Consider the following 49,472-nt stretch of genomic DNA (forward strand, 5'->3'; position numbering starts at 1 on the left):
GGATGGACGTACCGCTGGTGTACCAGTTGTCTCGCCAGAGGCATCGCTGGGTAGCTATGTATGGAGGGGATAAGCGCTGAAAGCATCTAAGCGTGAAGCCCCCCTCAAGATGAGATTTCCCAGTATGTAAGACCCCTTGTAGACGACGAGGTTGATAGGTTCGAGGTGGAAGTGCAGCAATGCATGCAGCTGACGAATACTAATCGGTCGAGGGCTTAACCTATTCCCAACCAAGTGAAGTAATGCTCTGTAGCATATGCCGAATACTTGATTGGGGCCCGGAAAGACTAAGTTCTAACACACTTTACGCAAGTTTCGTATCTAGTTTTCAAGGAATAAACCTTGATACGTTTGGTGATGATGGCGGAGGGGATCCACGCGTACCCATCTCGAACACGACCGTTAAGCCCTCCAGCGTCGATGGTACTTGAACCGAAGGGTTCTGGGAGAGTAGAACGTTGCCAAGCACAAAGAAAAAAGAGTTTTTTTGGAAGAAATTCCAGAAAGACTCTTTTTTTGCATCTTTATAAAGCCGCACAATAAACCATACTAGCCCTATGAGGAGGGATTGGTGTGACTAAAGTGAAGCTTAGTAGGTGCTGTGGAATTTTTCTTATTTGTAATTTCGTCGTACTGGGGAATTACGGATGTTCAGCAAAATCGAACATGATTCATAACCATACAGTCGGTACACAATCAAACTTAGGTGTCAGATCCCTTGCTCCTCTGGGTGAGGAGTCGAATATACCTATTGCAGGAACGGTAGCTTCTGAACGGATATCACCTAAAGTAAAGGTAAAAGGAATCTATGTCTCAGCATGGTCAGCTGTTGGGACAAAATTTGAACAGTTGATCCAATTGGTTGATCAAACCGATTTGAATGCGATGGTCATTGATGTCAAAAATGATTCAGGACAAGTTACATATGCCTCGGCCGTTCCCTTAGTCAATGAAATTGGAGCGAATAGCAATGTGATTATAAAGGATATGCAAACAAAGCTCCAGCAATTAAAGACTAAAGGGATTTATTCCATAGCTCGAGTTGTTGTTTTTAAGGATCCATATTTGAGTAGAATGAAAGATACTTATGCGATTAAGAGCCGCTCTGGTGATGTTTGGAGAGATAGTAAAGGAATCGCTTGGGTAGATCCTTACAAAGAGGGCGTATGGGACTATAACATTCAAATTGCCAAAGAAGCGGCTGACCTAGGATTTGATGAGATTCAATTCGATTACGTGAGATTCCCGGAGAACGGCAAGAAAGTGGATCAAGAGGCCGATTTCGATAATTCGCAGGGATGGACGAAGCCGCAGGTGATCGAAGGATTTTTGAAAAGAGCTAAGGAACAGATAGGAAGGAAGGCTTATTTGTCGGCCGACGTCTTTGGTCTAACGACTTCTTCAGATAATGATATGGGAATCGGGCAGGACTGGTCTATGATCAGCAAGCAGGTTCATTACATTTCTCCGATGCTGTATCCTTCTCACTATTCAAGTGGTGTCTATGGAGTAAAAAGTCCCGATTTACAGCCATATTCCATCATCAGTAAAGCCATTAGTGATGCATTAACAAAGAATGAGCAACTGAAGAGAACCAGCAGTGAAATTGCTGAGATTCGACCTTGGTACCAGGATTTTACGGCGACGTGGGTTAAACCTCATAAGACATACGGGAAAGAAGATGTCAATGAACAGATTAAAGCAGCAAAGGAACGTGGCGTAGATCAATTTCTTTTATGGAACTCGAGCAGCATTTACTCGTATCGTTAACGGAATCTTCTTATTCAGCCTCTTGTCTCGCTGTCGACAGTTCCTTTTCCTTGACACGAAAAATAGGCTTTTGTTAATATAAGCACTAAAATATACCCCAAAAAGGAGAGACTTTGAGCTATGCTCAAAGATCCCTACATTAGGAGGAATTTGTGTTGTGAGGGAAGATAAGTTTGGCAAGGAAGGTTTAACGTTTGATGATGTGTTGTTGGTGCCGAGAAAATCTGAGGTATTCGGTAAGGAGATTGACGTTTCCACAACGCTTGCGCCTCATGTGAAGTTAAACATTCCGTTCATTAGCTCTGCCATGGATACTGTAACAGAATCTGCTCTTGCTATTGCTATGGCACGTGAAGGCGGCATCGGGATCATTCATAAGAACATGACCATTGAACAACAAGCAGAAGAAGTAGATCGTGTTAAAAGGTCGGAAAGCGGAGTTATCACTAATCCTTTTTCCCTTACACCCGAACATCATGTTTATGATGCGGAAGAGCTTATGGCTAAATACCGTATCTCAGGTGTTCCCATTGTGAACGAGAACAACAAGCTGGTTGGGATTTTGACGAACAGAGACTTACGTTTTGTTCATGATTATTCGATCAAAATCAAGGAAGTCATGACTAGAGAGGATCTGGTTACTGCTCCTGTCGGCACGACGCTTCAACAAGCTGAAGGTATTTTACAAAAGCATAAAATTGAAAAGCTGCCGCTGGTCGATGAGCATTTCGAACTTAAAGGCTTGATTACAATTAAAGATATTGAAAAAGCGATTCAATTCCCTAACGCAGCTAAGGACTCGCTAGGCAGATTGTTAGTTGGGGGAGCGGTTGGCGTAGCAAAAGATGTTATGGAACGCGCTGCAGCACTTGTACAGGCAGGTATTGACGTAATCGTTGTAGATTCTGCACACGGTCACCATATCAATATTTCGGAAACGGTGAAGAAGATCAGAGCCCAATATCCGAACCTTCCCATCATTGCCGGGAATGTAGCGACAGCTGACGGTACGCGTGATCTCATCAAAGCCGGCGCATCCATGGTTAAGGTTGGTATTGGACCGGGATCCATCTGTACAACGCGGGTTATCGCAGGTATCGGCGTTCCGCAAATCACGGCCATTCATGATTGCGCACTAGCTGCGGCAGAGTTCAATGTGCCGATTATTGCTGACGGCGGTATCAAATACTCTGGGGACGTAGTCAAAGCGATCGCTGCGGGCGCTAGCGCCGTTATGATCGGAAGCCTTTTTGCTGGAACAGAAGAGAGTCCTGGGGAATCCGAGATCTATCAAGGCCGTAGATTCAAAGTTTATCGCGGGATGGGTTCGCTAGGTGCTATGAAGGAAGGCAGCAAGGATCGTTATTTCCAAGAGAACGAGAGCAAGCTGGTTCCTGAAGGAATTGAGGGACGTGTTGCTTATAAAGGACCGCTTGCCGATACAGTTTATCAACTTGTTGGTGGTTTGCGTTCTGGTATGGGTTACTGCGGGGCGCATAATATTCAGGAACTGATTCACGATACGCAGTTCATCCGCATTACAAGCGCTGGTTTGAGAGAGAGCCACCCGCATGATATTCAAATTACGAAAGAAGCGCCAAACTACTCGTTGTAAATCTTCACAAATTGGTAAATATTGAAGGCGGGGGAATTGAACCTTCGTCTTCTTTTTTTTGTCTAATGGGGTGTGTTACAATATAGTGTGTCATAAAATCGCTAGGGAGAGTGAAGTTGTGAGAGTAATGGGTTTTACTAGAAAAAGAGTGGCTTTGGTGTTAGGCATAAGTTTATTGGCGCAATCCTTTCTTTTACATATACAACCAACTTATGTTCAGGCAGCAGGAACAAAAACTAAAACAACAATAACATCAACAACAACGGCAACGGCGGCCCCGACACCTGCAGCGAATAACGAGCTGATGATAAATGCCAAATCTGCTATCATCATGGAAGCTAGCACGGGAGCTGTACTCTATGAAATGAATGCCGATGAGGCGCTTCCTCCAGCCAGTATGGCCAAAATGATGACTGAATATTTGGCGATGGAGAGTATTAAAGAAGGTAAATTTACGTGGGATTCGAAAGTTACAGCTTCTAAAAATGCAGCTGATGTGATCGGTTCCGGGCAACTAATTGCCGAGAATGAAACACTTAGCTTTAAAGATATGTTCAATGCGATGTCCATCTATTCCGCGAATGATGCATCTGTGGCTTTTGCCGAGTTGATAGGGGGCACCGAAGAAAATTTTGCGAAAATGATGAATGAGAAAGCCAAACAGTTAGGCATGTCGGATAAAGCGCATTTCATTAGCGCAACTGGGCTTTCGCGTGCCGATCTTAAGAATCCGCCGCAATCCATCGAAGGCGAAACTAAAATGACTGCTCGAGATGCCGCTATTCTTGCTTATAATATCCTTAAAGATCATAAAGAGGTTCTGGAATTCACGAAAATCCCTTCTTTAAAATTAAGAGCGACCGATAAAACGCCAATGATCAATTGGAATTGGATGCTTGAAGGAAATCAAAATAACGCTAATTTTAAGAAGTTTGCCTATCCTGGGCTGGACGGTTTAAAAACAGGTTCCACGGACGACGCTGGTTACTGCTTTACGGGGACAGCAGAAAGAAATGGAATGCGTATTATCACTGTTGTGATGGGAACCAAAACTGAACCCGAGCGTTTCAATGAAACAAGGAAGCTGCTTGATTACGGATTTAATAATTTCGAGATGAAACCTTATTTGAACGCTAAAGCTGAAATAGATTCTTTGAAATCCGTAAACATTAAGAAAGGTGTTCAAACCTCGGTACCATTGGTAACGAAAACTGGTATGACTTTTGTTGTAAAAAAAGGCGCCAAAGATACGGATTTCAAACTGACTGCAGAACCGCTGGATGAAAGCAAGCTTGTTGCTCCAATCAAGAAAGGCGATCCGCTAGGCAAAGTAACAGTAACTTATAACGGCCAAGAAAAAACAGTTGATCTGATTGCCAATGACGATGTGGAGAAAGGCAGCTGGATCCGTCTCTTGTTCCGCTCCATCAAAAATTTCTTCGGCGATATGTTCAAAGGGTTCAAGGGCAAATCCTAAACCAGATAATGGGTTGTATATTGTCCCACCATCCTGTAAAATGATTGTTTAGAAGTTTACAAACGAATCGTGTAGGGAACTGCATGAAAATTGTTGTAGTAGTGAGACTTTGACTCCGTCAATTGTCCCTATAAATGGTATAGGAGGAACGAAAAAAATGGAAACTGGAACATCCCGCGTCAAAACAGGTATGGCCGAAATGCAAAAAGGCGGCGTCATCATGGACGTCATGAATGCTGAACAAGCGAAAATCGCTGAAGCGGCTGGTGCATCCGCAGTTATGGCTCTTGAGCGAGTACCTGCTGATATTCGTGCGGCTGGCGGCGTATCCCGTATGGCTGACCCAACGATTGTGGAACAGGTTATGAAAGTTGTTTCGATTCCTGTTATGGCGAAAGCAAGAATTGGACATTTTGTAGAAGCGAAAGTCCTGGAATCTCTGGGCGTTGATTATATTGATGAGAGTGAAGTTTTAACACCTGCGGATGAAGTTTACCATATCAACAAACGCGATTTCACGGTTCCTTTTGTTTGCGGTTCTCGTGATCTAGGTGAAGCTCTGCGTCGTATTGGCGAAGGCGCTTCGATGCTTCGTACCAAAGGCGAGCCTGGAACAGGCAATATCGTTGAAGCTGTTCGCCACATGCGCATGATTCAAGGTCAAATTCGCAAAGTCCAAGGCATGTCCAAGGACGAGCTGATGTTTGAAGCCAAGACGCTGGGCGCTCCGTATGAGCTTCTCTTGCAAGTTGCTGAAACTGGCAAACTTCCAGTCGTTAACTTTGCTGCCGGCGGCGTAGCGACACCTGCTGACGCGGCGCTTATGATGCACCTTGGTGCTGATGGCGTATTTGTTGGTTCCGGTATTTTCAAATCCGACAGCCCTGAGAAATTCGCAAAAGCGATTGTAGAAGCTGTTACTCACTATACCGATTACAAATTGATTGCTGAAATTTCCAAAGGCCTTGGTACCCCTATGAAGGGAATTGAAATTTCCAAGCTGGATGCGACTCAACGTATGCAGGAGCGCGGCTGGTAATGACAAAGATCGGGGTACTCGCGCTGCAAGGCGCGGTAGCGGAGCATATTCGCGGCATTGAAAAGGCTGGCGCCGAAGGCGTCGTCATTAAAAAAACGGAACAGCTTGCAGATATCGATGGGATTATCATCCCTGGCGGCGAAAGTACGACGATTGGCAAGCTGATGCGCACATACGGCTTTATCGATGAGCTCAGAGACTTTTCTGCGGCAGGGAAGCCTGTATTCGGCACCTGCGCGGGTCTGATTGTCATCGCGAAAGAGATCACCGGACAGCCGGAAGCTCACTTGGGGCTGATGGATATTACGGTGGCTCGCAACGCGTTCGGTCGCCAGCGCGAAAGTTTTGAGACGGATCTGCCTGTTAAAGGCATTGACGATAACGTTCGCGCGGTTTTCATCCGTGCCCCATTGATTGAAGAAGTGGGAACGGGTGTCGACGTTCTGGCCACCTATGATGGTCAGATCGTTGCAGCGCAGCAAGGTCATCTCCTTGCAGCGTCTTTTCATCCGGAGCTGACGGATGATTTCCGGATGCATAGCTATTTCCTTGACATGGTAAAACAAAGTCAAGCATAACAGATGGTACAAGCACCCCTAGTAACCGGGTTCCGGCGAGGGTGCTTGCTTCCATATTCAAACCATTTTGCGCTAACGGAGGAATCTCCTTGTTTGATGTAAAATTACTTCGAAGTGATTTGGCAGCGGTACAGGCTGCTATGCAAAACCGCGGTAAGCAAATCGAAGAGCTGAAAGGCTTTACCGATCTGGACGTGAAGCGCAGAGAGCTTCTACAAGAAACGGAGCAGCTGAAAAATCGCCGCAATACCGTTTCGCAAGAGGTTGCTCTACGCAAAAGATCCGGCGAAAACGCGGATGAATTAATCCAAGAAATGAAGGTCGTCGGAGACCGCATTAAAGAGCTAGATGATGAGATTCGCGTCCTAGACGAGTCATTGCAGCATGTTCTGCTATCCATCCCGAATATGCCCCATGCAAGCGTTCCTATTGGCCTTTCAGAAGAAGAGAATGTAGAGATGCGCCGCGTAGGCGAAATTCCACAATTCGATTTCGACGTGAAGCCGCACTGGGAAGTTGCGCAGGAGCTGGGCATTCTTGATTTTGAAGCGGCGGCGAAGGTAACGGGCTCGCGCTTCGTGTTCTACAAAGGGCTTGGCGCTAGGTTGGAACGTGCTTTGATTAACTTCATGATGGACTTGCACAGCGATGAGCATGGCTATCAAGAGATGCTGCCTCCTTATATCGTCAATCGCGAAAGCTTGATGGGTACCGGTCAGCTGCCGAAGTTTGAGGAAGACGTTTTCAAGATCGAGAATTCGGAATATTTCCTGATTCCTACGGCTGAAGTGCCGGTCACGAACTATCATCGTGAGGATATTCTGACCAATGAGCAGCTGCCGGTGAACTTTGTTGCCTTTAGTGCTTGTTTCCGTTCGGAAGCAGGTTCAGCAGGTCGGGATACGCGCGGCTTGATTAGGCAGCATCAGTTCAACAAGGTTGAGCTTGTGAAGATGGTGAAGCCGGAGGATTCTTACGATGAGCTGGAAAAGCTCACAAGCCATGCTGAGCGCGTTTTACAGCTGCTTAAGCTACCTTACCGCGTCCTGACGCTTTGCACTGGTGACATAGGCTTCTCGTCGGCTAAAACATATGATCTCGAGGTATGGCTGCCAAACAGCGGCGCATATCGTGAGATTTCGTCTTGCAGCAACTTTGAAGATTTCCAAGCGCGCAGAGCGAACATTCGCTTCCGCAGAGATGCCAAATCGAAACCGGAATTCGTACATACGCTGAACGGCTCAGGATTGGCACTAGGCAGAACGGTTGCCGCGATCCTTGAAAATTATCAGCAAGCAGACGGTTCTGTAGTCGTTCCAGATGTACTGGTTCCCTACATGAATAACGTAAAAGTAATTAACAAGAAATAGAACTTGATTCACTCATAGTTTTTGTGATACAATGCTTTTTGTCACTGCATTAGGTTGTTTCCTAACAAGGAGACACCTAGTTGTGGAGAGGTGGTCGAGTGGTTTAAGGCAGCGGTCTTGAAAACCGCCGAGGTGCAAGCCTCCGTGGGTTCGAATCCCACCCTCTCCGTATACTATTGCTAAAAAGTCATGCGATTCTTAATGAATCGTGTGGCTTTTTTTGTTATGTAGCGATTGGGATAAAAGGGGTGGCGGCTTCGCATTTTAATTATGTGGAGGTGTTACTATGAGCAAAACAGACAGACTGACCATCGATCAGAAGCAATTGGTGGAAGAGTGGAAGAACATGCTCCCTGAACAGCTGGAGGACGCTGATAAGGCTCGTGTATGGGCCGATGAGGCTGATACACAGGCGCTCCGAGTACACATAACAACGGCGGGGCATACCGGGTATACGTTTGATTTTAAAGTAACGTATGTGGATTCTAGAGAGGTAAAGGTGGACCTTATCGATGTCGAGCAAGGAACCACACATATTGATGAGCGAACCGACATCGTCCAAACGCTAGTAGACGATTATGTGCGGCATATTCATGAATGTGCGCAAGCACTGCAGCAAGTCACACACGTCTGAACTGTGGAGGGCAGCAACAAATGACCAGACAAAAAAGCAGAGATAAAAACTTGCAGAACGTTGTTAAAGATTTTGACAAAACGGTGGTTAATAGTCATCAGGCTCAGCAAGTACAGCAACAAACAAATGATAACCATAAGCGGGATGTAATGAATCACGATGAAAACTAGGGGAGTGTGACTAGGATGTCCAAACCAAGAGCTTATTCCGCTGGAGACAGCATGCAAAGCAACGGTCAAGTTGATAGCGATAATAATAATGCTCCGGAAGCTCTTTCCGGCTCTAAAAAGGTTAAGAATCGTAATCATTCGCGACAAAAACAAGCTAAAGGATCTTGATTATACAGGTTCCGAGGGTTGAAAAAATATCTTTACAAAATGTTTAAAAATCAGCGCCCCGGACATACTATATTTGTCGGTGAAGCAGAGAGGTGTGGTTCCGTTGGAGCATTCCGCGAAACAACCGTTGCATAGAGGACTTTTATACCTGTTATAATCAGGCTGGAGGCGATGTGCTAAAGACACGTTACAGTGTTTTATAAGCAGATTTACCAAAAGTTTACGAGTAACACGGTCATAGAAGAAAACCATTAATCACCGACAAAAAAAGAACCCTTAGGGGTTCTTTTTTTCGTCCGTTTCGAAGCTATCTGTTAGATAGACAGAGTAAGTTGGTTTTTTACGATAAATCAGCAATCGAATTCCGGCTCCAATTAGGATCACAGCAACGATAAGGGTCTGACCAAAGCTGTTAATCCAATAAGAATAATTATGTTCGGGGAAAAACCGATACAGCAATTCAACAATGATCTCTTTGAAAACATAATACCCACCGAACACAATGAGTATAGCTCCGATGCTTCGATTATAGGAGATCCAATTCTCGACCAGCGGCTTATCGACTAATGTTCCATTCTCGTATTTTGAAATATTCTGTAAGGCGTCAAAGAAGCTGAAGAACCACAGAATTGGTATCAAGAAGAAGAAGAGGGAAAGTCTTAACACGTCCAGTACATATATGGAAAACAGGAAGACCGCCATTAATTGAATGCCGCGTTTGGTCATGTTCAAGTACAAATGAGCAGCACCCGGAATAATGGCGAGGATAGTAGCTAAGGTCCGATTTTTGCTGTCATAGTCGTCTGAGAAGTGGAAGTCTTCGAACATGCTTCGATCAAATAGCTCAAAGCCTGCTTGCTTACGCTCCAGTTGTTTCAGCGCATCAAACATAGTGTAGAACCAAAGTACCGGCATCGCCAAAAGAAAGGCAATGAAGCCCTCATTATGAGTGAGGATGGTGATAAAGAAAACAAGAATCGCTAACCCGAAAAAAGTGATCATTGCGGTTAAACCGCGCTGCATCAAACCCAATTGATAGTGACCAAGCCCTGGAATAAATGAAAGCAGCATAATTCGAGTTCTCTCGCGTTGGTTAGCCCAAGAAGATGCCGATTGCCAATACGCTTGATCAGGTTCAGGCGGCATATCTGGGGAGGGCATATATGGATACTCAGGGCCGTAAGGCATCGTTCCAGGCACCGGATAAGGCTGAAATCGCAGCAGGAAGATAATCATGTCGATCATATTCGCAATCCACATGAGTGCGGCGAATAGAAGCAAAAGCATCATGGGTGCATCATGGGCATGAATGTCGGTTACACCAACGAATAGCAGGAAAAGTGATCCGAAGAATCCTCCTCCATAAATGAAAGCACGGAACATCCGGTTCATGTAGAAGTGACCTAGCCCCGGGATAAAAGAGAGCAGAAAAGCAACAAGGTTGCTTTTGTTATATAAGGTGTTCGGATGGTTCAAGGCCGGGTACCTCCTTTTTCTTGTTCATTTTGCAATGTGTCTAGCCAAGTTAATGTTTTATTTAACAACTGATCGGATATTGGAACCTCTTTATGCACGGAAGAGGGGGACGGAGGGTTGAAACCCTTAGAGTTTAATGAACCCATTGAACCTAATTCCTGGGATAGTCCATGAAAAAAGCCTGTGACAACAAGTATAAGCGTAGCCGCTGCCGCAACCCCGTAATGAAAGATCGTGGAATGAAACCAAGCAGGTTTAGTTCGGAGCGTTCGATTAACGATAGCATCAATGTAGCTTTTCTCATCGGCTTCCATATGAGGAAGAGATGCCGTTAATTTTTCCAAGCACGTCATATATATGGCTAAGCAGAGGTCACATTGATATAGATGGAGCTCCATTTGAGCCATTTCATCTGGCGATACGCTTGCTTCCACGTACTGCATCCAGGCTAGTTGATCATAATGCTTCATATGAAGTCCTCCTCCTTCCAGTTCTTCCGGAGCCACTGCTTGGCTCGATATAGTTTGGATTCCACGGTTTTGACCGTAACACCTTGAGCATCGGCGATATCTTGGTAAGTTTGATGATGTAAGTAGTAAGCCATTAATACGTCTTGATAATTAGTTGGAATCTGGTCCAATTTTGTTCGCACGAGTTTTGCTGTTTCGTTCATGACCACTTCTTGTTCTAAGTCATTGTGATGATGAGTGGCAGTGGTCGGAACCGGATCTTCGATCTCTGCCGTCATTTCTTCCCTTTTCCGGCTGGCCGCCCGCTTAAAATCGATTGCTCGGTTCACGGCGATGCGTGTCATCCAGGTTTTAAGGCCCTTCATTTGGTACTGGGGGAGGGAGAAATAAATCCGGGTCCATACATCCTGCGTTAAATCTTCAGCATCCTTAGGATGACGTACGATCGCATAGATGGTCTGGAATAAATAATGGCGATAGGTCGCAACAAGTTCTCGAAACGCAGATTCATCGCCAATTAATATACGTTGTACAAGTGTATCTTCCTGAATACTCTCCTCCTCCTCTCCGACATATATAGACGAAGGGTACCTCTTGTACCCCTGCACACCTGTCAAAATAAAAGAACGAATCGCCGGCGATCCGTTCTTTTATTTTTAAAGCGATGTGGTTCGATGAGGGAGTTCTGCTTTTGCCCCGCTAATCCGCGGTTCACTGCGGACAATCCATTGAGACAGAAGGCTGCTAAGGACTCCGAGTACACCGAGAACGATAAATCCCTGGGTTAAAGCAAACCAATCTCCGATGATCCCCATGAGAACGGGACCGATGAACATCCCTAGGCCATAGATCGCTTGGAAAAAGCCCATTGCAGTTGCGCGTTTATCCGACGGCATGTATTTGATGCTTAGCGCCATCAGAACGGTAAAAGAAAGTCCGCGACCAAAACCGGCTAACGCCTGGGTAACCATGAGCAGCCACAAGTTATGAGTAAATGGAATCGAAAAAGTGAACAAGCCCATGAGGGCAAAGCCCCACACGACGACGCGTTTCTCACCAAATTTAGCGGCCCAGCGGCGTCCGCCAAACAAGGAGGCTATTGCAACCGGAACATTGGAAAAGAACGTCAGCAGTGACAAACTAAACTTATCAGCCCCTAGCCCAGTAGCATAAACGGGGGTAAAACCGAAAACCGTAGCAAAGGTAAGCACCTGCGACAAAATAGCCAGCAATGAAACGAACAAAAGCGTACGGTCTGTCGCTACATGGCCGATTCCCCGCAGCGTGATTTTGGGGGCATCGATTTCAATTTTTTCCACAAGAAAGAAGGATCCGATAAGACCTATCGCACCGAGAATAGCGCCCATGATGAAAGCTGCTTCCCAGCCTATCGCGTCTGCAGCCCAGCCTGCCATGAGGATACCGAGCATCTGACCCAAAGAGTTGAAGAAGCTGATCGTTCCGATCGCTTTTGTAGATTCTTCATGTTTATAATAGCTCGTAAATAACACCGTAAAATCAACCCATGTGGCCGCGGCAGCGCCGGCAAGCGCACGAAGAAGGAGAATCCATGTGAAATCTTTTGTCATCCAAAGCCCGAGCCCGCTGAGGCCTGTAAAGAGTAAACCAAATGTAATAAACAGTTTGCGCTTATGAAAACGATCGGATAGGACACCGACCGGGATACGCAGCAGCATCTGCGAAATGCCGTACATTCCCACGATCCAACCAGCCAGTTGATGGCTGCCTCCCAAAAATTCCACATAAGGAGCCATGATAGGAACACTCGTGTACATAGACATCCAGAACAGCAACGTAACGATGCAGAATAAAGGGATGCGAAAAGAAGAGGGCGATTTCATACTCGTCATAGAATGAGTTCTCCTTTCGGATTGCAAAAAGAAACAAAGGGATGGCCAACCCGTAGTTGTCATCCCTTTGTATAGTTATGTTATTTTGAACGCGCCACGGGGGGATTCGAACCCCCGACGCATAGTTTAGGAAACTATCGCTCTATCCTGCTGAGCTACGGGCGCATGGCATCGTTTATTTTATCACGGATGCTTTTACTCGCGCAACGTTATTCCTTACCACGCAGCTTGCGAAAAAATTGCGTCAGCAGCGTCGCGCACTCTTCCTGCAAAACACCGCTCACCACGTCGACACGGTGGTTGAATCGTTCCTCCTGCAGCAAATTCATGAGGGTTCCGGCGCAGCCGGCTTTGGGATCTGTCGTCCCATAGATCACCTGCGGGACCCGGGCTTGGACAATCGCACCCGCGCACATGGGGCAGGGCTCGAGCGTCACGTACAGTTTGCAGTCGAGCAGGCGCCAAGCTTGCAGATGTTCACTGGCCTGTTTGATGGCGATCATTTCAGCATGAGCGGTCGGGTCGAGGGACGTTTCACGCAGATTATAGCCGCGGCCGATAATCGTGCCGTTATGTACGACAACCGCTCCGATGGGGACCTCCCGGATAGCTTCCGCTTTAAGCGCTTCTTGAATGGCTTCTTTCATCCATGGAATATGTTCATCCACAGGGGGACACCTCGCTAAAATTCAGTTATCCACATGTGAATAAGAATCGAACAAGCATTCGTTGTTAACAATCTGTGGACAACCATGTGGATAAGTCGAAAAGTTGTGGATATATGTTTATATTGTATGCACACTTTACTTGTAAATCAAGGAAAGAGGCATTTACGGGAATTTTGTTGAAAATTGATACTAAAATACGTATACTTAGAATAATAATAGGTCTTTTATCCTAGTCAGGAATAATTACATAAGGTTTCGATAAATGGCAAACTTGTTGAAAGACAAGGACGCAAAGCTGAGGGTCTAAGGTTCCACATGGAACTACGGCAGTCTGGCTACCGAAAATCACGGCTATTTTAGATTTTAGGTAGTAGGCTGTTCCGATCAGACGGGGATGGTCTACTTTTTTAATACAAAAAAATGAATAGAGAGGAAGTGAAGAAAGCAATGAAGCATTATGGCAGCAAGGAAGGCAATGACATTGAGGTATTGATTGACAGCAAAGCAGTGCTGGATAAGAATGATTTTGTTTCTACAGGTGTCCTTACCTATGCGCTGGGCGATATTATTGAGGTGGAACTGCCGCAATACGAGGTTTTTGGACTTGGAGACAAAGTCAAGATGACGGTTTATTCGAAATCGGGATTGTTCGTTTTTGAAACGACCGTAGTTGCCAAAGATCATGGTTCGGTTATTTTGATTAACCCGCCTGAGAATCGCAAGAAATTTACGGAAAAACGGGAATTTCCGCGAATTGACATCCAACAGGACGGATTACTTCATGGACTTCATGATGTGAAAAAGAAAAATAAACATCAGTTTGATAACCCGGTCGTTATTTCCATCAAGAACATTTCGATGAACGGCGTTGGTTTTACAATTGAAAACAACTCTATAGTAGATAAAATTGTCGATAAGCATGTCCAGCTCGACGTTGAAATGGATCTGGGCTTCTCGATGCCGGTCAAGACCGAAATTGTGCGGAAAGAGAAATCGGGAACCGGCATCTATTATGGGGCTCGATATCTCGAAGTTCCAGACATGAAAACGAATGCATTAAGGGCCTTTATTTTGAAAAATCAGGTTGAATCGTACTTTGTGCAGAAGCGGGAAGCTCAGTACAGAAGCCTATTGGAAAAAAAGTCTGCGGTGAATCAGTAGCCGACAGGCTTTTTTTTGACCTTCAAGTGCTATATAATAGATGAGTATCATTTTCAACATTAAGGAGTTGTAGCTGCAATGGCTTTGAAAGCAGGAATCGTCGGTCTACCGAACGTAGGAAAATCGACTTTGTTTAATGCAATTACACAGGCGGGCGCAGAATCTGCGAACTATCCGTTCTGTACGATCGATCCGAATGTCGGGGTAGTGGAAGTACCGGACGAAAGACTGCAGAGGCTGGTGGAGATCGTAGTACCCAAGAGCATTGTTCCAACGGCCTTCGAATTCGTCGATATTGCGGGTTTGGTGAAGGGCGCGAGCAAGGGCGAAGGGCTTGGCAATAAATTTCTCGCACACATTCGTGAAGTAGATGCCATCGTGCATGTAGTTCGTTGTTTTGTGGATGAAAATATTACGCACGTATCCGGTAAAGTGGATCCGATCGGTGATATCGAAACGATTAATCTCGAGCTGATCCTGGCTGACATTGATTCGATTGAGAAGAAGCTTGAGCGTTCCCGCAAAAACTTAAAAGGCGGCGACAAGAAAGTTGCAGCCGAGGTTGAATGCCTGGAGCGCATCAAAGATACACTATATGAAGATAAACCGGCGCGTAGTCTGGATTTGAGCGATGAGGAAAAGCTGATTGTTCGCGACCTCCATTTACTGACCATGAAGCCTGTATTGTACGCGGCTAATGTAAGCGAGGAAGAAGTAGCAACAGCGGACGATAATCCTTATGTGAAAATCGTCAAAGAATTCGCCGCGCAGGAGAACGCGGAAGTCGTTCCGATCAGCGCGAAGGTTGAATCCGAAATCGCTGAGCTGGAAGACGAAGAGAAAGCGATGTTCCTCGAAGAGTTGGGACTTCAAGAGTCCGGCTTGAATAGATTGATTAAGGCAGCTTACAAGTTGCTCGGCCTGTACACATATTTTACAGCTGGCGTACAAGAAGTAAGAGCTTGGACGATTCGCAAGGGAATGAAGGCGCCGCAAGCAGCGGGCGTGATTCACTCGGATTTTGAACGCGGCTTTATTCGCGCCGAAGTTGTATCCTATGACGATCTGACTGCTGCCGGTTCGATGAATGCAGCAAAGGAAAAAGGGCAGCTGCGTTTGGAAGGTAAAGAATATGTGGTGCAGGACGGCGACGTGATGCATTTCCGTTTTAATGTTTAACATTTAAATATCCTCTAAATTAATGGTAAGGAGTGATCCGATATGTTGGATAGACTTCAGGCAATCGCGGATCGCTATGAGAAATTAAGCGAACTGCTGTGTGACCCTGACGTAACCAGCGATACGAAGAAGCTCAGAGAATACTCCAAAGAGCAATCTGATCTTCAAGAATCGTATGATACGTATGTAGAATACAAGAGTGTCAGCGAACAGCTTCAGGATGCAAAAGCCATGCAGAACGAAAAGCTGGACGATGAAATGCGTGAAATGGTTAAAATGGAGATCGAAGAGCTCAGCGCACAAGCGGTTCAGCTGGAAGAGAAGCTGAAAGTGCTCATGATGCCGAAAGATCCGAACGATGATAAAAACGTGATCGTAGAAATTCGCGGCGCGGCAGGCGGGGATGAAGCAGCGTTGTTCGCTGGCGACTTGTATCGCATGTATACCCGTTATGCCGACGCTCAGGGCTGGAAAACCGAAGTGCTGGACGCTTCGTTGAATGATTTGGGCGGGTTTAAGGAGATTATTTTTATGATCACCGGAAAAGGCGCTTACAGCAAGCTGAAATTCGAGAGCGGCGCACATCGTGTTCAGCGGATCCCTGTAACGGAATCGGGCGGCCGTATTCATACGTCAACGTCGACGGTTGTAGTAATGCCGGAAGCGGAAGAAGTGGAAATTGAAATTCATGATGCGGATATTCGCGTCGATACGTTTTGTTCCAGTGGAGCGGGCGGTCAGTCCGTTAATACGACGAAATCCGCTGTGCGGGTAACACACGTACCGACGGGTATCGTGGCAACATGTCAAGACGGGAAATCGCAGAACTCGAACAAAGAGCAAGCGCTTCGGGTATTGCGTGCACGGATTTCCGATAAAATGCGCGAGGAAGAGGAAGCGAAGTATGCCGGCGAGCGTAAAAGCAAAGTCGGTACGGGCGATCGCTCCGAGCGTATCCGTACGTACAACTTCCCGCAAAGCCGCGTGACCGATCACCGGATCGGTTTGACTTTGCATCGTTTGGAGACAGTGCTTAGCGGCGATATGGGAGAAATCGTATCTGCTCTGACTATTGCAGCGCAGTCGGATTTGCTTGAAAAAGGGGAGCAGGCTGTGTGATGCCTACTGCTGGGAAGACCATTAGAGAAGCCTATGTAGAGGCTTCTTCTTTTTTAGCGGCGCAGGGCGTGGCGGAGGCTGCGTCGTGTGTGGAGCTGCTGCTCCAGCACCTGCTGGGCTGGAGCAGAACCGAGCTCCTGCTTCGCTGGCAGGAGCCCTTGCCTGTGGAGCTGGCTGATGCATGGCGCCAGCTGGTGGAAAGGAAGGCCGCGGGCGAGCCGGTGCAGTACATTACCGGCGAGCAGGAGTTCTACGGCCTTCCGTTTGCGGTGAACGGCGCGGTGCTTATCCCGCGGCCGGAGACCGAGCTCCTCGTGGAAGCTTTGCTGCACGAGGGTTCGCGTCTGTTCCCGCAAGGCGCGCCGCTGCTTGCGGATGTAGGCACCGGGAGCGGAGCGATCCCGGTGACGATCGCGCACGCGCGCCCCGCGTGGCGCGTGGCGGCGAGCGACATCTCCGCGGCGGCGCTGGAGATGGCTCGCTTGAACGCGCAGCGGCACGGCGTTGCTGCTCGTGTGGAGTGGCTCGAGGGCGACCTCCTCGAGCCTTACATCGAGCGCCGGTTGGCGCCGGATATATTGGTGTCAAACCCACCCTATATTCCCGATGCCGACCTCCCGGCGCTGATGCCCGAGGTGCGGCTGTATGAGCCGCACACGGCTTTATTCGGCGGTGTCGAGGGACTCGACCTGTACCGCCGGATGATTTTGCAGCTGCCGCTGCTGCCGCGAATCCCGACCATGGTCGGGTTCGAGGTCGGCATCCGGCAGGCGGAGGCTGTGGCGGCGATGCTGCGGGACGCCGCCGACTGGGACGAGATCCGGTTCGTACCGGATCTCCAGGGGATTGACCGCCACGTCATCGCCATTCGTGTGCGTGAGGTCACATAGGCGAGGCGTTAACGCTGTTTTTCAGCGCTAAAGTCACGCCTTCTCGCAAAAAGGTGAGGTTAACGCTGTTTTACCGCTTTAAGGTCCTGATATTCGTCCGAAGTGGGCGCAGAATGAGGCGTTAATCCTGTTTTTCAGCGCTAAAGTCACGCCTTCTCGCAAAAAGGTGAGGTTAACGCTGTTTTACCGCTTTAAGGTCCTGATATTCGTCCGAAGTGGGCGCAGAATGAGGCGTTAATCCTGTTTTTCAGCGCTAAAGTCACGCCTTCTCGCAAAAAGGTGAGGTTAACGCTGTTTTACCGCTTTAAGGTCCTGATATTCGTCCGAAGTGGGCGCAGAATGAGGCGTTAACGCTGTTTTTCAGCGCTAAAGTCACGCCTTCTCGCAAAATGGAGAGGTTAACGCTGTTTTACCGCCTTACGGTCCTGATATTCGTCCGAAGTGGGCGCAGAATGAGGCGTTAACGCTGTTTTTCAGCGCTAAAGTCACGCCTTCTCCCAAAAGGGAGGCGTTAACGCTTTTTTACCGATTTAAGGTCTCCCTGCATCCTTTCTGCATAAACGTTTTGCACAATTAACCCTATACATGCGTCCAATAACAAGCTCTCTAGCAGACTCTATCATTTTTTTATCAAAAAAATAGATTACTAGGTTTAGCCCTCTCTCTTTTTGCCCATACTGGTTGGTAGAAGCAATGGGAAAGGGGCTTTTCCTAATGGTGAAGAGAGCCAATCGTCATTCATTCAAACATTTATTATTCGTAGCTTTTGCACTTATTGTAATGATCGCTTGTTGGGATTCTAACCGCACGAATGCGGCGGTTGTGTCGCCTACGATTCCGAAAGAATCGATTCGTTTACGTATTCTCGCAAACTCGGACTCTGCCTCGGATCAAGCACTGAAACGAGAGATTCGGGATGCGATAATAGCCCGGATGCAGGAGTGGGTTGTAGGTCCGCATACACTGGATGAAGCAAGGGCAGTTGTGAATGCACACTTGCCTGAGTTTGATGCTTTAGTTGGACAAATGATACAAGAGCGCGGTTATAGCTATTCACATACAGTCGAACTCGGTAAAGTCCCCTTCCCTACGAAAATGTATGGAAATGAAGTTTATCCGGCAGGGGATTACGAAGCGCTGCGCGTCGTTATCGGCAGTGGTGAAGGTCAAAACTGGTGGTGCGTATTGTTCCCTCCTTTGTGCTTCGTAGATTCGGTATCCGGCGAAGCGGTAGCTACGACGGCGGCCGTTGTAGCAAAAACTGAAACAGACCAAACGAATTCTGCCGCATCTGCAAAACCGGCTGCAAAAGACAGCAAATCCGCGCAACCAGTTAAATCCGGCAGCAAGCAAACGAGTGCAAAATCGCCGACTGTCGATCAAGACCAAAAGCAAGCTGCCGATGCCCAGCCTAAGGTGAAGTTTTTCATCTGGGAAATGATTAAGAAAATTGTTTCTTGGTTCAGTTAATGGGCGATCGGCATCTGTACTTATAGAGAATCAAAGAATGTAAGGATGGAATCCATCGTGACCCAATATTGGAAAGTGGATGTTTCGGAAGCATCTGAAGAACAGCTTCGTTTGGCTGATCAAGCGATTGCAGAGGCAGCTGCGCTTCTCCGAGACGGAGAAACGGTTGCCTTTCCGACGGAGACGGTGTACGGACTTGGAGCGGATGCTTCTAGCACGGCTGCTGTGGAGAAGATTTTCAAAGCAAAAGGCCGGCCTTCGGATAATCCGCTGATCGTGCATATTGCGGATAGGGAGCAGCTGCCGGGAGTGATAGCGCCAGACAGCCTCGATTCGAACCATCGTCAATTAATGGAGGCTTTCTGGCCCGGACCTTTAACTATTGTGCTGCCTTTAAAAACAGGCGGCATTTCGCCTTTAGTCACCGCGGGGTTATCCACGGTAGGGGTGCGCATTCCTGATCATCCCGTAGCGCTTCGTCTTCTGCAGGAAGCCGGATGTCCGGTAGCAGCGCCAAGCGCCAACAGTTCAGGCCGCCCTAGTCCGACCCTTGCTTCCCATGTGAGAGAAGATCTCGAAGGACGGATTGGCGGTCTTGTAGACGGTGGGGCTACAGGAGTTGGGGTAGAGTCGACGGTCATTCAGTTTGTAGACGGGGAGCTTTATATTTTGCGTCCTGGGGGTATCACGGCCGAACAACTGCAATCCGTTCTGCCGGATATTCGTATTCATGAACCGGAGCGGGAAGATGTGCATAAATCAGAAACTCCACGTGCGCCCGGCATGAAATATACCCATTACGCTCCGCAAGGCTACATGCATATTGTGCATGGTGAGCATGAAGACGAAGTCACTCATTGGATTCAAAGTGATATTGATGCAGCAAAAGCTCGTGGAGAGTCCACAGGGATTCTTACTTTTGAAGAACGTGCTTCACGCTACCATGCGGATCTTGTTATCGCATGCGGCTATTTGTCTCGACCTGAGTCGATTGCACAGGAGTTGTATGCGGCACTGCGCCGTTTTGATGAAGAAGGCATCCGTTATATTGCTGCCGAGGCTTGCCCGGAGACGGGAATTGGACTTGCGATTATGAATCGTCTGCGCAAAGCGGCCGGTTATCGGCTTGTACGCGTTTAAGGAGTCTGTCTGATATTTTCTCGCGTCATTAACCTGACAGACTCTTAGCTAGCATGTTTCCCTGTTTGTCCGCATATGTTGGGATAGAACACGTGGACAGGGGGATCGCGCATGCTCGCATCATCTTCAATAGGAATTGGGCAGCTTGTTACGATTATAATTATGGCGATCGCTTTGGGGCTGGATGCTTTTTCTCTGGGAATCGGCATCGGGATGAAGGGCGTTCGTTTGTTGGATATTTTAAAAATAAGTATCGTCATCGGTATTTTTCATGTTCTTATGCCTCTAATGGGCATGTTTATGGGGCATTATGTAAGCTCGCTTCTCGGCAATGTAGCCACTGCGGCAGGCGGTTGTTTGCTTATTCTGCTAGGTTCACATATGGTTTACAGCTCCATTCGAGGTGGAGAAACGGAATCTTTTGATCATCGGACGATCTGGGGTTTAACGATTTTTGCGCTGAGTGTAAGCATTGATTCGTTCTCCGTTGGTGTATCGCTCGGGATGTTTGCCACGGATATTTTGCTAACGGTGCTTATTTTTGGGGCATTCGGCGGTTTAATGTCTATAGCCGGGCTGCTCGTTGGAAGACGAGTAAGCGGATGGGTTGGCGAATACGGCGAGGCGTTTGGCGGACTCATTTTGCTGGCGTTTGGGATCAAGTTTTTACTGTGATACAATAGTTTACGGAGTGTTATCGCAAAACTCAGCACATGATTACGAAGAAAGTTTTCCTAACGGAAAACTCTAAGGAGGATCTCAAGTTGCGAATTCTATTTGTATGTACAGGAAATACGTGCCGCAGTCCGTTAGCAGAAGGTTTGCTGCGTATCAGGGTGCACAAAGAGGGGCTTGCGGCTGAGGTTCGTTCTGCTGGCGTTTCCGCTATGACGGGGGGACCGATATCCCGCAATAGCGCTTCGATTCTCAAGGAAGCAGGCTTCGACGAACAGATTAGCTCGCTGTCGATTCAGGAGTCCGAAGTAAAATGGGCGGATCTGATTTTGACGATGACGGTCGGCCATAAGCGCTCTGTGATTCAACGTTTTCCTAATGCAGTTGATAAAACATTTACACTTAAAGAGTATGTGGAAGACGATCCTCTTATTTTACAAGCGATTGAGGAGCGGGAGCAGCTCGTTACGGAACTACAGCTCAAGCAAGCTCTTTCACAAGCCATTTCCGTCGAAGAAAGAAGCCGCATTTTTAAGCTGGAAAATTCGATTCCGGATTATGATATTTCAGATCCTTTTGGCGGATCGATGGACATATACCGGCAAACGGCTGAAGAAATTGGACGCAGTCTCGATAAGCTGATCGAAAAAATGCGCAGACAGCTAGGCGGATCCAACTAATTGGTAGGCGTTCTTGGTGTCTGAGCGGATCCGCTCGATCCATCTTTACAGGCCAAGCAGAATGCGCTAAAATAAACATATTGATCAAGACTCGATGTAACTGGCGACGAGTGGGACTAACCACAATGGAGCATCGAGCTATACGGCCGGTCGCCTGGGCAAAAGAGCAACACGTGTTTCTTCGCGTGTCTTGCTCTTTTTTTCGTTTTCTGGTGAGCTTTGGGATATAATAGGAGGGTCGAACTCGAACAAGCAAAGGAGCGTTTTACTCATGAAAATTGCATTAGGCGCAGATCATGCAGGCTATCGTTTGAAAGATGTCATCATTCCTTTTATTGAATCCATGGGTCACCAAGTCATAGATTTCGGGTGCAGCTGCGCGGATTCTGTGGATTATCCCGATTACGCGCTTCAAGTGTGCGAGCGAGTCGTAGCAGGCGAAGCCGATAAAGGGATTCTGATTTGCGGAACGGGCATCGGCATGTCGATTGCCGCGAACAAAGTTCCGGGCATCCGCTGCTCGCTGGTAAGTGACCTCTTCTCCGCTAAAGCGACTCGTGAGCACAACGATACGAACGTACTTGCGCTGGGTGAGAGGGTTATCGGACCCGGGGTTGCTGAGGAAATCGTGAAAATTTGGCTCGAAACCGAATTCTCGCAAGGCCCGCGTCATCAAAACCGGATTAATAAAGTGAAAAGCATCGAAGATCGTTTCGCCATTCATCCTTAATTACGGGGAGGGGCTTTTTATGACGGATTCCATTCTCGGTGCGATCGCTGGAGCGGTTGAAACAAATCTGCGGGAGCTGATTGGGGTCGGTGGGCTTCGGCCCGGGCAAATCCTTGTCGTTGGCACGAGCACGAGCGAAATTCTCGGACATCGGATCGGGACGTCGGGGACGCTGGATGCGGCTGAGCCCATCTTTCAAACCGCACTGCGCATAAGCCGCGAGTTCGGGCTGCATCTTGCATTTCAATGCTGCGAGCATTTGAACCGCGCGCTCGTCGTCGAAGAGGAGATGCTCACGCGATATCCGCTTCTAGTTCCGGTATCGGTTATTCCTGTGCCGAAGGCGGGGGGCTCGATGGCCTCCTATGCATATAGGCACTTTACGCAGCCTGTCGTCGTGGAGACGATTGAGGCGCACGCAGGCATCGATATTGGCAGCACGCTGATCGGAATGCACTTGCGTCGTGTCGCGGTGCCGGCCAGACCGCCCGTGCGCTCGATTGGTCATGCGTATGTAACCATGGCCTATACACGTCCAAAGCTGATTGGCGGTACAAGGGCTGTCTACACGGCAGAAACGGCTGATCAACGGTATCTTGAGGCGGCACCGAACGAAGATTGTTAAACGGATTTGTCTGATAAAGATCAAATTTGATTATAAAAATTGGGAGGAATTACTCATGACAGACTTTTTGAAAAAGCAAGATCCGGCAATTGTGGAAGCTATGAATTTGGAGCTCGGCCGTCAACGCGACAAAATCGAGCTGATCGCATCCGAGAACATCGTAAGCCAAGCGGTATTGGAAGCAATGGGTACGGTTTTGACGAATAAATATGCAGAAGGCTACCCAGGCAAAAGATACTACGGTGGATGCGAGTACGTAGACATCGTGGAAAACATTGCGCGCGATCGCGCGAAAGAACTGTTTGGTGCTGAGCATGCGAACGTTCAGCCTCACTCCGGCGCACAAGCGAACATGGCTGTTTACTTGGCAGCCTTGAACCCTGGCGATACCGTACTTGGTATGAACCTTGCGCACGGTGGTCACTTGACACATGGCAGCCCCGTGAATGCTTCCGGTATCTTGTACAACTTCGTGGCTTATGGCGTCAGCGAAAAAGACTCCCGCATTGACTACGACGATGTCCGCAAAGCGGCTTTCAAACATAAGCCTCGCATGCTCGTAGCGGGCGCAAGTGCTTACCCGCGCACGATCGATTTCGAAGCGCTGGCTTCCATCGCTAACGATGTGGGCGCGTTGTTCTTCGTTGACATGGCGCACATCGCAGGTCTTGTTGCAGCGGGTCTGCACCCGAATCCAGTGCCTCACGCACATTTTGTTACAACAACAACGCATAAAACGCTTCGCGGTCCTCGCGGCGGTATGATCCTGTCCCGTAAATCTTGGGCGGCAGCGATTGATAAAGCGGTATTCCCTGGTTCCCAAGGCGGACCATTGATGCACACTATTGCAGCTAAAGCTGTTTCCTTCGGCGAAGCGCTGCAACCTGAGTTCAAAACTTACGCGCAAAAAGTGATCAACAACGCGCAAACATTGGCGACTGCTCTGCAAGCTGAAGGCATCGACCTTGTTTCCGGCGGTACGGACAATCACTTGATGCTCGTTGACCTGCGCAACCTGAACATCACAGGTAAAGATGCGGAGCACGTACTTGATGAGATCGGCATTACCGCGAACAAAAATGCGATTCCTTTCGATCCGACAAGCCCGTTTGTAACAAGCGGTATTCGCTTGGGTACACCGGCGATCACATCCCGCGGAATGGGCGAAGAAGCTATGAAAACCATCGCGAAAGTGATCGGCTTGACGCTCAAAAACCCTAGCGATGCAGCCGTTCTGGATAAAGCTCGCGGCATGGTGAAAGATTTGACGGCACAATACCCGATCTACCCAGGTTTGACTTATTAATTATTGGATTTAGCGGAAAGGCCGGCTCTCGCAGCCGGTCTTTTCATTTTATCTAAGAGAGAGTGATGATAATTTTGCTCTTCTTTCCTTTCTTTGGGTTCTACAGAAGATAAGTTGGATAACATATGATATAATGGACAAGGTTTGCTTGGCCGTTAAGGTATTTGAAACCGTTAATGCTTACACTTACGATGCAAGTTTTATCGAAAACTCTTAGGAGGAACAACATGGGTAAAGTATTTATTTGCGATCATCCGCTCATTCAACACAAACTTACATACATTCGGGATGAGAATACGAAAACGAAAGATTTTCGTGAGCTCGTGGACGAAGTAGCGACTTTAATGGCTTATGAAATTACGAGAAATATTCCACTCGAGCATATTCAAGTGAAAACGCCGGTAACGACGGCGGATTGCCGCATTATATCGGGAAGAATGCTCGGTTTGATTCCGATTTTACGCGCTGGTCTCGGGATGGTAGACGGCGTGCTGAAGTTGATTCCTGCAGCAAAAGTCGGGCATGTGGGTCTTTATCGTGATCCTGAGACGCTTCAGCCTGTCGAGTATTATGTAAAGCTGCCTACGGATGTCCAGGAGCGGGAGCTGATCGTCATCGATCCGATGCTGGCCACAGGCGGTTCTGCGAATGCAGCGATCGAGGTGCTGAAGAAAAGAGGCTGCACGCAAATCAAGCTCATGTGTTTGATCGCTGCGCCAGAAGGCGTCAAAGCCGTGCAAAACGAGCATCCTGACGTCGATATTTACGTAGCTGCCGTAGACGATTGCTTGAACGATCACGGCTACATCGTGCCTGGTCTAGGCGATGCCGGGGACCGTTTATTTGGCACCAAATAGGTTTAAACAACCGCTTAAAGGGAGAGAAGAAACTGATGGAACGTTTGAAAGTAATTACGATCTTCGGAACGAGACCGGAAGCTATCAAGATGGCTCCGCTCATTTTGGAGCTGCAAAAGCACCCTGAACATATAGAATCGCTCGTCTGCGTAACAGCGCAGCATCGCCAGATGCTAGATCAGGTGCTGGATATTTTCAAAATTACGCCTGACTACGATTTGAACGTCATGAAGGACCGCCAGACCTTGAACGAGATTACGATTCGCGTTCTTCAAGGGTTGGAACCTGTATTCCAGGAGGCGAAGCCTGATCTTATCCTCGTGCACGGGGATACGTTAACAACGTTCCTCGCCAGCTATGCCGCGTTTATGCAGCAAATTCAAGTGGGTCATGTCGAAGCGGGCCTCCGCACGTGGAACAAAATGTCCCCGTATCCGGAAGAAATGAACCGCCAGCTGACCGGTGTGCTATCGGATCTGCATTTTGCGCCGACAGAGCAATCGGCCGACAACCTCCGCAAGGAAAATAAGCCGGAGTCCCGTATCTATGTAACGGGAAATACGGTTACGGATGTGTTCCAATACACCGTACAAAAAGACTTTGATCATCCGGTGCTGGAATGGGCGGCTGGGCGTAAGCTGATCCTAATGACAGCGCATCGCCGTGAAGCTCAGGGAGAGCCGCATCGCCAGATCTTCCGTGCCGTTCGTCGCATTGCCGATGAGTTTGACGACATCGCGATCGTCTATCCGGTGCATCCGAGTCCGGCAGTCAAAGAACCCGCCCATGAAATTCTGGGCAACCATCCACGGATCAAGCTGGTAGATCCTTTTGATGTATTCGAATTCCACAACTTCTATCCGCACGCTCATATGATTCTGACCGATTCCGGCGGTCTTCAAGAAGAAGCGCCATCCTTCGGAGTTCCCGTTCTCGTATTGCGGGATACGACGGAACGCCCGGAAGGGATCGATGCAGGTACTTTGGAGCTTGTCGGTACGGATGAGGAGACGGTCTATAACCGTGCGCGCGCGCTACTGACAGACCCAAATTTATACAACAAAATGAGCCAAGCCGCCAACCCTTACGGGGATGGAAAAGCGTCCCAGCGTATCGTTCAAGCCATTCTTCACCATTTTGGTAAGACCCCTAATCGTCCTGACGCGTTCTAACCGTGACAAAATCATGACAAACGCTACAGCGTACAGTTCAACTGTTCGGTTTGGAAATCCGCAAACCCTAGAGCCACAAGGCTCTGGGGCGTTTTGCTGGTACGAACGATTGAAGTTCATTCAATTGACAAACCTTGCGTGGCTTCGATACAATGAATGAGGATTCGTTGGAGTTAGTGTTCCTATTGGAACAACTCCCAGGAGGATGCTATGAAACGACAAGATCCGAAGAAGGATAATCCTTGGCGAGCCGCAGCGTTAACCAGTGCAATTGGCATTGACCTCGTCGTTTGTTTGCTAGCCGGCTATTGGTTTGGCGAATGGCTAAGTCATACACTGGGCGGGCAGCTCTGGTTGCTGGGTGGGTTCCTGCTTGGCCTTGTAACCGGAATCATTAGCATTTACTTCATGATTAAGCAGTACGGAGGGCTATGATGGATGACTTTTCAGCCACTCTGAAAACGGTTCAAAATGCTTTTCTTTTCTTTCTATCCTTTTGTTTGGCTGCTTGGGCTCTGCTTGTTGACTACAGGATTTACTTTGCAGGACTGATGCTTGGCTCTATAGCCAGCATGATTAATGCGAGGTTCCTCGCCTGGAAGATTAACAAGATGGCGGCAGCTGCTATAGAGCAGAAGGGGCGCAAGGTCACCTTGGGCTTTCTGACAAGAGCAGCGATTGCGGCTCTGGCAGGACTGGTTGCCGTCCGGTATCCACAGCATATCGCATTAACGACGACCATCGCTGGATACTTTTTTGTTCAATTGGCAACACTCGTACTGGGTATTCTTTCTATTCGAAAGTCTCAGAAGTAATTCCATTCGATGAAAGGGGTGAAAATGGAAAACATGGAACATCATGCACCAGAGTTTACGTGGTTAGGCATTCACTTCGACGCATCAGCACTTATGATGATCGGAATTACCACTGTGATCGTATTGATTCTAGCGATTGCAGGTGCAAGCAAAGCATCGGTAACGAATCCATCGAAATTGCAAAACTTCATGGAGTGGACGATTGAGTTTGTAGAAGGCATTATCGGAAGCACGATTGGATCCAAACACGGTAAAGGGTTTATTGCACTGGGGCTATCGCTCATCATGTACATCTTTATCGGAAATATGCTGGGACTTCCGTTCTCGATTGTGACTGAAGATCATGTTTCTTGGTGGAAATCACCGACAGCGGATATCGCAGTCACTGGAGCGCTTACGGTTATCGTCATCGTACTGAGTCACTACTTAGGGATTACGCGCAACACGAAGCATTACTTCGCACATTACTTTGAGTATAAAGGCGCAATGTTGATCCTTCATTTAATTGAAGTCGTATCAAAGCCGCTTACGCTCGCTTTCCGTCTTTACGGTAACATTTACGCAGGTGAAATTATGATTTCTGTCATTGTTGGAGCTGGCTGGTTTGGAATTGCGCCTCTCTTCGTTTGGCAGGGCTTTAGTGTGTTCGTAGGTGCGATTCAAGCCTTCGTATTTACTATGCTGACAATGGTTTACATCTCGCAAACGTTGATTCACGAAGAAGAGCATTAAAAGTAAGACTGACCTCGGGAAGTCTCGAGTTTAATCCATAAAAACAAACACTTATGAATTTAAGGGAGGATTTTATCAATGGGAGCAATAGCATTAGTAGCAGCAGGTATCGTATTCGGTTTGGGAGCACTTGGTGCAGGTATCGGTAACGGTTTGATCGTAGGTCGCGCTTTGGAAGGTATTTCCCGTCAACCAGAACTTCGTGGTACGCTTCAAACAACAATGTTTATCGGGGTAGGTCTGGTAGAGGCAATGCCGGTCGTTGCATTGGTACTTGCGTTCATCTTTATGGGCCGTGCTTAAGAATTCGTTTGGCGGGGATGGCCATAGAGCTTCCACGCCTTCGTTTTGCCCACGTTATCAGAAGGGAGTGACGTTACTTGCATATTGAATGGTCCACATTTTTTATACAAATCATCGCGTTCTTGATTTTGTATGTGCTGCTTTCCAAATTTGCGTTCGGTCCTCTGTTTGGCATGATGGAAAAACGCAGACAGCTGGTTAAAGATCAAATTCAAACGGCTGAAAATAGCCGTAAGCAAGCTGAGCAACTGTTAGAGGAGCAAAAACAAGTTCTGCAACAAACTCGTAAGGAAGCTTACGATATTATTGAGCAAGCGAAACAAACGGGCTCCAAACAAGCAGATGACATCGTTCGTGCTGCTCAAGTGGAAGCAACGCGTCTGAAAGACGAAGCGCTTAAAGATATCGAGAATGAGAAAAACAAAGCGGTTGCGGCTCTTCGCAGCCAAGTTGGCGCGATGTCCGTTCTGATCGCATCCAAAATTATTGAAAAACAAATCGACGAAAAGTCCCAAGAAGAATTGGTTGAGCATTACCTCAAAGAGGTAGGAGGCAACGTATGAGTGACATCGTCGTAGCGAAGCGTTATGCCAGAGCTCTTTTTGAAGTGGCGCAGGCCAAAGGTCTGATTGCCCAAGTCGAAGAAGAGTTGAAATCTGTAGCTAGTGCGATTAGGGACAATGCAGACCTGCAGAAGTTCCTAAACCATCCGAACATCGGGACTTCCGTCAAGACGGACCTGCTGAAGCAGATTTTCGAAGGCAAAGTTTCCGAGCCGGTGTGGAACACGCTGCTGGTCTTAATTGATAAAGGTAGACAGTCGATTATTTCTGCGTTGGTGTCGGTTTATGTCAAAATCGCAAATGAAGCGCTTGGACAAGCGAGCGCGACGGTTTACTCCGCATTTGCATTGACGGAAGCGCAACAAGCGGAGATTGTAAGTCATTTCAGCAAAGTTACGGGTAAAACGATCCGTGCAACTAATGTTGTTGAGCCTAAGCTGCTCGGCGGCATTCAAGTGCGTATCGGCGACCGTTTATATGATGGAAGTTTGGCAGGCAAGCTAGACCGCCTCTCCAAAGCTTTGGTTTAATAAGCACTGTAAGAATAGGGGTGAAGTTCGTTGAGTATCAAACCAGAAGAAATCAGCTCATTAATTAAGCAACAGATTGAAAATTATAAATCCGATTTGCAAGTGGTTGACGTAGGTACAGTTATTCAAGTCGGTGACGGTATCGCTCGTGCTCACGGCTTGGAAAACGTCATGGCAGGCGAGCTGCTCGAGTTTCCAAACGGCGTTCTGGGCTACGCGTTCAACCTTGAAGAAAGCAACGTAGGTATCGTTATTCTCGGACCTTACAAGGATATCCGTGAAGGCGACCAAGTGAAACGCACAGGCCGCATTATGGAGGTTCCTGTAGGTGAAGCACTTCTCGGCCGTGTTGTGAACTCGCTGGGTCAACCGGTTGATGGCAACGGTCCTATTAACACAACAGAATTCCGCCCTGTAGAGAACATGGCTCCAGGCGTTATGGCTCGTAAATCCGTTCATGAGCCTATGCAAACGGGTATTAAAGCGATTGACGCGATGGTTCCAATCGGTCGCGGTCAACGTGAGTTGATCATCGGTGACCGTCAAACAGGTAAAACGGCGATTGCGATCGACGCAATTCTCAACCAAAAAGGCAACGGCGTGAAATGTATCTACGTTGCAATTGGTCAAAAACAATCCACAGTCGTAGGCGTAGTTGAAAAGCTTCGCGCTGCCGGCGCATTAGACTATACAATTGTTGTGACAGCATCCGCTTCCGAGCCTTCACCTATGCTTTGGTTGGCTCCATACGCAGGCTGTGCGATGGCTGAGTACTTCATGTACAAAGGCGAGCACGTCTTGATCGTATACGATGACTTGTCCAAACAAGCGGCTGCATACCGTGAGTTGTCCCTCTTGCTCCGCCGTCCACCGGGTCGGGAAGCTTATCCAGGTGACGTATTCTACTTGCACTCCCGTTTGCTGGAGCGCGCTGCGAAATTGAACGATGAGCTGGGCGGCGGTTCCATTACTGCACTTCCTTTCATTGAGACTCAAGCAGGCGATATCTCTGCATACATTCCAACGAACGTAATTTCCATTACGGACGGTCAAATCTTCCTTGAGTCCGATCTGTTCTACTCCGGTCAGCGTCCAGCGGTTAACGTTGGTAACTCTGTATCCCGTGTAGGGGGCTCCGCTCAAACGAAAGCGATGAGAAAAGTTGCCGGTACACTGCGTGTAGACTTGGCTCAATACCGTGAGCTTGCTGCATTCGCGGCGTTCGGATCCGATCTTGATAAAGCAACTAAAGCCCGTCTCGATCGCGGGGTTCGCACACTCGAAATCTTGAAGCAAGGCGTGCATCAGCCGCTTTCGCTCGAGAAACAAGTTTGCTCCCTGTACACGGTCGTTAAAGGCCACGTAGACGACATTCCAGTACAAGACGTAACTCGTTTTGAAGGGCAGTTTCTGGCTTACCTGGAATCCAATCGTCCGGAGATTTTGAACAGCATTCGTGATACTAAAGACATCACTGCGGATAACGACAAAGCGCTGGTTGAAGCGATCAATACTTTCAAAAAGAGCTTCGCAGTTTCTGAATAATAGGGGTAACCCGAGCTTTGCCTAAGGTAAGGCCCGGGTACTCGGTTTAAGCCTGGGATCGGGAATTCGCCTGAGTTCAGGTCTTCGAATGAAGGCTTTTCTAAGCCTCAAAAGAGAGGTGAGCAGGTATGGCAAAAGGAATGCGCGAGATTAAGCGCCAAATCAAGTCCACACAAAACACGAAGCAAATCACGAGAGCGATGGAAATGGTCGCTGCAGCTAACTTGAGAAGAGCACAGCAGGCAGCGGAATCGGCACGCCCTTACTCGGATAAGCTGAAAGAAGTTGTCGCGAGTATCGCTGCCGGCACCAAAGGGGTTAAGCACCCAATGTTGCAAACGCGCGAAGTGAAGAAAACCGGTTATTTGGTTATCACCTCGGATCGTGGGCTAGCAGGTGGCTACAACGCTAACGTGTTGCGGAAGGTCATGACTGAAATCCGCGAGAGACATAAGTCGACTGCGGAATATTCCATTTTTGTAATCGGCCGTAAAGGAAGCAATTTCTTCTCGAAGCGTAATATTCCGATTGTGCAGGAAGTAACGGGTCTTCCCGATTCTCCTAAGTTTTCGGATATTAAGTCGATTGCGGCTTCTGCTGTAAGCAATTTCGAGAACGGCACGTATGATCAGTTGTTCTTGGTCTACAATCAGTTCAAAAATGCGATTACCCAAATTCCAACCATGGTTCGCCTGCTTCCTATGGAGGAAGTAACAGGAGCGACTGCTGCTAGTTACGAGTATGAGCCGTCACCTGAAGGCGTTCTGGAAGTATTGCTTCCTAAATATGCGGAAACGCTTATTTACAGTGCAGTACTGGAAGGTAAAGCAAGCGAGTTTGGCGCGAGAATGACAGCGATGAACTCGGCAACGAAAAATGCAACGAAGATGATCAACAGCTACACACTGGCATACAACCGCGCACGTCAAGCTTCGATTACGCAAGAAATTGCCGAAATCGTCGCCGGAGCGAACGCGAACGCTTAATTGTTAAACGGCCTCGATCAGAGGTAAAGCTTTTCTTAGGAGGGAAACCATGAGCAAAGGGCGCGTTGTGAATATTACAGGGCCTGTCGTCGACATTGAGTTCGAACGCGGACAACTCCCTGAAATTCTGAATGCAATCAAGATTGAAAAAATAGAAGGCGGACAAACGGTTACTGTTACGGTTGAAGCGGCTGTTCACCTTGGTGACAACCTCGTTCGTTGCGTAGCGATGTCCTCCACGGACGGACTTGTTCGTGGCGCTGAAGCTGCGGACACAGGTGCACCAATTACTGTTGCTGTTGGCGCAGCAACATTGGGACGTGTTTTCAACGTAGTCGGAGAGCCAATTGATGGCATCGAGACGGTTGACCGGTCCTTAACTAGCCCGATTCATAAAGAAGCTCCTGCTTTCGAGAACTTGTCCACGAAGTCGGAAATTCTGGAAACAGGTATTAAAGTAATCGACCTGATGGCTCCTTACGCAAAGGGTGGTAAAATCGGTCTCTTCGGCGGTGCGGGTGTAGGTAAAACCGTAACGATGCAAGAGCTGATCCACAACATCGCGCAAGAGCACGGTGGTATCTCTGTATTCGCAGGCGTTGGCGAGCGTACTCGTGAAGGTAATGACCTTTACCACGAGATGAAAGATTCCGGCGTTATCGCGAAAACAGCGATGGTATTCGGTCAAATGAACGAGCCGCCAGGTGCGCGTCTGCGTGTTGCCTTGACGGGTTTGACAATGGCAGAGTATTTCCGTGACGTTGAAGGAAGAGACGTTCTTCTGTTCATCGATAACATTTTCCGTTTCACCCAAGCAGGTTCCGAGGTTTCGGCGTTGCTCGGTCGTATGCCATCCGCGGTAGGTTACCAACCGACATTGGCTACAGAGATGGGACAATTGCAAGAGCGTATTACATCCACGAAAAAAGGTTCCGTTACATCGATTCAAGCGATTTACGTTCCTGCGGATGACTATACGGATCCGGCTCCAGCTACAGCGTTCGCGCACTTGGATGCAACAACGAACTTGGAGCGTAGCATCGCGGCTGCGGGTATCTTCCCTGCGGTGGATCCACTTGCTTCCTCTTCCCGTGTCTTGGCACCTGAAATCGTTGGCGAAGAGCACTATAAAGTAGCACAAGGTGTTAAACAAGTTCTTCAACGTTACAAAGAGCTTCTGGATATCATCGCGATCTTGGGTATGGATGAGTTGTCCGACGAGGACAAACTGATCGTAACTCGCGCGCGTCGTCTCCGTCTGTTCCTGTCCCAGCCGCTTCACGTTGCTGAGCCATTCAACGGATTCCCAGGCTTGTATGTGCCTTTGAAAGATACTGTGCGCAGCTTCAAAGAAGTTCTTGAAGGTAAGCACGATAACCTTCCTGAGGTAGCGTTCCATAACGTAGGTACGATCGAGGACGCAATCGAGAAAGCGAAAACGCTGTAAGGTTACCTTTTGGTAAACCTACGCGTAAGCTGAGGAAGGAGAATCCAAGTGAGTACATTCCTACTTGAAATTGTTACTCCTGAGCGCAAAGTGTACGCTGAAGAAGCGAACATGCTTGTAGCGAAGGGTGTCGAAGGGGAGCTTGGAATTCTGCCGAACCACATTCCACTGGTGACTCCATTGAAAATCAGCTCGATTACTGTGAAGAAGCAGGGCTCCAAAGACGAGATCATCGCAGTGAACGGCGGATTTATGGAAGTGCGCAAGGATAAAGTGGTCATACTGGCGGAAAGCGCCGAGCTGCCAGAACAAATCGATGTGGATCGCGCGAGAGCAGCGAAGGAACGTGCGGAGAAGCGCCTTGCGGACACGAAGCAAGCTAACGTGGACTTCAAACGTGCCGAAGCCTCCTTGCAAAGAGCATTGAACCGGATTACCGTTTCCGGAAGAAAATAGATGGTATATAGAAGGGCTGACCCAAGAGCAGATCAATCTGCTTGAGGAACAGCCCTTTTTGTTTTACCACATGGGAAAAGTAAACTACGTTAAAGCGTTACAGCGCATTGCTTCGAAGTATCACTTCACATTTTTGGGATAAGATAGCGGTCGCTCGTCTTCGAATGTACGTCGGTAGACCTTTTTCTCATTTTTAACAAGGGAGGGCGGTTGGCTCACCGTTCTAAGCGAGTTCGACCCTATGAGACGCTGATCGAAGCTAGAACGATGTTATTTAGCGTTGGAGACGAAAAAGTAAATGGAAACGAGTGGAATAGTGATGTTTACCATCGTTACAGAGTAGAAAAAGGCAATATGGTGAGCCAGAGCGAGGCAATAGTGATGTTTTTCATCGTTACTAGACGTAAGAGGAAATGGAATCGAGCCCATAATGATGATTTACATCGTTATTTGTTTGGAGTGGGCAGAGGCAAAAGAGCCGTTAGGAAGGCCGCTGAAAAAACAAGAATTAAACCAAAAATTGCCTTTAAATTATAATTTTAATACGGACTTGCAGCAATGAGTCGAAATAACCATTTGGAATAACTTGGTTATGAGTTGGAGAATCTACAGGTAAGCCTTATGGAAATAGTCATCGACGCCTAAAACCCTTTTTGCTATAATTGTTAAGGTGATTATTACCAAATTTAATGAGTGGTATAAGAAAGGTAAATAGGAATGGAGGCGGTTACATTCGGATGATGTACACAAATAACTATGTGATTGTAGCGATTTTTCTAGGGCTGGGGATTATCCTGCCTATTGCAGCGCTTACGATCGGTAAATGGCTAAGACCGAGTAAACCCGTCGAGGAGAAGTATACGACGTATGAGAGTGGGAACGAGCCTGTAGGTGAAGGACAAATTCGTTTTAACATTCGTTATTATTTGTTTGCTTTGATGTTTGTCATCTTTGATGTAGAGACCGTATTCCTGTATCCATGGGCTGTCGCTTATAAGCAGCTTGGACTTTTTGCTTTAGTGGAAATGTGCATTTTTGTAGCCTTGCTTGCCATAGGATTAATATACGCTTGGAAAAAGAAGGTGCTGCAATGGACTTCAGTTTAGAGTCGATCTCTCCCGAAGAGCGGGAAGAGCTGAACCGCAACGTATTTATGACAACGCTGGAGCAAGTGAAAGCTTGGGCTCGCAGCAATTCGCTATGGCCGTTAACCTTTGGTTTAGCCTGTTGCGCCATTGAAATGATGGGAACGGGCGGTTCGCATTATGATTTGGACCGTTTTGGAGTCATCTTCCGTACGTCCCCACGACAATCCGACGTGATGATTGTTGCTGGGACCGTAACGAAGAAAATGGCTCCTTTGCTGCGCCGTTTGTATGAGCAAATGCCGGAACCCAAGTGGGTGATCGCGATGGGATCCTGCGCAACGGCCGGTGGACCTTATGTGAAATCGTATTCCGTTGTCAAAGGTGTTGACCAGGTAGTGCCGGTCGATGTGTACATACCGGGATGCCCGCCGAATCCGGCGGCGCTGATCTATGGCATCAACAAGCTTCAGGAGAAGATTCGCTATGAAGCGAAGACCGGGAAGCAGGTGACCAATCGATGAGCGATGAAAAAAAGCTCGAGGGTCAGCCTGAGCCGAAGGTGGATACAACGTCGGAAGTTGAGGCAAAGAACGAGGAGCGGCATGCGGCAGCAGAGGTGCGTGTAGAAGAGGCTTCGGAAGCAAAGCCGGACGCATCCAAGCAAAACGATTCGCCGCTTGAGGAAGCTGCTGAGCAGGTCGGCGAGCTGACGCCGGAGGCGCGGCTGGATAAGACGCCGCTCAGCCCGGACGTGCAAGCCGCGGTAGACCGCGCAGCGGAGATTCAGGCGGCCGACCCGGCGGTGCAGACGACGAGCGAGCCGAGCGACGCGCCGGCTGCCGAGCTCGCCGAGGCGCCTGCCGCGGAGCGTGCCAGCGCTGCGGCTGCTGCCGATGGCGCAGCGCCGAGCAGCGCAGCCGCCGATGCCGCAGCCGAGCGCGCTGCGGCGAGAGCCGCCCGCCAAGCGGCGCGGGCGGCCGCTACGCCGACGGGCGAGCCCGCGTCGGCGGAAACCCCAGCGGCGGCAAGCGGAGACGCCGCCGCAGAAGCCCGCGCCGCGCGAGCCGCAGCGCGGGCGGCAAAGACGGATTCGGCGGAGCCTGCCGCGCCGAAGGAGCCGTCGCCGAACCAGCCGCTGCTGGACCGGCTGGTCACCATAATAAAAGCCGACGCAGGCGAAGACGCCGTCGTCGAAGCTTTTATCAACGAGAAGGACGCGCATCGTCCTTACGTGGTCATCCACAGCGCCCGCTGGTCGCAGGCGGCACTGACGCTGCGCGATCATGAAGAGCTGCGCTGTGACTACTTGCGCAATCTCTCCGGCGTCGATCAGGAAACGCATCTGGAAGTGGCGTATCACTTGCTCTCCCTCACGCATCAGCGTGAATACTGCGTGAAAGTGAAAACCGATCGCGAACAGCCGAGCATTCCGTCGGTAGCGCCTGTATGGCCGACTGCCAATTGGAACGAACGGGAAGTGTACGACCTGTTGGGCATCGATTTCCCCGGACATCCCGACTTACGTAGAATTATGATGCCTGACGATTGGGTCGGTCATCCCTTGCGCAAAGATTACGAACCGCTCGACCCGGAGGTGTAGCATTTGTTACGGACAGAAGAGCTGCTGCTAAACGTAGGTCCACAGCATCCCAGTACGCACGGGGTTTTCCGCGTGATCGTCAAACTGGATGGTGAAATTATTAAAGAAGCTATACCCGTCATGGGCTATCTACATAGAGGAACGGAAAAATTGGCTGAGAACCTCAGCTATACGCAAATCATCCCGTACACGGATCGGATGGACTATGTATCGGCGATGACCAACAATTACGTGCTCGTCCACGCTGTAGAGAAATTGATGGGGCTGGAAGTGCCCGAGCGGGCGGAATTTCTTCGTCTGATCGTCATGGAGCTTCAGCGCGTTGCCAGCCATATGGTTTGGTGGGGCACCTATTTGCTGGACATTGGCGCAATGAGCCCATTCCTGTACGCATTCCGCGATCGGGAAATCATTATCGACCTGTTCAACGAACTTTGCGGAGCAAGGCTAACCTACAATTACATGCGAGTCGGCGGGGTCAAATGGGATGCACCCGAAGGCTGGATCGAGAAAGTGCGCAAATTCATCCCATACATGCGTGATAAGCTCGAAGAGTACCACACCCTTGTATCCGGCAACGAAATTTTTTTGGCGCGGATCAAAGGCGTAGGAAAATATGACGCTGAGACGGCTATTGCTTACGGTCTGAGCGGAGCCAATTTAAGATGTACCGGCGTTAACTGGGACATCCGCAAAACGCAGCCGTACAGCTTGTATAACCGCTTTGAATTCGATGTGCCTGTGCGGACCGGAGGCGACTGTTATGATCGCTATGTGCTCCGTATGGAGGAGATACGTCAGTCTCTCCGTATACTGGAGCAAGCTGTGGAGCAATTTCCGGCTGAGGGCGAGACTATGGGCAAGGTGCCTAGGGTAATCCGTCCTGCTGAGGGTGAAGTGTACGCAGCGATTGAATCTCCTCGCGGAGAAATCGGCTGCTATATTATTTCCCGTGGCAAACAAGAGCCGTACCGCTTGAAATTCCGCAGGCCTTCATTCGTAAATCTGCAAATATTGCCCAAGCTTCTCGTCGGTGAAACGATGACCAACTTGATTACGATATTGGGTGGAATTGATATAGTCGTTGGGGAGGTGGATGCCTAATGATGAACCTGCTGGAGGAGAGTCTGAGTTGGACGAACTTCTTCATCTTCTTATTCTGGGGCATCGTGATGCTGCTGCTCGTGCTTGGGTTTGTGACCTATGCCATTTATTTCGAGCGTAAGGTCATCGGATGGATGCAGCTGCGGATCGGGCCGAATCGCACCGGTCCATTAGGTCTCTTACAGAGTGTAGCTGACGTAACGAAGCTTCTGATCAAGGAAGATACGATTCCTAAAAAAGCGGAGCGTGAGCTCTTCATTCTTGCGCCGGTCATCACGTTTATCCCGTCGTTTACGATTATTGCGACGATTCCTTTTTCCGATAAGCTGTTCAATGCGAACCTCAATATCGGCTTGCTGTATTATGTGGCCCTTACGGGAATTTCCACCATCGGCATCATTCTCGGAGGTTGGGCGTCCAACAATAAATATGCGCTGCTTGGCGGTATGCGTTCAGCTGCACAAATGATCAGTTACGAAGTGCCGCTCGTTATTTCCGTCATTGGCGTCATTATGATGACAGGCAGCCTCAATCTTCACACGATTGTGGATCATCAAACCGGCGGCTTCTGGCATTGGAATTTTATCCCGCAAATTCTCGGTTTTATTATTTTCGTAATTGCCGGAGTTTCGGAGCTGAACCGGACACCTTTCGACTTGCCAGAGGCGGAGTCTGAGCTTGTCGCAGGTTACCATGTCGAGTACAGCGGATTCCGCTTCGCCTTTTTCATGCTGGCCGAGTACGTTTACGTATTTGTTATCGCCTCATTGACCAGCTTAATCTTCCTGGGCGGTTGGCATGCGCCGTTTCCGTTCCTTGATTTTATCCCAGGTGTTATCTGGTTCCTGCTGAAATTCTCTCTCATCGTATTCTTCCTGTTCTGGTTGCGTGCCACGTTGCCACGGGTTCGGGTCGATCAATTGATGGGCTTTGGCTGGAAAGTGCTGCTCCCACTGGCTCTGGTCAATATGCTGGTAACTGCGATCGTTATGAGTTTGGTTTAAGGAGGGAAGGTTTGCCATGAAGGGCTTAGTAAAAGGCTTAGGCGTAACGCTTAAAAGCATGACTCAGAAAAAGGTGACCTACGCGTACCCTGACGTCCCGCTCAAGATGCCGGATCGCTTCCGAGGCATTCAACATTTTGATCCGGAGAAATGCATTGTCTGCAATCAATGTGCGCGAATCTGCCCGACGGAATGCATTACATTGACCGGTAAGGCGAACCCGGACCCCGAGAAGAAGGGGAAAGTTATCGATACGTATGATATTAATTTTGAAATCTGTATTTTGTGCGATCTGTGCACGGAGGTTTGTCCGACCGAGGCGATCGTGATGACGAATAACTTTGAACTGAGCACTTACAGCCGGGATGATTTATTCAAAAACCTGCAATGGCTGAATGAAAACAATCAAAACATTCGCCAGGAGAACAACTCGGCCATGCCGAAAGGGGGCGCCAAAAAAGATGTTTAGCGGAATCGGTGATTTCCTTTCAAGCGGAACGAGCTGGGCCTTCTTCATCTTCGCCTTACTGGCGATCGGTGGCGCCATCTTCATGATCTCTTTTACCAAGGTCATTCATATGGTCGTTTCCGTAGCCCTGACGTTCATCAGTTTGGCTGGCCTCTACATCATTCTGGAAGCCGAGTTTGTCGCCTTTGTACAGGTGCTAATTTACGCGGGCGCGATCTCGATCCTGATGATCTTCGGTATCATGATGACGAAGCACAGACAAGGCGAAGAGGCGGAGCCAAGACGTCCTTGGCACGAGGGGCTCGCCATCGTAGGAGCGCTGGGGTTGTTCGGGATTTTATTCTATGCGATTCAAAAAACGAATTTCGTCGCTTCAGGAGCATTTGATGCCGGTAAAGACAACACTTTGGAAATCGGGAAACTGCTCTATAACGAGCATGTTATTCCTTTTGAAATCATGTCTGTGCTGCTGACGGTTGCCTTCATCGGTGCGGTCGTCATCGCCAAGAGAGAGGAGGATTAGACGGTGGGTACTATCGTAACGCCTTATCTCACACTGGCGGCGATCCTGTTCTGCATTGGCCTGTACGGCGCCATTACGAAGAAGAACGGGGTTATCGTTCTGCTGTCGATCGAGCTGATGCTCAACGCGGTGAACCTGAATCTGATAGCTTTCTCCAAGCTCGGCGACCATCCGGCGCTCACGGGTCAGATTTTCTCCCTGTTTAACATTACGATTGCGGCTGCTGAAGCGGCTGTAGGGATCGCCATTCTGATCACGATTTATCGAAATAAAGGAACATCCGACGTCACTGAAATGGATTCTATGAAGCGCTAGGAGGCTGAAAAGGACATGGTATCGGACTATTCACAATACGCATGGCTCATTCCGTTGTTTCCGCTGCTCGCTTTTCTAGCGCTTACGGCTATGGGACGTCAACTAAAGGATTTGGGCATTTACATTAGCATCGTGGCGATGCTTGCGTCATTTATCGTAGCTTTGCTGATTTTCTTGGAAAGACTGGGCGGTCACGTTGAGGACTACACCTGGGATAAGATACATTGGCTGCAGGTTGGCGATTTCACGCTGGCTATGGGCTTTGAGGTTAACAATCTCAATGCCTTAATGCTCGTGATCGTGACGCTGGTCAGCCTTCTTGTTAACATCTATTCCAAAGGATACATGAAGGGCGACGAGCGCATCCATGTATTTTTCAGCTATATCGCGCTATTCTCTTTCTCGATGCTTGGTCTTGTCATCTCCGCCAACATGCTTGAGCTTTATATTTTCTGGGAGTTAGTGGGTGTCTGCTCCTTCCTGTTGGTAGGGTTCTGGTATTTCAAGCCGGAGGCGAAAGCGGCAGCGAAAAAAGCGTTCATCGTTACCCGCATCGGGGACGTTGGCCTGTTTATCGGTATTCTGCTGCTTTTCTGGTATATGCCGGGTCACGCGCTGGACTTCAGTTCCATTCATAATGCCTTTTCTTCCGGTAAAATCGATCCTACAATCGTAACCTGGATCGCGATTCTGATCTTTATAGGCGCCATCGGCAAATCCGGTCAATTCCCGCTGCACACGTGGCTCCCGGATGCGATGGAAGGACCGACGCCGATCAGTGCGCTCATCCATGCGGCGACGATGGTTGCTGCAGGGGTGTATTTGGTCGCACGCACGTTTGATATTTTCCACGCCTCACCGGACGCACTGCTCGTAGTTGCTTACGTGGGCGGTTTCACGGCGATCTTCGCTGCGACGATTGGTGTCGCCCAAAACGATATCAAACGCATTCTCGCTTATTCAACCGTCAGTCAGCTCGGTTATATGATGATGGCGCTGGGGATTGGTGTTTCTTACGCTTCCGGCATGTTCCATTTGTTCACTCATGCGTTCTTCAAGGCGCTGCTGTTCTTAGGGGCAGGTAGCGTCATTCATGCCGTACATACGCAAGACATTAACGAAATGGGCGGATTATCCCGCAAAATGAAGATTACGACGTGGACGTTCGCTATCGGAACTCTCGCGCTGGCCGGTATTTTCCCATTCGCCGGATTCTGGTCGAAGGATCTGATTTTGAGCGAAGCTTATGACCATAACCAGCTTCTATTCTGGGTTGGAATCATCGCTGCGTTCTTCACCGCTTTCTATATGTCGCGCCTATTCTTCCTGGTGTTCATGGGCACTCCAAGGGAAAAACAAACAGCGGTCAGCGATCATGATCATCATTCGCATGCTGCTCATGAACCGCACGAATCTCCGGCCTCGATGACGACATCGCTCATCATTCTGGCTGTGCTGGCAGTCCTGGCAGGCTTTGTGAACACACCGTTTAATGAATGGCTCAGCCACTGGCTGACAGGTCAAAATCATGAAGAGTCCGCCAACTGGACTGTCATTATATTATCTACGCTCGCAGGTCTATTGGGCATTGGACTAGGGTATCTGATGTATTTGAAACGCACGATTCCGCGCGATGTCGTCTCCGGTAAATTGCCGTGGCTGTATACGCTGCTGAACCGCAAATATTTCATCGATGAGTTTTATAACGGGGTTGTTGTAAAACCGCTTCGGGGGCTGGGTTACGTGCTGGAATTGATTGATGTGTACATCATCGACGGCCTGGTACGACTCGTTGCTTTCACCGTTGTCGGATTAGGACGACTAGGTGCCCGCCTCCAAAATGGGCAGCTGCAAACTTACGGCGTCATTACCATTCTGGGGATGCTCATTCTGGCACTCGCCATAGCGGGAAGGAGGTTTATCCATGCTGGATAGCATACCGATTCTAAGCCTTATCGCGTTCTCACCTTTGCTAGGGGTGCTGGTCCTGCTCTTCATCCGTGGTGACAAAGGCAGTTTGATCAAAACGATCGCCATCGCTACGACGCTGATTCCGCTCATTTTGGCAGCATGGTTGTACACAGATTACAACTATCAGGGTGATCCGATGCAATATAAGGAACAGCTTAGCTGGATTAAGGTTCCGCTTAATCATGAAGGGATCCAGCAGTTGACCTCCTACTTCTTCGAATTCAAATATTCGATGGCGGTGGACGGGTTGTCCTTGCCGTTAGTGTTCTTGACGGCCTTCGTTTCCACAATGGCTGCACTGGCTTCCGTTTACATTAAAAAGCGCTGGAAAACGTTCTACATCCTGTTCCTTCTGCTCGAAACCGGGATGTTCGGCGTGTTCATGGCCCAGGATCTGTTCTTGTTCTTCCTGTTCTTCGAAATTACCCTTGTCCCGATGTTCTTCCTGATCGGAATTTGGGGGTACATGAATCGGGAGCAGGCTGCAAATCGTTTCCTTCTTTACAATGGACTTGGTTCCGCCATTATGCTGATCGCCTTCCTAATTCTGGTGAGCACGGCAGGCTTCAGCCAAGTGCAGTCGCAGACGGAAGCGATCGTGTATTACAGCGGTGACATTCATACCATTGCACATAATTTGCTGCAAGACGCCAATGCTTATGTCAATCAAGAGAAAACGCCGTTCTTCCTTAGCTCAGCGATGAAATGGACAGTCTTCATCATGCTGCTGGTTGCCTTCGGCATCAAGCTGCCGATCTTTCCGTTCCATACGTGGATGCTGAAGGTACATACCGAGGCTCCGCCTTCTGTCGTTATGATTCACTCGGGGATTTTGCTGAAAATGGGGGCCTACGGCCTCATTCGCTTCGGCATCCTGTTCTTCCCGGCGGAAGCCAAGCAATGGGCATGGATGCTGGCGCTGCTTGGCGTCATCAACATCGTGTACGGCGCGATTCTCGCGATCGTACAGAAGGACTTCAAGCTCGTGCTCGCCTACTCGAGTATTAGCCACATGGGCATCGTCCTGCTCGGCATTGCCGCGTTCAACGTCAGTGGCTTGCAGGGCGCTGTGTTCCAACTGGTTTCGCACGGCTTGATCTCCGCGCTGATGTTCCTGCTCGTCGGCAGTATATTCGAGCGAACCGAATCGACTGAGCTGAACCGCTTGGGCGGCCTTGCAGCCAAGGTTCCTTTTATCAGCGGCATCCTGCTGATTGCAGGTATGGCCTCGCTCGGACTGCCGGGCTTATCCGGCTTCATTAGTGAATTTCTGGCGTTCCTCGGCCTGTTTGAAACCCATCGGGTTTATACGATTGTCGGAACGCTTGGTATTATTTTGGCGGCGGTATACGTGCTTCGCGGGGTGCTGAACATCACGTTTGGTCCGCTGGAGCCGAGCTTGCAAACGCATGGGATGCGAGACGCGAGGCTGATAGAAGCGATTCCGATGATTGCTTTGGTAGCCTTTATTCTCTTGCTCGGCATATTCCCGAGCGTACTCAGCCAGCCGCTGCAGCAAACGATAGGCAGCTTTGATCAATTGATCCAAAGCGTTGCCGGGAAGATAGGAGGTTAGTCCGGTGGAACAGCTTCGACTCCATGTCGCCGATTTATCGCATCTGCTCCCTGAGCTCTCCCTGATTGCCACCGCAATCATCCTATCGCTCTTAGATTTGATCATGCCGGGGAGAACAAACCGCGCCATCATCGGGTGGCTATCCTTGGTCGGTATTATCATTTCCGCGGTGTTCGTTGTGCTTCAACTGAATCCCGCTGAGGCGATCGGACTGCTTAACAACAGCTATCGCGTAGACGATTACTCGAATCTACTTAAGCTCTTTATCCTTATCGGCACGGGCTTCGTCGTTCTGATGAGCCTCGGTTTCGTCAAAGAAGACGACATTCCGCATGTAGGGGAATATTATTACTTTTTGCTGCCGGCCGCGCTTGGCGGGATGATTATGTCCTCATCCGGTGATCTCATTACCTTGTACGTCGGACTGGAGCTGTTAAGCATCACGTCATACTTGCTCGTGGCGATGAAGAAGAAAAATCATCAATCGAACGAGGGTGCATTCAAATATCTCGTGATGGGCGGCATTTCATCCGCGATTATTTTATACGGCATGTCGTTCCTGTACGGCATGGTCGGATCCACCAATTTGGCGCAAATTGGTTCTGCTTTGCCATCGCTCATGCCTTCCTACGAGGCGCTGCTGTATGTGGCCTTCTTCTTGCTGCTGGCAGGCTTCGGCTTCAAAATCGCAGCCGCGCCGTTCCACAGCTGGGCGCCGGATGTGTATCAAGGCGCGCCGACGCCGGTAACCGCGTTCCTGGCTGTCGTGTCCAAAGCGGCAGGCTTCGCGATCCTGTTCCGAGTATTTTATCTGCTATTTGGTTTCAGCAGCTTTGAGAACAGCTCGATCCAGTCGGATGCGTTCTTAGCCATCTCCGTGATGGCGGCTATTGCGATGGTGACAGGTAATTTCATCGCCTTGAAACAAACGAATATGAAGCGGCTGCTCGCGTATTCGGGGATTGCCAATGCCGGCTATCTGCTTGTCCCGGTGGGCACTTACTTTTCTGGGACGCATTATAGCAATTTCTCCGAATTTATTTTCTATCTGATCGCCTACTTGTTCATGAATATCGGGGCGTTCGCCGTTCTGATGGTCATTGAGCAAGCCGAAGGAAATACCGAGCTCAAAGGCTTTGGGGGTTTATATTACCGAGCCCCTTTAACCGCAGTAGCGATGGTGCTGATTGTACTTTCCTTGGCCGGTATTCCGGTGTCAGGCGGATTTTTCGGAAAACTGTACATCATCTTCGGTACGATGCAGACGCATCAATATTGGTTGGGTGCGCTCATGATCGCGACCAGCGTCGTCTCTTTGTACTATTACTTCGGCGTCGTTCGCCAAATGTTCATGCGCAGCGACTACGAGCCTACGGAAATTAGAGTATCGGTTCCGCTCGGTATTACCGTTTGGCTCTGTGCCTTGATCGGCTTAGCGCTGGGTTTCATTCCGCAATATGTGTTGAAAGGTATCGAATCCATATTCAGCTTGACGAAAGATTTTCTGATTATGTAAAGCGCCTTCTGAAAAAGCCTTTTCCCGCGTACGACGTGGGGAGAGGTTTTTTTGCGTAGAATCTGAACTTTTTGCGACGATCATCCGTTATATATATCAAGAAGGCAGGGATTGTGGTATAGATAGAGAATGTCTTAAACACCATTTTAAATAAGAAAGCCTGTGATTTCATGAAACTGACTCGACACCTATTGCTCATTGCTCTAATGACGCTGGTTGTGGAACTTGCAGGGATGGTAACCAAAGCAGAAGCGGCATATCCGCAATCGACGGACCCGATGAGGGTGAAGCAAGTCTATTTGGATATGATTCATATGAACGAAGCATGGGCTGCGGCAGGCGATGCAAGAGCACCAATTGTTGTTGCTGTGGTAGATACCGGCGTGGATCTGACGCATCCGGATTTGGCGGGCAACTTTGTTGAAGGAACGAATCTCCTTCAGCCTGGAACGAAGCCAAGTGATGACAACGGACATGGAACGAACGTAGCTGGCGTCATTGCGGCAACGATGAATAATGATAAAGGGATCGCGGGCATTGCGCCTAATGCGAAAATCATGCCGATCAAAGCTTTGGAGAGCGACGGCACAGGCGGCGAAGCGAAACTTGGCGAAGGCATTCGGTACGCAGTGGATCATGGAGCGAAGATCGTTGTCCTTTCGCTGGGGCTGAATAAGTACTCTGATTACTTGGCGGATATTGTGCAGTATGCCGAGGATCATGATGTGCTGCTGGTTGCGGCAGTCGGCAACGAAGGAACGAGCGTCAAATATCCTGCCGCGTATCCGACAGTTCTTTCGGTCGGAGGGGTCACCCCGGATAAGAATGCCGACTCCCGGTCGAACTTTGGCCCCGAGCTGGACCTTATGGCTCCGTGGAATGTGTATACGACTTCACTCGGTGGCGGTTACCAATATCAGGACGGCAGCTCCATGGCCGCACCTCAAGTTGCAGCTGCAGCCGCGCTTGTATGGGGGAAATACCCGGGGATGCGTGCTTACCAGGTTCGCGAATTGCTGGAACAAACCGCAGAGGATTTGGGTTCAGGGGGTTGGGATGCGAAAACGGGATACGGCATGTTGAGGGTTGATCAGGCGCTTACGCAGCCATACAGAGAGGACTGGTTCGGACTTAACAACCGGAAGGACCAGGCAGCGAAGCTGTCCGTACAGGCTTACATTCACTCCGCGCTTAGCTCTGCGCAAGATCAAGACTGGTATGCCATGGATGCGCCTTATGACGGGACGATCGAACTGACGCTGCGCAGCGAAGACAGCTCGGGCATTCGTATACGCGTCGATTCCGGCGAGACCTTTGTCGTGAAAAATGAGAATAATCCGATCTCTTTCCAAGTGCACAAAGGCCGCACTTATATCCAGCTGCAGACGGTGGATCGCACGCGAAAATCTGCGCTTAGCTACTCTCTGCGTTCTAATTTTCTCATCTATGCGGATCCGTTTGAAGACAATGATAAGCAGTATAAAGCTTTCGCGCTTCCGGCGCGGAGCCAGACCATTCGAGGCACTTTTCATAAGAAAGGCGACGTGGACTGGTTCGTGCTGCCTATTGAAAAATCGGGCACCATGCGATTGCGATTGTCCGTGGATACAGCCCGGATAGACCCTATGATCTTCTTCCAAAAGGAAGGGGAGAAGGGGATTACGATCGATCAATCCGGTGACGGCGTAACTGAAATAAGCTCGTTGATGGAGCTTTTGCCCGGCCAGTATTATATTCGCGTCAGCAATATCAAGGATTACTCTGAACCGATCACGGGCGAGTATACGCTTGAGATTGAGTACAATCCGAAGCTGATCGATCCGAATGAGCCCAACGATAAGCCGTATCAAGCGACTTTTGCCGCTAATTTTTCCGAATATGAAGGCCTATTTGACAAAAATGACGATGTGGATTGGTTTCAATTCCGGATGGATAAAGACGGGCTTGCTCAAGTAAGCCTGACGAATATCCCTTCGGCGCGAATATTATTCGCGACCCTATACGATAGTTCTTTGAAAGAACAGGGATTCTTCAAAAGCGATTACGGCGCAAACTCTCTTTATGTGGAGAAGGCTCTGGATCAAGGCACCTATTATATTAAGCTGCAAGCCGACAAATGGTTTTTAAGTCAGATGTATCAATTGAAGGTGGGCAGTTATCCGTTAGTTAGCGGATTTATCGATATCGACGGCCATTGGGCTGTAGATGCGATTAGCAAACTTACCCAGCAAGAGGTTATTAGCGGTTACGGCAACTACCGTTTCGCGCCGGATCGGCCTATTACCCGAGCGGAAGCGGCTACGGTATTGACGAGAGCTTTGAAGCTCTCGAAGCAAAGGCAGCTGCGGTTCAGCGATATGACCACTTCGCACTGGGCGTATGACAACGTGGCCAAGGCGGTTCAGGCCGATCTCGTAGATGGCTATCCGGATGGTACCTTTGGCCCGGATCGCACGCTGACGCGGATGGAAATGACACAGATGCTGGCCCGCAGTATGAATATGACCGGGAAGCGGCGCGGCAATTCGCCGTTTAACGATGTGGATGATTCATATTGGGGCATCGGCATTCTCAAGCAAATGTGGGCGGACGGCTGGGTCAGCGGTTATCCGGACGGTACGTTTCACCCTGACGCGGAAGCCACACGGGCTGAGTTCGTATCGATGCTGGCCAAAGTGATCAATCGATAAAGCCGAAGGGAGTTTCGTATGGCGGATACCGGTAAATGGAGCGAAGCGGCCAAATACGCTTCGCTGATGAATGTGGTCGATATTGCAGTCTATATCCTGTGCATTGGACTCGCTTGGTGGGCGTTGCAATCGTTCCGTTTTGATGTGCTACTCAAAAGGCCTAAAGGCGCACAGGCGATCATGCTGCAAATTTTACTTTCTATCGCTTTAGGTCACCTGGTTGCCAGCTTTTTTATCCAATATCTAGGTCTTTCCATGGGCTTCAGCAAAATGTTCTGATGGATGTTTAGCTCTCATTTTAGTAACTTTTTCGAATAATGCGCAGTTTTCTTGTCAACAATGGATAATAGAACGGATCGAAAAATGAAACGTTATCCGAACTCTATGGGTGGCAATCGGGAATGCCAAAAGAACACAGTTGTCCAATATAGGGTGAAATGATAAACTTAGGAAATGTGTTATGTGTAAGACCGACAGGAAACTAGCGTAAATTCAAAATAAGTTCGCGGAGGGACCATGATGAGCAAAATTATCGTCCGCGGTGGCCGAAAGTTAGCTGGAAATGTGAAAATCAACGGAGCGAAGAATGCGGTATTGCCGATTATTGCAGCTTCCATTCTGGGGTCGGAAGGCGAAAGCGTCATCCACGATGCGCCTCCCCTTGACGATGTACTAGTCATCAATAAAGTACTGCAGAGTTTAGGAATCGAAGTGGAATATAATCGACAGGTGATACGGGTTCGCGCACAGCAAATCGCCACCTGCGAAGCTTCTTATGATCTTGTCCGCAAAATGAGAGCATCCTTCCTCGTGATGGGCCCGCTCTTAGCGAGATTAGGGCAAGCGAGAATTTCTCTTCCCGGCGGCTGTGCCATTGGCACAAGGCCGATCGATCAGCATCTCAAAGGCTTCGAAGCTATGGGTGCCGATATCGAGCTGGGGCAGGGATACATTGAAGCCAAGATTAAAGGACGTCTGAAAGGCGCCAAAATTTATTTGGACGTTGCGAGCGTAGGGGCAACCGAGAACATTATGATGGCGGCCACTTTAGCCGAAGGCACAACGATCATTGAAAATGCAGCCAAAGAACCGGAAATTGTCGATTTGGCCAATTACTTGAATGCAATGGGCGCAGTTATTCGCGGCGCAGGAACAGGCGTTATTCGGATTGAAGGCGTAGAGAAGCTTCGGGGGGTCGTACATACGGTTATTCCGGATCGGATTGAAGCGGGTACATATATGATTGCTGCTGCTATTACGGGAAGCGATCTGTACATGGAAGGCGCAATCGGAGATCATCTCAGACCTGTTATTTCGAAAATGCAAGAAATGGGTGTCATCATCGAGGAGGATGAGAACGGCATACGCGTATGCGCATCTGGACCGCTTCGAGCGGTGGACGTGAAGACGCTGCCTTATCCGGGCTTCCCGACCGACATGCAATCGCAAATGATGGCGCTGCTAATGGTGGCGGACGGCACGAGCCTCGTAACCGAGACCGTGTTCGAGAATCGCTTCATGCATGTCGAGGAATTCGCGAATATGAATGCGCAAATCAAAGTCGATGGCCGCACGGCTATCGTCAGTGGTAATGCAAAGCTTCAAGGCGCTAAAGTATGCGCAACCGACTTGCGCGCAGGTGCGGCGCTCATCCTGGCTGCATTAGCGGCCGATGGCGAGACCGAGATAACCGGTGTACATCACATCGATCGCGGATATGTTGACATCACCGATGTCCTGCGTGATCTGGGCGCGGATATTCATCGAGTCGTGCCGCAGGAAGTAGCGGAAGAAGCGGTTGACATGGGCTTTTTCAACATCCAGCCTACACTTGCATAAGTTCATAAGAAATCGAAGCCGGTCCCTAGGAGGCCACTGAAAAAGTCCCTGTGTTGTAAGAAAGGTACAGTCACCCAAGAAATTGGAGGA

The 49,472-nt window shown here is 48.9% G+C and carries 52 protein-coding genes, 2 tRNA genes, 2 rRNA genes and 2 riboswitches; of the genes, 50 read left to right on the plus strand and 6 right to left on the minus strand.

The window, feature by feature from the left end; genetic code table 11:
- The 12 genes from ACFQZT_RS15290 to ACFQZT_RS15345 form a co-directional block, all read left to right on the plus strand.
- Positions 1-223, plus strand: a 23S ribosomal RNA gene (locus ACFQZT_RS15290); the annotation flags it as partial.
- A 127-nt stretch (positions 224-350) separates the two neighbouring features.
- Positions 351-467, plus strand: a 5S ribosomal RNA gene (gene rrf / locus ACFQZT_RS15295).
- Positions 468-573: 106 nt separating this feature from the next.
- Positions 574-1,770, plus strand: a complete 1,197-nt coding sequence (locus tag ACFQZT_RS15300; RefSeq protein ID WP_379301294.1) for a putative glycoside hydrolase — start codon at positions 574-576, stop codon at positions 1,768-1,770.
- A gap of 157 nt (positions 1,771-1,927) precedes the next feature.
- Positions 1,928-3,385, plus strand: coding sequence for an IMP dehydrogenase (gene guaB / locus ACFQZT_RS15305; RefSeq protein WP_379301296.1), 1,458 nt, complete (start codon positions 1,928-1,930; stop codon positions 3,383-3,385).
- An 85-nt stretch (positions 3,386-3,470) separates the two neighbouring features.
- A complete protein-coding gene (locus tag ACFQZT_RS15310; protein WP_379301298.1) occupies positions 3,471-4,862 on the plus strand; it encodes a D-alanyl-D-alanine carboxypeptidase family protein in 1,392 nt (463 codons plus the stop codon).
- Positions 4,863-5,019: 157 nt separating this feature from the next.
- Positions 5,020-5,901, plus strand: coding sequence for a pyridoxal 5'-phosphate synthase lyase subunit PdxS (gene pdxS, locus ACFQZT_RS15315; protein WP_379301300.1), 882 nt, complete (start codon positions 5,020-5,022; stop codon positions 5,899-5,901).
- Positions 5,901-6,479 (plus strand): pyridoxal 5'-phosphate synthase glutaminase subunit PdxT, encoded by a 579-nt coding sequence (gene pdxT, locus ACFQZT_RS15320; RefSeq protein ID WP_379301302.1) that lies wholly within the window; start codon positions 5,901-5,903, stop codon positions 6,477-6,479. The genes pdxS and pdxT overlap by 1 nt, the downstream gene beginning before the upstream one ends.
- An 89-nt stretch (positions 6,480-6,568) precedes the next feature.
- Positions 6,569-7,849, plus strand: a complete 1,281-nt coding sequence (gene serS / locus ACFQZT_RS15325) for a serine--tRNA ligase (protein ID WP_379301304.1) — start codon at positions 6,569-6,571, stop codon at positions 7,847-7,849.
- An 84-nt stretch (positions 7,850-7,933) separates the two neighbouring features.
- Positions 7,934-8,018: transfer RNA gene (locus tag ACFQZT_RS15330), tRNA-Ser, on the plus strand.
- 117 nt (positions 8,019-8,135) lie between these two features.
- Complete coding sequence (locus ACFQZT_RS15335) at positions 8,136-8,483, plus strand: hypothetical protein (RefSeq protein ID WP_379301306.1); 348 nt, start codon at positions 8,136-8,138, stop codon at positions 8,481-8,483.
- 20 nt (positions 8,484-8,503) lie between these two features.
- Positions 8,504-8,653: a hypothetical protein gene (locus tag ACFQZT_RS15340; protein ID WP_379301308.1), complete on the plus strand. Its 150-nt coding sequence runs from the start codon at positions 8,504-8,506 to the stop codon at positions 8,651-8,653.
- 15 nt (positions 8,654-8,668) lie between these two features.
- Positions 8,669-8,821 carry a small acid-soluble spore protein P gene (locus ACFQZT_RS15345; protein ID WP_379301310.1) on the plus strand — a complete coding sequence of 51 codons (153 nt, stop codon included), beginning with the start codon at positions 8,669-8,671 and terminating at the stop codon, positions 8,819-8,821.
- 276 nt (positions 8,822-9,097) lie between these two features.
- Here the strand turns inward: ACFQZT_RS15345 and ACFQZT_RS15350 are convergent, their stop codons facing one another.
- The 6 genes from ACFQZT_RS15350 to tadA form a co-directional block, all read right to left on the minus strand.
- Positions 9,098-10,297 carry a hypothetical protein gene (locus ACFQZT_RS15350; RefSeq protein WP_379301312.1) on the minus strand — a complete coding sequence of 400 codons (1,200 nt, stop codon included), beginning with the start codon at positions 10,295-10,297 and terminating at the stop codon, positions 9,098-9,100.
- On the minus strand, positions 10,294-10,767 hold the full coding sequence (locus ACFQZT_RS15355) for an anti-sigma factor (RefSeq protein ID WP_379301314.1): 474 nt from the start codon (positions 10,765-10,767) through the stop codon (positions 10,294-10,296). Before ACFQZT_RS15355 ends, ACFQZT_RS15350 begins: the two co-directional genes overlap by 4 nt.
- The gene (locus tag ACFQZT_RS15360) at positions 10,764-11,375 is read right to left on the minus strand and encodes an RNA polymerase sigma factor (RefSeq protein ID WP_379301387.1); all 612 of its coding nucleotides are present in this window, start codon (positions 11,373-11,375) and stop codon (positions 10,764-10,766) included. The genes ACFQZT_RS15355 and ACFQZT_RS15360 overlap by 4 nt, the downstream gene beginning before the upstream one ends.
- Positions 11,376-11,423: 48 nt before the next feature.
- A complete protein-coding gene (locus ACFQZT_RS15365) occupies positions 11,424-12,638 on the minus strand; it encodes an MFS transporter (RefSeq protein ID WP_379301316.1) in 1,215 nt (404 codons plus the stop codon).
- A 90-nt stretch (positions 12,639-12,728) separates the two neighbouring features.
- Positions 12,729-12,803: transfer RNA gene (locus ACFQZT_RS15370), tRNA-Arg, on the minus strand.
- Between the two features lie 44 nt (positions 12,804-12,847).
- Positions 12,848-13,285, minus strand: coding sequence for a tRNA adenosine(34) deaminase TadA (gene tadA, locus ACFQZT_RS15375; protein ID WP_379301388.1), 438 nt, complete (start codon positions 13,283-13,285; stop codon positions 12,848-12,850).
- Between the two features lie 275 nt (positions 13,286-13,560).
- Positions 13,561-13,649: riboswitch (cyclic di-GMP riboswitch) on the plus strand.
- A gap of 104 nt (positions 13,650-13,753) precedes the next feature.
- Between tadA and ACFQZT_RS15380 the strand changes: the two genes are divergently transcribed.
- The 38 genes from ACFQZT_RS15380 (at position 13,754) to murA (ending at position 49,382) form a co-directional block, all read left to right on the plus strand.
- Positions 13,754-14,467 carry a PilZ domain-containing protein gene (locus tag ACFQZT_RS15380; protein WP_379301318.1) on the plus strand — a complete coding sequence of 238 codons (714 nt, stop codon included), beginning with the start codon at positions 13,754-13,756 and terminating at the stop codon, positions 14,465-14,467.
- A 78-nt stretch (positions 14,468-14,545) separates the two neighbouring features.
- Positions 14,546-15,646 (plus strand): redox-regulated ATPase YchF, encoded by a 1,101-nt coding sequence (gene ychF / locus ACFQZT_RS15385; protein ID WP_379301320.1) that lies wholly within the window; start codon positions 14,546-14,548, stop codon positions 15,644-15,646.
- Positions 15,647-15,688: 42 nt separating this feature from the next.
- A complete protein-coding gene (prfA, locus tag ACFQZT_RS15390) occupies positions 15,689-16,765 on the plus strand; it encodes a peptide chain release factor 1 (protein ID WP_379301322.1) in 1,077 nt (358 codons plus the stop codon).
- Positions 16,765-17,655, plus strand: a complete 891-nt coding sequence (gene prmC, locus ACFQZT_RS15395) for a peptide chain release factor N(5)-glutamine methyltransferase (RefSeq protein ID WP_379301324.1) — start codon at positions 16,765-16,767, stop codon at positions 17,653-17,655. Before prfA ends, prmC begins: the two co-directional genes overlap by 1 nt.
- Before the next feature lie 714 nt (positions 17,656-18,369).
- Positions 18,370-19,125: a stage II sporulation protein R gene (spoIIR, locus tag ACFQZT_RS15400; RefSeq protein ID WP_379301326.1), complete on the plus strand. Its 756-nt coding sequence runs from the start codon at positions 18,370-18,372 to the stop codon at positions 19,123-19,125.
- Positions 19,126-19,170: 45 nt separating this feature from the next.
- Positions 19,171-20,265 (plus strand): L-threonylcarbamoyladenylate synthase, encoded by a 1,095-nt coding sequence (locus ACFQZT_RS15405; protein WP_379301328.1) that lies wholly within the window; start codon positions 19,171-19,173, stop codon positions 20,263-20,265.
- A gap of 111 nt (positions 20,266-20,376) precedes the next feature.
- The gene (locus ACFQZT_RS15410) at positions 20,377-20,940 is read left to right on the plus strand and encodes a manganese efflux pump MntP (RefSeq protein WP_379301330.1); all 564 of its coding nucleotides are present in this window, start codon (positions 20,377-20,379) and stop codon (positions 20,938-20,940) included.
- An 89-nt stretch (positions 20,941-21,029) separates the two neighbouring features.
- On the plus strand, positions 21,030-21,620 hold the full coding sequence (locus ACFQZT_RS15415) for a low molecular weight protein arginine phosphatase (RefSeq protein ID WP_379301332.1): 591 nt from the start codon (positions 21,030-21,032) through the stop codon (positions 21,618-21,620).
- Positions 21,621-21,706: 86 nt separating this feature from the next.
- Positions 21,707-21,787, plus strand: a riboswitch (ZMP/ZTP riboswitch).
- Between the two features lie 104 nt (positions 21,788-21,891).
- Positions 21,892-22,350, plus strand: a complete 459-nt coding sequence (gene rpiB / locus ACFQZT_RS15420) for a ribose 5-phosphate isomerase B (protein WP_379301334.1) — start codon at positions 21,892-21,894, stop codon at positions 22,348-22,350.
- A 19-nt stretch (positions 22,351-22,369) separates the two neighbouring features.
- Complete coding sequence (locus ACFQZT_RS15425) at positions 22,370-22,975, plus strand: TIGR01440 family protein (RefSeq protein ID WP_379301336.1); 606 nt, start codon at positions 22,370-22,372, stop codon at positions 22,973-22,975.
- 55 nt (positions 22,976-23,030) lie between these two features.
- The gene (locus ACFQZT_RS15430) at positions 23,031-24,281 is read left to right on the plus strand and encodes a serine hydroxymethyltransferase (RefSeq protein ID WP_379301338.1); all 1,251 of its coding nucleotides are present in this window, start codon (positions 23,031-23,033) and stop codon (positions 24,279-24,281) included.
- 227 nt (positions 24,282-24,508) lie between these two features.
- Entirely contained in the window at positions 24,509-25,138 is a 630-nt protein-coding gene (gene upp / locus ACFQZT_RS15435) for a uracil phosphoribosyltransferase (protein WP_379301340.1), read from the plus strand.
- Between the two features lie 35 nt (positions 25,139-25,173).
- Complete coding sequence (gene wecB / locus ACFQZT_RS15440; RefSeq protein WP_379301342.1) at positions 25,174-26,310, plus strand: non-hydrolyzing UDP-N-acetylglucosamine 2-epimerase; 1,137 nt, start codon at positions 25,174-25,176, stop codon at positions 26,308-26,310.
- Between the two features lie 210 nt (positions 26,311-26,520).
- Positions 26,521-26,745, plus strand: a complete 225-nt coding sequence (locus ACFQZT_RS15445) for an AtpZ/AtpI family protein (protein ID WP_379301344.1) — start codon at positions 26,521-26,523, stop codon at positions 26,743-26,745.
- Entirely contained in the window at positions 26,742-27,125 is a 384-nt protein-coding gene (locus ACFQZT_RS15450; protein ID WP_379301346.1) for an ATP synthase subunit I, read from the plus strand. Before ACFQZT_RS15445 ends, ACFQZT_RS15450 begins: the two co-directional genes overlap by 4 nt.
- 33 nt (positions 27,126-27,158) lie before the next feature.
- Entirely contained in the window at positions 27,159-27,857 is a 699-nt protein-coding gene (gene atpB, locus ACFQZT_RS15455; protein ID WP_379301348.1) for a F0F1 ATP synthase subunit A, read from the plus strand.
- A gap of 78 nt (positions 27,858-27,935) precedes the next feature.
- Positions 27,936-28,160, plus strand: coding sequence for a F0F1 ATP synthase subunit C (atpE, locus tag ACFQZT_RS15460; RefSeq protein WP_379301350.1), 225 nt, complete (start codon positions 27,936-27,938; stop codon positions 28,158-28,160).
- Between the two features lie 77 nt (positions 28,161-28,237).
- Positions 28,238-28,723, plus strand: a complete 486-nt coding sequence (atpF, locus tag ACFQZT_RS15465; RefSeq protein WP_379301352.1) for a F0F1 ATP synthase subunit B — start codon at positions 28,238-28,240, stop codon at positions 28,721-28,723.
- Positions 28,720-29,253: a F0F1 ATP synthase subunit delta gene (locus ACFQZT_RS15470; RefSeq protein ID WP_379301354.1), complete on the plus strand. Its 534-nt coding sequence runs from the start codon at positions 28,720-28,722 to the stop codon at positions 29,251-29,253. Before atpF ends, ACFQZT_RS15470 begins: the two co-directional genes overlap by 4 nt.
- Before the next feature lie 30 nt (positions 29,254-29,283).
- A complete protein-coding gene (gene atpA, locus ACFQZT_RS15475) occupies positions 29,284-30,798 on the plus strand; it encodes a F0F1 ATP synthase subunit alpha (protein ID WP_379301356.1) in 1,515 nt (504 codons plus the stop codon).
- A gap of 128 nt (positions 30,799-30,926) precedes the next feature.
- Entirely contained in the window at positions 30,927-31,784 is an 858-nt protein-coding gene (gene atpG / locus ACFQZT_RS15480) for an ATP synthase F1 subunit gamma (protein ID WP_379301358.1), read from the plus strand.
- A 49-nt stretch (positions 31,785-31,833) separates the two neighbouring features.
- A complete protein-coding gene (gene atpD, locus ACFQZT_RS15485) occupies positions 31,834-33,231 on the plus strand; it encodes a F0F1 ATP synthase subunit beta (protein WP_379301360.1) in 1,398 nt (465 codons plus the stop codon).
- Between the two features lie 48 nt (positions 33,232-33,279).
- Positions 33,280-33,687, plus strand: a complete 408-nt coding sequence (locus tag ACFQZT_RS15490) for a F0F1 ATP synthase subunit epsilon (RefSeq protein WP_379301362.1) — start codon at positions 33,280-33,282, stop codon at positions 33,685-33,687.
- Positions 33,688-33,897: 210 nt separating this feature from the next.
- Positions 33,898-34,224, plus strand: a complete 327-nt coding sequence (locus ACFQZT_RS15495; RefSeq protein WP_379301364.1) for a hypothetical protein — start codon at positions 33,898-33,900, stop codon at positions 34,222-34,224.
- Positions 34,225-34,427: 203 nt separating this feature from the next.
- Positions 34,428-34,793 carry an NADH-quinone oxidoreductase subunit A gene (locus tag ACFQZT_RS15500; RefSeq protein ID WP_379301389.1) on the plus strand — a complete coding sequence of 122 codons (366 nt, stop codon included), beginning with the start codon at positions 34,428-34,430 and terminating at the stop codon, positions 34,791-34,793.
- Positions 34,778-35,296: a NuoB/complex I 20 kDa subunit family protein gene (locus tag ACFQZT_RS15505; RefSeq protein WP_163952210.1), complete on the plus strand. Its 519-nt coding sequence runs from the start codon at positions 34,778-34,780 to the stop codon at positions 35,294-35,296. Before ACFQZT_RS15500 ends, ACFQZT_RS15505 begins: the two co-directional genes overlap by 16 nt.
- Positions 35,293-36,375: an NADH-quinone oxidoreductase subunit C gene (locus tag ACFQZT_RS15510; RefSeq protein ID WP_379301366.1), complete on the plus strand. Its 1,083-nt coding sequence runs from the start codon at positions 35,293-35,295 to the stop codon at positions 36,373-36,375. The genes ACFQZT_RS15505 and ACFQZT_RS15510 overlap by 4 nt, the downstream gene beginning before the upstream one ends.
- Before the next feature lie 3 nt (positions 36,376-36,378).
- A complete protein-coding gene (locus ACFQZT_RS15515) occupies positions 36,379-37,479 on the plus strand; it encodes an NADH-quinone oxidoreductase subunit D (RefSeq protein WP_379301368.1) in 1,101 nt (366 codons plus the stop codon).
- Entirely contained in the window at positions 37,479-38,483 is a 1,005-nt protein-coding gene (nuoH, locus tag ACFQZT_RS15520; RefSeq protein ID WP_379301370.1) for an NADH-quinone oxidoreductase subunit NuoH, read from the plus strand. The genes ACFQZT_RS15515 and nuoH overlap by 1 nt, the downstream gene beginning before the upstream one ends.
- Before the next feature lie 16 nt (positions 38,484-38,499).
- Positions 38,500-38,952, plus strand: a complete 453-nt coding sequence (gene nuoI, locus ACFQZT_RS15525; protein WP_379301372.1) for an NADH-quinone oxidoreductase subunit NuoI — start codon at positions 38,500-38,502, stop codon at positions 38,950-38,952.
- Positions 38,945-39,475: an NADH-quinone oxidoreductase subunit J gene (locus tag ACFQZT_RS15530; protein WP_379301374.1), complete on the plus strand. Its 531-nt coding sequence runs from the start codon at positions 38,945-38,947 to the stop codon at positions 39,473-39,475. Before nuoI ends, ACFQZT_RS15530 begins: the two co-directional genes overlap by 8 nt.
- Positions 39,476-39,478: 3 nt before the next feature.
- Positions 39,479-39,790, plus strand: a complete 312-nt coding sequence (gene nuoK, locus ACFQZT_RS15535; protein WP_379301376.1) for an NADH-quinone oxidoreductase subunit NuoK — start codon at positions 39,479-39,481, stop codon at positions 39,788-39,790.
- A 15-nt stretch (positions 39,791-39,805) separates the two neighbouring features.
- Positions 39,806-41,725, plus strand: a complete 1,920-nt coding sequence (gene nuoL / locus ACFQZT_RS15540) for an NADH-quinone oxidoreductase subunit L (RefSeq protein WP_379301378.1) — start codon at positions 39,806-39,808, stop codon at positions 41,723-41,725.
- Positions 41,715-43,337, plus strand: a complete 1,623-nt coding sequence (locus ACFQZT_RS15545) for a complex I subunit 4 family protein (protein ID WP_379301380.1) — start codon at positions 41,715-41,717, stop codon at positions 43,335-43,337. Before nuoL ends, ACFQZT_RS15545 begins: the two co-directional genes overlap by 11 nt.
- Positions 43,338-43,341: 4 nt before the next feature.
- Positions 43,342-44,853, plus strand: a complete 1,512-nt coding sequence (locus tag ACFQZT_RS15550; RefSeq protein ID WP_379301382.1) for an NADH-quinone oxidoreductase subunit N — start codon at positions 43,342-43,344, stop codon at positions 44,851-44,853.
- 170 nt (positions 44,854-45,023) lie between these two features.
- On the plus strand, positions 45,024-47,543 hold the full coding sequence (locus ACFQZT_RS15555) for a S8 family peptidase (protein WP_379301384.1): 2,520 nt from the start codon (positions 45,024-45,026) through the stop codon (positions 47,541-47,543).
- A gap of 18 nt (positions 47,544-47,561) precedes the next feature.
- Entirely contained in the window at positions 47,562-47,822 is a 261-nt protein-coding gene (locus tag ACFQZT_RS15560) for a DUF1146 family protein (protein ID WP_379301386.1), read from the plus strand.
- Positions 47,823-48,062: 240 nt separating this feature from the next.
- Positions 48,063-49,382 carry a UDP-N-acetylglucosamine 1-carboxyvinyltransferase gene (gene murA, locus ACFQZT_RS15565; protein WP_379301391.1) on the plus strand — a complete coding sequence of 440 codons (1,320 nt, stop codon included), beginning with the start codon at positions 48,063-48,065 and terminating at the stop codon, positions 49,380-49,382.
- The last annotated feature ends 90 nt before the right edge of the window (positions 49,383-49,472 follow it).

Origin of the sequence: Paenibacillus sp. GCM10027628, from assembly GCF_042676385.1 — a bacterium.
Classification (GTDB): domain Bacteria; phylum Bacillota; class Bacilli; order Paenibacillales; family NBRC-103111; genus Paenibacillus_E.

Excerpts from the sequence above, each read along its gene's own strand:
- ACFQZT_RS15530 (WP_379301374.1), top strand. The coding sequence starts at position 38,945 with ATGTTTAGCGGAATCGGTGATTTCCTTTCAAGCGGAACGAGCTGGGCC.
- ACFQZT_RS15555 (WP_379301384.1), top strand. The coding sequence starts at position 45,024 with ATGAAACTGACTCGACACCTATTGCTCATTGCTCTAATGACGCTGGTT.
- murA (WP_379301391.1), top strand. The coding sequence starts at position 48,063 with ATGAGCAAAATTATCGTCCGCGGTGGCCGAAAGTTAGCTGGAAATGTG.
- atpD (WP_379301360.1), top strand. The coding sequence starts at position 31,834 with ATGAGCAAAGGGCGCGTTGTGAATATTACAGGGCCTGTCGTCGACATT.
- ychF (WP_379301320.1), top strand. The coding sequence starts at position 14,546 with ATGGCTTTGAAAGCAGGAATCGTCGGTCTACCGAACGTAGGAAAATCG.
- ACFQZT_RS15345 (WP_379301310.1), top strand. The coding sequence starts at position 8,669 with ATGTCCAAACCAAGAGCTTATTCCGCTGGAGACAGCATGCAAAGCAAC.
- ACFQZT_RS15510 (WP_379301366.1), top strand. The coding sequence starts at position 35,293 with ATGAGCGATGAAAAAAAGCTCGAGGGTCAGCCTGAGCCGAAGGTGGAT.
- ACFQZT_RS15365 (WP_379301316.1), bottom strand. The coding sequence starts at position 12,638 with ATGACGAGTATGAAATCGCCCTCTTCTTTTCGCATCCCTTTATTCTGC.
- ACFQZT_RS15560 (WP_379301386.1), top strand. The coding sequence starts at position 47,562 with ATGGCGGATACCGGTAAATGGAGCGAAGCGGCCAAATACGCTTCGCTG.
- ACFQZT_RS15380 (WP_379301318.1), top strand. The coding sequence starts at position 13,754 with ATGAAGCATTATGGCAGCAAGGAAGGCAATGACATTGAGGTATTGATT.
- ACFQZT_RS15410 (WP_379301330.1), top strand. The coding sequence starts at position 20,377 with ATGCTCGCATCATCTTCAATAGGAATTGGGCAGCTTGTTACGATTATA.
- ACFQZT_RS15430 (WP_379301338.1), top strand. The coding sequence starts at position 23,031 with ATGACAGACTTTTTGAAAAAGCAAGATCCGGCAATTGTGGAAGCTATG.
- ACFQZT_RS15445 (WP_379301344.1), top strand. The coding sequence starts at position 26,521 with ATGAAACGACAAGATCCGAAGAAGGATAATCCTTGGCGAGCCGCAGCG.
- ACFQZT_RS15405 (WP_379301328.1), top strand. The coding sequence starts at position 19,171 with ATGGAATCCATCGTGACCCAATATTGGAAAGTGGATGTTTCGGAAGCA.
- ACFQZT_RS15450 (WP_379301346.1), top strand. The coding sequence starts at position 26,742 with ATGATGGATGACTTTTCAGCCACTCTGAAAACGGTTCAAAATGCTTTT.
- atpE (WP_379301350.1), top strand. The coding sequence starts at position 27,936 with ATGGGAGCAATAGCATTAGTAGCAGCAGGTATCGTATTCGGTTTGGGA.
- upp (WP_379301340.1), top strand. The coding sequence starts at position 24,509 with ATGGGTAAAGTATTTATTTGCGATCATCCGCTCATTCAACACAAACTT.
- pdxT (WP_379301302.1), top strand. The coding sequence starts at position 5,901 with ATGACAAAGATCGGGGTACTCGCGCTGCAAGGCGCGGTAGCGGAGCAT.
- rpiB (WP_379301334.1), top strand. The coding sequence starts at position 21,892 with ATGAAAATTGCATTAGGCGCAGATCATGCAGGCTATCGTTTGAAAGAT.
- ACFQZT_RS15505 (WP_163952210.1), top strand. The coding sequence starts at position 34,778 with ATGGACTTCAGTTTAGAGTCGATCTCTCCCGAAGAGCGGGAAGAGCTG.
- atpG (WP_379301358.1), top strand. The coding sequence starts at position 30,927 with ATGGCAAAAGGAATGCGCGAGATTAAGCGCCAAATCAAGTCCACACAA.
- ACFQZT_RS15545 (WP_379301380.1), top strand. The coding sequence starts at position 41,715 with ATGCTGGATAGCATACCGATTCTAAGCCTTATCGCGTTCTCACCTTTG.
- prfA (WP_379301322.1), top strand. The coding sequence starts at position 15,689 with ATGTTGGATAGACTTCAGGCAATCGCGGATCGCTATGAGAAATTAAGC.
- atpB (WP_379301348.1), top strand. The coding sequence starts at position 27,159 with ATGGAACATCATGCACCAGAGTTTACGTGGTTAGGCATTCACTTCGAC.
- prmC (WP_379301324.1), top strand. The coding sequence starts at position 16,765 with ATGCCTACTGCTGGGAAGACCATTAGAGAAGCCTATGTAGAGGCTTCT.
- tadA (WP_379301388.1), bottom strand. The coding sequence starts at position 13,285 with ATGAAAGAAGCCATTCAAGAAGCGCTTAAAGCGGAAGCTATCCGGGAG.
- wecB (WP_379301342.1), top strand. The coding sequence starts at position 25,174 with ATGGAACGTTTGAAAGTAATTACGATCTTCGGAACGAGACCGGAAGCT.
- ACFQZT_RS15340 (WP_379301308.1), top strand. The coding sequence starts at position 8,504 with ATGACCAGACAAAAAAGCAGAGATAAAAACTTGCAGAACGTTGTTAAA.
- ACFQZT_RS15470 (WP_379301354.1), top strand. The coding sequence starts at position 28,720 with ATGAGTGACATCGTCGTAGCGAAGCGTTATGCCAGAGCTCTTTTTGAA.
- nuoL (WP_379301378.1), top strand. The coding sequence starts at position 39,806 with ATGGTATCGGACTATTCACAATACGCATGGCTCATTCCGTTGTTTCCG.
- ACFQZT_RS15355 (WP_379301314.1), bottom strand. The coding sequence starts at position 10,767 with ATGAAGCATTATGATCAACTAGCCTGGATGCAGTACGTGGAAGCAAGC.
- nuoH (WP_379301370.1), top strand. The coding sequence starts at position 37,479 with ATGATGAACCTGCTGGAGGAGAGTCTGAGTTGGACGAACTTCTTCATC.
- ACFQZT_RS15425 (WP_379301336.1), top strand. The coding sequence starts at position 22,370 with ATGACGGATTCCATTCTCGGTGCGATCGCTGGAGCGGTTGAAACAAAT.
- ACFQZT_RS15500 (WP_379301389.1), top strand. The coding sequence starts at position 34,428 with ATGTACACAAATAACTATGTGATTGTAGCGATTTTTCTAGGGCTGGGG.
- pdxS (WP_379301300.1), top strand. The coding sequence starts at position 5,020 with ATGGAAACTGGAACATCCCGCGTCAAAACAGGTATGGCCGAAATGCAA.
- spoIIR (WP_379301326.1), top strand. The coding sequence starts at position 18,370 with ATGGTGAAGAGAGCCAATCGTCATTCATTCAAACATTTATTATTCGTA.
- nuoI (WP_379301372.1), top strand. The coding sequence starts at position 38,500 with ATGAAGGGCTTAGTAAAAGGCTTAGGCGTAACGCTTAAAAGCATGACT.
- ACFQZT_RS15335 (WP_379301306.1), top strand. The coding sequence starts at position 8,136 with ATGAGCAAAACAGACAGACTGACCATCGATCAGAAGCAATTGGTGGAA.